This is a genomic window from uncultured Nisaea sp. (assembly GCF_963974195.1).
GTDB lineage: Bacteria > Pseudomonadota > Alphaproteobacteria > Thalassobaculales > Thalassobaculaceae > Nisaea.
The window spans coordinates 1-57671 of record NZ_CAXBDC010000006.1 but is presented as its reverse complement, the minus strand read 5'-3'; the positions used below and the strand labels follow the sequence as shown (position 1 = coordinate 57671).

General features: G+C 60.4%; 53 protein-coding genes (1 of these 53 running past the window's edge). 30 read left to right on the top strand and 23 right to left on the bottom strand.

Annotation, left to right across the window (positions count from 1 at the left end):
- Together AAC126_RS02705 and AAC126_RS02700 are read left to right on the top strand one after the other, a co-directional pair.
- Positions 1-804: the 3' portion of an aminotransferase class I/II-fold pyridoxal phosphate-dependent enzyme gene (locus AAC126_RS02705; protein ID WP_339849783.1), read on the top strand. 444 nt of this gene lie to the left of the window's left edge; the window shows 804 of its 1248 coding nt (coding positions 445-1248); its start codon lies beyond the left edge, outside the window; it ends in the stop codon at positions 802-804.
- A 461-nt stretch (positions 805-1265) separates the two neighbouring features.
- Positions 1266-2774, top strand: coding sequence for a PAS domain-containing methyl-accepting chemotaxis protein (locus AAC126_RS02700; RefSeq protein ID WP_339849781.1), 1509 nt, complete (start codon positions 1266-1268; stop codon positions 2772-2774).
- Between the two features lie 12 nt (positions 2775-2786).
- Here AAC126_RS02700 and AAC126_RS02695 read toward each other — a convergent pair whose 3' ends face one another.
- A complete protein-coding gene (locus AAC126_RS02695) occupies positions 2787-3773 on the bottom strand; it encodes an NAD(P)-dependent oxidoreductase (RefSeq protein WP_339849779.1) in 987 nt (328 codons plus the stop codon).
- Between the two features lie 139 nt (positions 3774-3912).
- On the opposite strand from AAC126_RS02695, the gene AAC126_RS02690 reads away from it, so the two are divergent.
- The gene (locus tag AAC126_RS02690; RefSeq protein ID WP_339849777.1) at positions 3913-4812 is read left to right on the top strand and encodes an allantoinase PuuE; all 900 of its coding nucleotides are present in this window, start codon (positions 3913-3915) and stop codon (positions 4810-4812) included.
- 88 nt (positions 4813-4900) lie between these two features.
- Here the strand turns inward: AAC126_RS02690 and AAC126_RS02685 are convergent, their stop codons facing one another.
- On the bottom strand, positions 4901-5107 hold the full coding sequence (locus tag AAC126_RS02685) for a hypothetical protein (protein ID WP_339849774.1): 207 nt from the start codon (positions 5105-5107) through the stop codon (positions 4901-4903).
- Positions 5108-5587: 480 nt separating this feature from the next.
- On the opposite strand from AAC126_RS02685, the gene AAC126_RS02680 reads away from it, so the two are divergent.
- Both AAC126_RS02680 and AAC126_RS02675 read left to right on the top strand, forming a co-directional pair.
- Positions 5588-6529 (top strand): division plane positioning ATPase MipZ, encoded by a 942-nt coding sequence (locus AAC126_RS02680; RefSeq protein ID WP_339849772.1) that lies wholly within the window; start codon positions 5588-5590, stop codon positions 6527-6529.
- 56 nt (positions 6530-6585) lie between these two features.
- Positions 6586-6990 (top strand): VOC family protein, encoded by a 405-nt coding sequence (locus AAC126_RS02675; RefSeq protein ID WP_339849770.1) that lies wholly within the window; start codon positions 6586-6588, stop codon positions 6988-6990.
- Between the two features lie 15 nt (positions 6991-7005).
- On the opposite strand, the gene AAC126_RS02670 is transcribed toward AAC126_RS02675, so the two are convergent.
- Positions 7006-7491, bottom strand: a complete 486-nt coding sequence (locus AAC126_RS02670; protein ID WP_339849768.1) for a GNAT family N-acetyltransferase — start codon at positions 7489-7491, stop codon at positions 7006-7008.
- 86 nt (positions 7492-7577) lie between these two features.
- Here AAC126_RS02670 and AAC126_RS02665 point away from each other — a divergent pair, with 86 nt between their 5' ends.
- From AAC126_RS02665 to AAC126_RS02635, 7 genes are all read left to right on the top strand, one after another.
- Complete coding sequence (locus AAC126_RS02665) at positions 7578-8312, top strand: VWA domain-containing protein (RefSeq protein WP_339849767.1); 735 nt, start codon at positions 7578-7580, stop codon at positions 8310-8312.
- 25 nt (positions 8313-8337) lie between these two features.
- A complete protein-coding gene (locus AAC126_RS02660) occupies positions 8338-9054 on the top strand; it encodes a hypothetical protein (RefSeq protein ID WP_339849765.1) in 717 nt (238 codons plus the stop codon).
- Between the two features lie 103 nt (positions 9055-9157).
- A complete protein-coding gene (gene galU, locus AAC126_RS02655) occupies positions 9158-10027 on the top strand; it encodes a UTP--glucose-1-phosphate uridylyltransferase GalU (RefSeq protein WP_339849763.1) in 870 nt (289 codons plus the stop codon).
- Positions 10028-10042: 15 nt separating this feature from the next.
- Positions 10043-11371, top strand: coding sequence for a UDP-glucose/GDP-mannose dehydrogenase family protein (locus tag AAC126_RS02650; RefSeq protein ID WP_339849761.1), 1329 nt, complete (start codon positions 10043-10045; stop codon positions 11369-11371).
- The gene (locus AAC126_RS02645; protein WP_339849759.1) at positions 11368-12750 is read left to right on the top strand and encodes a phosphomannomutase/phosphoglucomutase; all 1383 of its coding nucleotides are present in this window, start codon (positions 11368-11370) and stop codon (positions 12748-12750) included. The genes AAC126_RS02650 and AAC126_RS02645 overlap by 4 nt, the downstream gene beginning before the upstream one ends.
- 140 nt (positions 12751-12890) lie before the next feature.
- Entirely contained in the window at positions 12891-13370 is a 480-nt protein-coding gene (locus AAC126_RS02640) for a DUF2867 domain-containing protein (protein WP_339849757.1), read from the top strand.
- A gap of 374 nt (positions 13371-13744) precedes the next feature.
- The gene (locus AAC126_RS02635; protein WP_339849754.1) at positions 13745-14332 is read left to right on the top strand and encodes a hypothetical protein; all 588 of its coding nucleotides are present in this window, start codon (positions 13745-13747) and stop codon (positions 14330-14332) included.
- Positions 14333-14504: 172 nt separating this feature from the next.
- Here the strand turns inward: AAC126_RS02635 and AAC126_RS02630 are convergent, their stop codons facing one another.
- Complete coding sequence (locus tag AAC126_RS02630) at positions 14505-15782, bottom strand: D-alanyl-D-alanine carboxypeptidase (RefSeq protein ID WP_339849751.1); 1278 nt, start codon at positions 15780-15782, stop codon at positions 14505-14507.
- Between the two features lie 408 nt (positions 15783-16190).
- Between AAC126_RS02630 and AAC126_RS02625 the strand changes: the two genes are divergently transcribed.
- From AAC126_RS02625 to clpA, 3 genes are all read left to right on the top strand, one after another.
- Positions 16191-16721 carry a phasin family protein gene (locus AAC126_RS02625; RefSeq protein ID WP_339849748.1) on the top strand — a complete coding sequence of 177 codons (531 nt, stop codon included), beginning with the start codon at positions 16191-16193 and terminating at the stop codon, positions 16719-16721.
- A 340-nt stretch (positions 16722-17061) separates the two neighbouring features.
- Positions 17062-17388, top strand: a complete 327-nt coding sequence (gene clpS, locus AAC126_RS02620; protein WP_339849746.1) for an ATP-dependent Clp protease adapter ClpS — start codon at positions 17062-17064, stop codon at positions 17386-17388.
- A 6-nt stretch (positions 17389-17394) separates the two neighbouring features.
- Positions 17395-19713: an ATP-dependent Clp protease ATP-binding subunit ClpA gene (gene clpA / locus AAC126_RS02615; protein WP_339849744.1), complete on the top strand. Its 2319-nt coding sequence runs from the start codon at positions 17395-17397 to the stop codon at positions 19711-19713.
- A 116-nt stretch (positions 19714-19829) separates the two neighbouring features.
- Here the strand turns inward: clpA and AAC126_RS02610 are convergent, their stop codons facing one another.
- From AAC126_RS02610 to AAC126_RS02590, 5 genes are all read right to left on the bottom strand, one after another.
- The gene (locus AAC126_RS02610; protein ID WP_339849742.1) at positions 19830-20018 is read right to left on the bottom strand and encodes a hypothetical protein; all 189 of its coding nucleotides are present in this window, start codon (positions 20016-20018) and stop codon (positions 19830-19832) included.
- Between the two features lie 142 nt (positions 20019-20160).
- On the bottom strand, positions 20161-21348 hold the full coding sequence (locus AAC126_RS02605; protein WP_339849740.1) for a GNAT family N-acetyltransferase: 1188 nt from the start codon (positions 21346-21348) through the stop codon (positions 20161-20163).
- 74 nt (positions 21349-21422) lie between these two features.
- Positions 21423-21890, bottom strand: a complete 468-nt coding sequence (locus tag AAC126_RS02600; RefSeq protein ID WP_339849739.1) for a RidA family protein — start codon at positions 21888-21890, stop codon at positions 21423-21425.
- Positions 21891-22355: 465 nt separating this feature from the next.
- Positions 22356-23237, bottom strand: a complete 882-nt coding sequence (locus AAC126_RS02595) for a hypothetical protein (protein ID WP_339849737.1) — start codon at positions 23235-23237, stop codon at positions 22356-22358.
- A gap of 28 nt (positions 23238-23265) precedes the next feature.
- Entirely contained in the window at positions 23266-23928 is a 663-nt protein-coding gene (locus AAC126_RS02590) for a GntR family transcriptional regulator (RefSeq protein WP_339849735.1), read from the bottom strand.
- A 204-nt stretch (positions 23929-24132) separates the two neighbouring features.
- Between AAC126_RS02590 and AAC126_RS02585 the strand changes: the two genes are divergently transcribed.
- The 6 genes from AAC126_RS02585 to AAC126_RS02560 are packed head-to-tail and all read left to right on the top strand — an operon-like array spanning position 24133 to position 31285.
- The gene (locus AAC126_RS02585; RefSeq protein ID WP_339849733.1) at positions 24133-24999 is read left to right on the top strand and encodes an alpha/beta hydrolase; all 867 of its coding nucleotides are present in this window, start codon (positions 24133-24135) and stop codon (positions 24997-24999) included.
- Positions 24996-26111: a C45 family peptidase gene (locus AAC126_RS02580; protein ID WP_339849732.1), complete on the top strand. Its 1116-nt coding sequence runs from the start codon at positions 24996-24998 to the stop codon at positions 26109-26111. Before AAC126_RS02585 ends, AAC126_RS02580 begins: the two co-directional genes overlap by 4 nt.
- Before the next feature lie 56 nt (positions 26112-26167).
- On the top strand, positions 26168-27712 hold the full coding sequence (locus AAC126_RS02575; protein WP_339849729.1) for an ABC transporter substrate-binding protein: 1545 nt from the start codon (positions 26168-26170) through the stop codon (positions 27710-27712).
- A 38-nt stretch (positions 27713-27750) separates the two neighbouring features.
- Positions 27751-28695 (top strand): ABC transporter permease, encoded by a 945-nt coding sequence (locus tag AAC126_RS02570; protein ID WP_339849727.1) that lies wholly within the window; start codon positions 27751-27753, stop codon positions 28693-28695.
- The gene (locus AAC126_RS02565) at positions 28692-29537 is read left to right on the top strand and encodes an ABC transporter permease (protein WP_339849726.1); all 846 of its coding nucleotides are present in this window, start codon (positions 28692-28694) and stop codon (positions 29535-29537) included. The genes AAC126_RS02570 and AAC126_RS02565 overlap by 4 nt, the downstream gene beginning before the upstream one ends.
- Positions 29534-31285, top strand: coding sequence for an ABC transporter ATP-binding protein (locus AAC126_RS02560; RefSeq protein WP_339849725.1), 1752 nt, complete (start codon positions 29534-29536; stop codon positions 31283-31285). The genes AAC126_RS02565 and AAC126_RS02560 overlap by 4 nt, the downstream gene beginning before the upstream one ends.
- A 136-nt stretch (positions 31286-31421) precedes the next feature.
- On the opposite strand, the gene AAC126_RS02555 is transcribed toward AAC126_RS02560, so the two are convergent.
- On the bottom strand, positions 31422-35108 hold the full coding sequence (locus tag AAC126_RS02555) for a vitamin B12-dependent ribonucleotide reductase (RefSeq protein WP_339849723.1): 3687 nt from the start codon (positions 35106-35108) through the stop codon (positions 31422-31424).
- A gap of 567 nt (positions 35109-35675) precedes the next feature.
- On the opposite strand from AAC126_RS02555, the gene AAC126_RS02550 reads away from it, so the two are divergent.
- The 5 genes from AAC126_RS02550 (at position 35676) to AAC126_RS02530 (ending at position 38429) form a co-directional block, all read left to right on the top strand.
- Positions 35676-36302, top strand: coding sequence for a LysE family translocator (locus AAC126_RS02550; protein ID WP_339849721.1), 627 nt, complete (start codon positions 35676-35678; stop codon positions 36300-36302).
- Positions 36303-36341: 39 nt separating this feature from the next.
- Positions 36342-37007: an RraA family protein gene (locus AAC126_RS02545; RefSeq protein WP_339849719.1), complete on the top strand. Its 666-nt coding sequence runs from the start codon at positions 36342-36344 to the stop codon at positions 37005-37007.
- A gap of 85 nt (positions 37008-37092) precedes the next feature.
- The gene (locus AAC126_RS02540; protein ID WP_339849717.1) at positions 37093-37446 is read left to right on the top strand and encodes an NADH:ubiquinone oxidoreductase subunit NDUFA12; all 354 of its coding nucleotides are present in this window, start codon (positions 37093-37095) and stop codon (positions 37444-37446) included.
- A gap of 61 nt (positions 37447-37507) precedes the next feature.
- Positions 37508-37966: an outer membrane lipid asymmetry maintenance protein MlaD gene (mlaD, locus tag AAC126_RS02535; protein ID WP_339849714.1), complete on the top strand. Its 459-nt coding sequence runs from the start codon at positions 37508-37510 to the stop codon at positions 37964-37966.
- A gap of 28 nt (positions 37967-37994) precedes the next feature.
- Positions 37995-38429: a DUF2155 domain-containing protein gene (locus tag AAC126_RS02530; protein ID WP_339849711.1), complete on the top strand. Its 435-nt coding sequence runs from the start codon at positions 37995-37997 to the stop codon at positions 38427-38429.
- Here the strand turns inward: AAC126_RS02530 and aat are convergent.
- From aat to AAC126_RS02500, 6 genes are all read right to left on the bottom strand, one after another.
- Positions 38363-39016, bottom strand: a complete 654-nt coding sequence (aat, locus tag AAC126_RS02525; RefSeq protein WP_339849709.1) for a leucyl/phenylalanyl-tRNA--protein transferase — start codon at positions 39014-39016, stop codon at positions 38363-38365. The genes AAC126_RS02530 and aat overlap by 67 nt on opposite strands.
- A 47-nt stretch (positions 39017-39063) precedes the next feature.
- Entirely contained in the window at positions 39064-40410 is a 1347-nt protein-coding gene (gene accC, locus AAC126_RS02520; protein WP_339849707.1) for an acetyl-CoA carboxylase biotin carboxylase subunit, read from the bottom strand.
- Positions 40411-40425: 15 nt separating this feature from the next.
- Positions 40426-40860, bottom strand: a complete 435-nt coding sequence (gene accB / locus AAC126_RS02515) for an acetyl-CoA carboxylase biotin carboxyl carrier protein (protein ID WP_339849705.1) — start codon at positions 40858-40860, stop codon at positions 40426-40428.
- An 18-nt stretch (positions 40861-40878) separates the two neighbouring features.
- Complete coding sequence (gene aroQ, locus AAC126_RS02510; RefSeq protein ID WP_339849703.1) at positions 40879-41328, bottom strand: type II 3-dehydroquinate dehydratase; 450 nt, start codon at positions 41326-41328, stop codon at positions 40879-40881.
- A gap of 79 nt (positions 41329-41407) precedes the next feature.
- The gene (locus tag AAC126_RS02505) at positions 41408-41974 is read right to left on the bottom strand and encodes a PAS domain-containing protein (protein WP_339849700.1); all 567 of its coding nucleotides are present in this window, start codon (positions 41972-41974) and stop codon (positions 41408-41410) included.
- Positions 41975-42125: 151 nt separating this feature from the next.
- Positions 42126-42626, bottom strand: coding sequence for a MarR family winged helix-turn-helix transcriptional regulator (locus AAC126_RS02500; protein WP_339849697.1), 501 nt, complete (start codon positions 42624-42626; stop codon positions 42126-42128).
- A 116-nt stretch (positions 42627-42742) separates the two neighbouring features.
- Here AAC126_RS02500 and hppD point away from each other — a divergent pair, with 116 nt between their 5' ends.
- The gene (gene hppD / locus AAC126_RS02495; RefSeq protein WP_339849695.1) at positions 42743-43834 is read left to right on the top strand and encodes a 4-hydroxyphenylpyruvate dioxygenase; all 1092 of its coding nucleotides are present in this window, start codon (positions 42743-42745) and stop codon (positions 43832-43834) included.
- 157 nt (positions 43835-43991) lie between these two features.
- Complete coding sequence (locus AAC126_RS02490; protein ID WP_339849693.1) at positions 43992-45248, top strand: MFS transporter; 1257 nt, start codon at positions 43992-43994, stop codon at positions 45246-45248.
- 15 nt (positions 45249-45263) lie between these two features.
- On the opposite strand, the gene AAC126_RS02485 is transcribed toward AAC126_RS02490, so the two are convergent.
- Positions 45264-46061 (bottom strand): DsbA family protein, encoded by a 798-nt coding sequence (locus AAC126_RS02485; protein ID WP_339849689.1) that lies wholly within the window; start codon positions 46059-46061, stop codon positions 45264-45266.
- A 102-nt stretch (positions 46062-46163) separates the two neighbouring features.
- The gene (locus tag AAC126_RS02480) at positions 46164-47498 is read right to left on the bottom strand and encodes a M48 family metalloprotease (RefSeq protein ID WP_339849686.1); all 1335 of its coding nucleotides are present in this window, start codon (positions 47496-47498) and stop codon (positions 46164-46166) included.
- A 133-nt stretch (positions 47499-47631) separates the two neighbouring features.
- Between AAC126_RS02480 and AAC126_RS02475 the strand changes: the two genes are divergently transcribed.
- Together AAC126_RS02475 and AAC126_RS02470 are read left to right on the top strand one after the other, a co-directional pair.
- A complete protein-coding gene (locus tag AAC126_RS02475) occupies positions 47632-49194 on the top strand; it encodes a gamma-glutamyltransferase (RefSeq protein ID WP_339849684.1) in 1563 nt (520 codons plus the stop codon).
- A 19-nt stretch (positions 49195-49213) separates the two neighbouring features.
- Positions 49214-50365, top strand: coding sequence for an aminotransferase class I/II-fold pyridoxal phosphate-dependent enzyme (locus AAC126_RS02470; RefSeq protein ID WP_339849681.1), 1152 nt, complete (start codon positions 49214-49216; stop codon positions 50363-50365).
- Between the two features lie 23 nt (positions 50366-50388).
- Here the strand turns inward: AAC126_RS02470 and AAC126_RS02465 are convergent, their stop codons facing one another.
- From AAC126_RS02465 to AAC126_RS02445, 5 genes are all read right to left on the bottom strand, one after another.
- Complete coding sequence (locus tag AAC126_RS02465; protein ID WP_339849678.1) at positions 50389-53580, bottom strand: efflux RND transporter permease subunit; 3192 nt, start codon at positions 53578-53580, stop codon at positions 50389-50391.
- 10 nt (positions 53581-53590) lie between these two features.
- Positions 53591-54700 carry an efflux RND transporter periplasmic adaptor subunit gene (locus AAC126_RS02460; protein ID WP_339849675.1) on the bottom strand — a complete coding sequence of 370 codons (1110 nt, stop codon included), beginning with the start codon at positions 54698-54700 and terminating at the stop codon, positions 53591-53593.
- A 66-nt stretch (positions 54701-54766) separates the two neighbouring features.
- Positions 54767-55312 carry a PadR family transcriptional regulator gene (locus tag AAC126_RS02455; RefSeq protein ID WP_339849671.1) on the bottom strand — a complete coding sequence of 182 codons (546 nt, stop codon included), beginning with the start codon at positions 55310-55312 and terminating at the stop codon, positions 54767-54769.
- Between the two features lie 156 nt (positions 55313-55468).
- Positions 55469-56158 (bottom strand): SDR family NAD(P)-dependent oxidoreductase, encoded by a 690-nt coding sequence (locus AAC126_RS02450; RefSeq protein WP_339849669.1) that lies wholly within the window; start codon positions 56156-56158, stop codon positions 55469-55471.
- Between the two features lie 41 nt (positions 56159-56199).
- On the bottom strand, positions 56200-57671 hold a 1472-nt coding region (locus tag AAC126_RS02445; RefSeq protein WP_339849667.1), incomplete at its 5' end, for a thiamine pyrophosphate-dependent enzyme.

Genomic DNA, 57671 nt, shown 5'->3' with positions numbered 1-57671 from the left:
CCGGACATGGACGCAGTCGAGGCGCTGGTCGCCGAAGACGCCTCCATCAAGGGCATCTGGTGCGTGCCGAAATATTCCAACCCGACCGGTGCCGTTTATTCGGACCTGACGGTGGACCGGCTGGCGGCCATGAAATGCGCCGCGCCGGATTTCCGGATCATGTGGGACAATGCTTATGTGGTGCATCACCTGACCGGTGAGATTGCCTCGGTTAAAAATATCCAGAAGGCGGCTGACGCGGCGGGTAATGCGGACCGTATCCTGACTTTCGTCTCCACCTCCAAGATCAGCCTGGCCGGTGGCGGCGTGGCGGCAATGTCCGCCTCCAAAACCAACATCGACGATCAGCTGGAGCGGATGTTCTATTCCAGCATCGGCCCGGACAAGATCAATCAGCTCCGCCATGTCCGCTTCTTCAAGGACACGGCCGGCGTCGCCGCGCATATGGTCAAGCATGCCGCGATCATCGCGCCGAAATTCGCCGTTGTTGATAAAGCCCTGACCGCAGCGTTTGAGGGCACGGGGCTTGCCACCTGGACCAAGCCAGAGGGCGGTTATTTCGTCAGCGTGGATCTGTTGGACGGTTGCGCGGCCGAAACCGTGAAGCTCTGCGCCGAGGCAGGCGTGAAGCTCACGGCGTCCGGCGCCTGCTTCCCCTATGGCAAAGACCCGCGCGATCGGAATATCCGCCTTGCCCCGACCATGCCGACGGTGGACGAGCTGGAGCGGGCGATGGAGATTTTCTGCACGACGGCGAAGATGGTGTGCCTGAAAAAACAGGCTTCCGGACAAGCATCTGCTTAACAAACATCCTCTCATCAATGGAGTGCTTGCTCTTCCGCGCTCCATTGATGTTGACCTACGGGTTGATTGTTAATCATAGGTGTTTTTGTTTTTTCGAAAAAATGCGGCACCCGCAAGTTGTTGGCGCGGCAAGGAATTTTATTATCCTTGCTGGTGTTAACCGGATTTTTGGAATCCTTTCCGATTAAAATTAATATGCACACTCTTTTTGGTAAGGAGTTGTTTACGTTGTTACGACAATATCCAGGGACAACAGTTCGCTTGGTTCGCCAAATGCGATGTTGTGGGACCGATATAAATTTCAGCATCCGGGCCGGATAGCGTCACTGTTCGATTGGGGGGGCGTAAAGCTTCGAGCAGTAGGTGACTTGGCATGCACACTGCGTGTCCTGCGGTGTGTCTTGGTGTGTTGATTTGTGACGGTCTTTGGTTGGTGCGCATCCCTCTCTGGAAGGTTTCACATGTCTTTTTTTGGCCCCTCCTATAACAGCAGTAGCAATGGTCGTCTGGAGCTGGAGGCGATCAATCGGGCTCTCGACAAGTCTCTGGCGACGATCAAGTTCACGCCGGATGGCACGATCATTGGGGCTAATGAGAATTTTCTGGGCCTGATGGGCTATTCGCTCGATGAAGTCCGGGGGAAGCACCACAGCCTCTTTGTTGAGGCGGGTGAGCGTGAAAGCGAGGCCTACAAGACGTTCTGGCAGACGCTCGCTGAAGGTACTTTCATGCGCGCCGAGTACAAACGGGTCGGCAAGGGCGGCAAGGAAGTCTGGATTCAGGCCTCCTATAATCCGTTGCTGGACCGGCGCGGCAAGGTCTATCGGGTTATGAAGGTTGCCATTGATGTTACGGCCCGGAAGCTCGCTGATGCGGAAAAACGGGGGCAGATCGATGCAATCAGCCGATCCCAGGCCGTCATCGAGTTCGAGCTCGACGGTACAATCATCACTGCGAATGAGAACTTTCTGAATGCCGTGGGCTACAGCTTTGAGGAAGTGAAGGGGCAGCATCACCGCATTTTCGTCGATCCCAAGGAAGCGGAGAGCAAAGCCTACACGGACTTTTGGGCCCACCTGCAGGCCGGGGAATACAGTCAGGCGGAATACCGCCGGATTGGCAAGGACGGGAAGGAAATCTGGATTCAGGCTTCCTACAACCCGATCATGGATATGAACGGAAAGCCCTTCAAGGTCGTCAAATACGCGACCGATGTGACCGGGCAGGTGATGGCACGGATGCGCACCGAAAAGGTCGTGACCGTTGTGAATGACCGGATGGACACCATCGGCACCAAAGCTGAAACGGCCCGGATGAAAGTGAGAGCCGTTGCCGGAGCATCCGGTGAGGTGAGCGATGCCGTGAACGGTGTTGCTGCCGGCTCCGAGGAGCTTGACCAGTCCATTCAGGAGATCGCGAAAAACACCTCGATTTCGAACCAGCAGGTGGACCGTGCTCTTGACGAGATAAATTCCGCGGATACCTCCATTACGGAACTCAATACGGCGGCGGACGCGATGGGCGGGATCATCGGCCTGATCCAGGATATTGCATCGCAGATCAACCTGTTGGCCCTGAACGCGACGATTGAGTCCGCGCGGGCAGGAGAAGCCGGGAAAGGCTTTGCCGTGGTTGCCAACGAAGTGAAGGGACTGGCCAATCAGGTGGCCGAGGCGACCACGAAAATCTCCGACGAGATCGAGGGTATGCAGACCGTCTCACGGTCGGTTGTCGATGTTCTGGCGGTGATCAAAAACTCTATCAGTGAGGTGTCTCAAAGCGTTGCAGGTGTTGCCGGGGCCGTTGAAGAACAGGCCGCCGTCACCCGTGAGATTTCCCAGGGCATGCAGACCGTCGCCAGTTCCGTTCGGGAAATCGACAGCAGCATTGAAGAAATCCGTGAAGCGGTGAGGACAACCGATGTCGCGGCGAAGGAAGTCCGGGACGAGATGCAGAAACTGTCCGGGTAATCCGGATAGTTTCTATTTGAGCCAGTAATCTCCGTAGGTATCCGCCCATTTCTTGAAATCGGCAAAGCTGCGCTCCGGATTCAGGTCCGGAGACCAGCCGAGAGCCTCTTTCAACCGGGCGCTGACCAGGAGCTGACGGTCCGTGTCGCCATGCTGGTTCACCGTCGGCTCTTCTTCCGGTTTGGCGAGACGCCAGGAGAAATCCGGGTAGCCGCCGGCGAGAAGCGTGCACCAGTCCGCCGTGCTCCAGGCATCCGAGCAGCTGATATTGAAAACGTCGTAGGGGCGGCTTTCGCTGTTGATCAGGCGAACCAGGGCGTCGGCGATGTCGCGGCTGTAGGTCCAGTCCCGCATGTCCCGGTAACGCAGGGTGGCCTCGCCGCCCTTGAGTGCGATGAGGGAGGCCTGCATCTGCGGGCTCAGCGTGTCGCGCAACCCGCTATCCACTTCCCAGGGTCCAAAGACGCCGGAGAGGCGGACACTGAACATGTCCATGTCCCATAGTTCGGCCAGCCTGCGGATGATGCATTCCGACGCGAACTTCGTCGTTGAATACATATTGTGCGGCCAGGCCGGTAGGTCTTCCGAGAGCGGTTTGTCGCCGAAGGCCGTCGTGCCGTAAGCGGCGGTGGAGCCGACATTGATCACCCGCTTGAGGCCGGCGTCCCGCGCGGCTTCCAGCGCGGCGGTGAAGCCCATCAGGTTGACCTCCAGAATGGAGCGCGGTGCATTCGCGTCCCGTTCCGGTCCGGCGGTGATGGCGGCGGCACAGAACATGCGGTCCACCTTGTTTTCTGTCAGCGCGGAGAGAATGGCGCCGTCCTTGAGCGCGTCACCCACCACCTCGACGGCGGTGCCTGGATGCGTGGCGAAGGCCCGCTTCGCGGCGGCCGGGATCGGGCGGCGGTCGAACACCACGATGGTCTCACCCTTCGCCAGAAGAGCTTCCGCGATGTTGAGGCCGACAAAGCCCGCGCCACCCAAAATCAGGACCGCCATTTATCTTTCTCCGCTCACCTGTTGATCTACCCGGATGATCCTAATGCGGGCGGCGGGATTGCCAAGAACTTCCAAAGGCATCGCACCCTGCGCGGCGGCGCGTTAGTCTGACCTGTGAACATTCGGGGAGTGAGAAACCATGACGGCATATCCGCGCGATCTTGTGGGCTACGGAGCCAATCCGCCGGATCCGCGCTGGCCCGGCGGGGCACGGTTGGCGGTGAATTTCGTCGTGAATATCGAGGAAGGGTCGGAATATTCCATCCCGGACGGCGATGGTTTCTCCGAGGCCAGCCTGACGGAATCGCCGGACTCGCCAACGGGGCCGGGCAGCCGTGATCTTGCCGCGGAATCCATGTTCGAATATGGCAGCCGGGTCGGTTTCTGGCGCGTGTTGCGGCTGTTTCAGGAACGGCAGATGCCGGCGACCTTCTTCACCTGCGCGCTGGCGGTTGAACGTAATCCGGAACTTGCCGAGGCGATCCGGACGTCCGGATTCGATATCTGCTGCCACGGCTGGCGCTGGATCGAGCATTTCAAGCTGTCCCGCGAAGAAGAGCAGGACCATATCCGGCGGGCGATCGACTCCCTGAAGAGAACCGTCGGCGAGCGGCCGCTCGGCTGGTACTGCCGGCACGGTCCGGGCGAGGCGACGCGGGAGCTGCTGGTGGAAGAGGGCGGCTTTCTCTATGTCAGCGATGCTTATAATGACGAGCTGCCTTATTGGGTCGAGGTCGGCGGCAACCCGCATCTCGTCGTGCCGTATTCACTCACCCATAATGATTCGAAATTCTCCCGTGGCTGGCTCAATACCGGTCAGCAGTTCTTCGAGTTTATCCGGGACGGGTTCGACATGCTCTATGCGGAGGGGGCGACCCAGCCGAAAATGATGTCGATCGGTCTGCACACCCGGCTCATCGGCCATCCGGCGCGGGCGGCCGGGCTGGCGCGGCTGCTCGACTATATCAAGGGTTTCGATGATGTCTGGGTGACGGGGCGGCTGGATATTGCCCGGCACTGGCGGGAGCATCACTCGTGATGATTCCGCCAGCCTGACGCCATCCCGTTATTTCTGGGTTAGTTCATTGTGGTTCCGGCACGGGGCGCGGAACCGCTCCGCCCCGGGATCAATGAACCTCTTCTTCCCAGTCCCGCCTGCGTATCAAAACCGGCTCGCAGCTCGGCTCTTTTGGCAAGAAGACCCAAAGGCCAACCTCGGGCGAGTGGGGGTCGTCATACCCGTCGGCTTTGCTGATTGTACCGACGCGATCATAGAGCAGCTCATGAATATCGCCGGTATACCGAGCGGTCCGGTGTTCCATCGTCAGATTCATCCTAACCTCCCGTACCTAAAGGGCACATTCAGTTGACGAAAAAGCAGGCGGGAGGTGAAGTCTTCGTTGCCTTAAAAATATTCAAAAAAAAGAAAATTCAGCGCTGGACATGGCTGCAGGCTGCCGCGCGGCTCTATTTTCGTAAAAACGGGCAAAATAGCGCAATAAGCCATTATTTTTATGCAGAAATATGGTTTTAAGGCTCGATAAGTGTGTTCTGCATATTTTATGGAGACAAATTGTGCGGGCCTCATTTTAGAGGGGCTGCTCACGGGGATTCTCGCCGGGACGAATGCGTGCCGTGTCTGTTTGCTCCCTGCTGCCGAATATGCGGGCTATAATGTGAGCAAAATGTGGCTAATAAGGTACTTCTGAAATATTGAGCCATGGATATCGATGTATTCGCCTGTGCCGCTTCGCTCTTTACGCCGCCAGGGACCGGATATAAGAACCGAAGGCATTTGTTCGCGAGGTACTGACGTGACCGACCCATCTCCGGATACCGGCGCCAAGGCGCGCGCGCCCCTCGGCGCCGACGATCCGGCAACGGTTATTGTTTTCGGCAATGAAAAGGGTGGCTCCGGTAAATCGACCGGCTCCATGCATGTGACCGTGGCCTTGCTCCGGCTCGGCTTCAAGGTCGGCTCCATTGATCTCGACATGCGGCAATGGACATTGACCCGCTATCTTTCGAACCGCGCGGGGACGATGAAGAATGATGGCATTTCGATGCCGATGCCCGTGCATGTGTTTCTTTCCCGCAGCGACAAGCCGAACCGCAAGGAAGCAGAGGCGGAGGACCGGCAACGGTTCGAGGCTGTTCTGAAGAAGCTGCGCGCCGAGTCAGATTTCGTGGTGATCGATTGCCCTGGCACGGACACCTATGTTGGCCGGCTCGCGACAGGGTATGCGGACAAGCTGGTCACGCCGCTGAATGACAGCTTCGTCGATCTCGACATGCTGGCTAACGTCGACGGCAAGACCGGTGAGATCATCAAGCCGAGCGTCTATTCCGAGATGGTCTGGGAAGCCCGCAAGCAGAAAGCGGCCCGTGACGGCGGCACGCTCGACTGGATTGTGATGCGTAACCGTCTTTCCAGCCTCGCGGCCCGTAACAAGCAGGAAATGGAGCGCGTGGTCGGTCTGCTGGCAAAGCGGATCGGCTTCCGGGTGGCGCCCGGCTTCAGTGAGCGGGTGATCTTCCGTGAATTGTTTCTGCGCGGCCTGACCATGCTGGATGTTTTCGAGATCGGGGACAGCGGCAAACCGCAGCTTTCCCATGTTGCTGCCCGCCAGGAAGTGCGCGGCCTGCTGAATTCCCTGCAACTGCCGAACCGGGTTCCGACACCACATTCCAGTGAGCCGAATGACGAGGCCGTCGAGACGCCGCCGGTTATGGGCGACAAGGGTCACGAAGAGTAGGGGGGCGCTTCCCCGGATTTCATGTTCGGCATTTGCCGCAAGAATGGAGCGCTTTCGTGAGTGTGACCACCGGACTGAATCACCTGGGCCTGTCCGTCCGTGATCTGGACGAGACCACCCGGTTCTTTGTCGATGTGCTCGGCTGGGAAGAGGTGGCGCGTGACGAAAGCTATCCGCGTAATGCCGTGACGGACGGAACCTTGCGCCTGACGCTTTGGCAGGTCGATCACACGCTGGACGTGGCCGGTTTCGACCGGCGGGCGAATATCGGTCTGCACCACCTTGCCATCGAGGTGCCGGACGAAGATGTCTTGCATGCCACCGCCGCGCGGGTACGGGACTGGCCGGGAGTGGAAGTCGAGTTCATGCCGGAATTTATGGGTAAGGGGCCGAGGAAGCACATGATGTTTCGCGAGCCGGGCGGTATTCGCCTGGAGCTGGTCTGGCCGGGCGCCGTGTAGGCGGTCAATACCGGCTCAGCGCCAGCGCGACTCGGCCGCCATCTCGTTCAGTGTCAATCCGCTAAGCTCGAAATCCGCAGCCTGATACTGCCGGCTACCAATATGGTTATAGAATTCGATGGCAACCGAATTGGTCGGCAGGGATTGCCAGACCACCCAGGATCCGCCGCGTGCAATGGTTTCCGCTGCGACGGCGCCGATCAGCGCGCGTCCGGCACCGATGCCGCGGGCCCGGTCGTCGACATAGAGGTCGAGCATGTGAATGCCCGGTGTGCCGAGGCCGATATTAAAGCTGTTGATGAAGATGGTGTAGCCGATCAGATCGGCATCCCTCTCCGCGACGATACCGTCGAACCGCTTGTGTTCGCCGAAGCCGTACCGGATCACATCCGACGCATCGAAGGGCGGCGGCGGCATGCCTTCATGGGCTGACAGGGCGGCAGCCATCTCCGCCACGCGCTCTGCATCCTTTTCCTGAAGTGCCCTGACCTGGAACTCCATTATGATCTCCCTCATGATGCGGGTTGGAAACCTCGGGCTGTGATGCAACATAATGCTAAAGCCTTGAGGAAAGTGAAGTAGCGAAGATGACCACGCGAAAAAAGAGTGGTGGGATTGTCAACAAACCGGCAGCGGGACCGGTTTCGTCCCAATCCGATATCGATGCTTTTGTGCGCCGGGTCCGTACGGCCCCCGCCGCCGTTACGGCGGGTCGTCCGGGACGGCTTCTGTTCGCGATGGACGCGACGGCCAGCCGGGAGCCTTCCTGGGACAGGGCCTGCCAGCTACAGGGCGAGATGTTTTCGGAAACGGATGCCCTTGGGGGGCTTGCCGTACAGCTCGCCTATTATCGCGGCTTTGGTGAATTCAAGGCCAGCGCCTGGCTGACGGATACCAAAAAGCTGCTGCGCGAGATGACCGGCGTCTTTTGCCTTGGTGGTCAGACCCAGATCGACCGTTTGCTTGGTCACGCCATCGCGGAGACCGGCAAGGAAAGAGTGCAGGCGCTGGTGTTCGTGGGCGATGCCTTTGAAGAGGATATCGACGTTGTCTGTCATCGTGCCGGTGAACTTGGTGTCCTCGGGGTTCCGGTCTTTATCTTTCATGAAGGCGGCGATCCGGTCGCGCGGCGCGCTTTCGAGCAGATTGCCCGGCTGACCAAGGGGGCGTGCTGCCCGTTCGATGGCAACAGCGCCCAGCAGCTCCGTGACTTGCTGGGGGCTGTCGCGGTTTATGCTGCTGGAGGCCGCAAGGCCCTGCAGGATTTCTCGTCGCGGCGTGGTGGGGCAGCGCTGCAGCTGACCCATCGTTTCGGTAAATGACAGCGCCCGGCGGGAGGAGAGCCACGTGCAGTTTCTGATACTGGGCGGCAGCCTGTTGGTCGGGCTCGGTCTGATTGGCTACTGGTTCGTCAATGCGGATCCGGCCAAGATCCGGGCGTCGGCGAAATGGGTCGGCCTCGGTCTGCTTGGCCTTCTGGTCGTCGCGCTGATTTTTTTCCGGCGTTTCGACTGGTTGATGTATGCGGGCTTGATTGGACTTCCCATGCTCATGCGGGCCGGCGCCCTTTTCCGCCGTTTCCGGAACGCGGTGAAGATGGCGCGCGGCCCATCCTCCGGGCAGAGCAGCTCCGTGCGTACCGAGACACTGGACGTCACCCTCGATCATGACAGCGGCGCTGTGGAGGGCGAGGTGCTGCGCGGCCGGTTCCGGGGCGCCAGGCTTTCCGATCTGACATTGGAGGACCTGCTCGAGCTGCTGCGGGATTGCGAGCGGAACGATCCGCAATCCCTCGCGGTGCTGGAAAGCTATCTCGATTCCCTGCACGGAAACGAGTGGCGGGACAGGGCCGGAGAGGGGGGAGGGCATGCGGAAGCCGCCTCCGATGGAACCATGACGCGTGCGCGCGCGTTAGAGATTTTGGGACTGGAAGACAACCCGGAACCGGCCGCGATTCGGGAAGCTCATCGCCGATTGATGATGGTCAATCACCCCGACCGGGGCGGATCCGATTACCTTGCAGCCCAGATCAACGAGGCGAAAGACGTTCTGCTCGGCTCTTGAGCCAAGCGATCCTTGCGGTTTTCGCCGGTTATGTGCCAATAACGGAGCCCCTTGCCGGTCATCATGGCGGGTGGCGACCCAAGCAACGAATCGAGGTTCAGATATGCCAGTACCAGTTCGGAAGGCGATCTTTCCGGTTGGGGGGCTTGGTACGCGTTTCCTGCCTGCAACCAAGTCGATGCCGAAGGAAATGCTCCCGGTTGTCGATAAACCGCTTATCCAGTACGCCGTCGAGGAAGCCCGTGCCGCCGGAATCGAGGAGTTCATCTTCGTCACCGGCCGGGGAAAGTCCGCGATAGAGGATCATTTCGATCATGCGTTCGAGCTGCAATCCATGCTCGGAGACCGCGGTAAGAAAGAGGCGCTGAAGGTTGTCGAGGCGACGATTCCGCAGCCCGGCCAGTTTTCCTATACGCGCCAGCAGGAACCGCTGGGGCTTGGTCATGCCGTCTGGTGCGCCCGGAACTTCGTCGGCATGGAGCCTGTTGCCGTTCTGCTCGCGGACGACCTTATCCTGAATGGCAAGGGGTGCCTGAAGCAGATGGTCGACGCCTATAACAAGGTCGGCGGAAACATGGTCGCGGCCATGGAAGTCTCGCGCGAGGAAACCCAGTCCTACGGCGTCATTACGCCTGGCGAGGTCAACGACCGCCTGATCGAGGTGCGCGGCCTTGTGGAAAAGCCGAAGCCGGAAGAAGCGCCGTCCAATTATGCGATTATCGGCCGCTACATTCTGCAGCCGAAGGTGTTCGAGGATCTGGCGCGTTTCGAGAAGGGCGCCGGGGGAGAAATCCAGCTGACGGACGCAATGGCGCGGCAGCTCGGCTTGCAGCCTTTCAATGGTTTCCTGTTTGAAGGCCATCGCTTTGACTGCGGCAACAAGGCCGGGTTCCTTGAAGCGAATATCGCCTATGCTCTCGACCGTCCGGACATGGCCGATGCCGTCCGGAGCTTTTTGAAGAATTACGCCTGATAACGGAGCGAATTCATGCGTATTGCCATGATCGGTACGGGCTATGTTGGCCTGGTATCCGGAGCCTGCTTTTCGGAATTCGGTAACGACGTCGTCTGCGTCGACAAGGACGAGGTGAAAATCTCCCGTCTCGACCGCGGAGAAATTCCGATCTTCGAGCCGGGCCTGGATGATCTTGTCGCCAATAATGTGCGGGCCGGACGCCTGACCTTCACCACGGACCTGACCTCGGCGGTCAGGGACGCGGATGCGGTGTTCATCGCCGTCGGCACGCCGACACGGCGCGGCGACGGGCATGCGGATCTTTCCTATGTCTATGGCGCGGCGAAAGAGATCGCCGAGGCGATGGACGGCTATACTGTTGTTGTCACGAAATCGACGGTTCCTGTCGGCACCGGCCGTGAGGTCGAGCGGATCATTCGGGAGGCCCGGCCGGACGTTGAATTCGACGTTTGCTCGAACCCGGAATTCCTGCGCGAAGGGGCTGCGATCACCGACTTCATGCGGCCTGACCGGGTGGTGATCGGCACGGAGAGCGAGCGCGCTCAGGAAGCGATGCGGGAAATCTACCGGCCGCTCTATCTGATCGAGACGCCGATCGTCTTCACCTCGTTGCAGACCAGCGAGCTGATCAAATACGCGGCGAACACCTTCCTCGCCACCAAGATCACCTTCATCAATGAAATCGCGGATCTATGCGAGCAGGTCGGCGCAGATGTGCATGACGTGTCGCGCGGTATCGGTCTCGATGGCCGGATCGGCCGCAAGTTCCTGCACCCTGGTCCCGGCTACGGCGGCTCCTGCTTTCCGAAAGACACGCTGGCGCTGGTCAAGACCGCGCAGGATTACAAGGCGCCGTTGCGGATCGTCGAGACGGTTGTCGACATCAACGACAAGCGCAAGAAACAGATGGCGGACAAGGTTATTCAGGCCTGTGGCGGTTCCGTTTCGGGCAAGACCGTTGCTGTCCTTGGTCTGACCTTCAAGCCGAACACGGACGATATGCGGGACAGCCCGAGCCTCGACATCATCCCGGCCCTGCAGGCCGCCGGTGCCACGGTGAAGGCTTACGATCCCGAAGGCATGAAGGAAGCACGTCAGATGCTTCCCGATGTCGAGATGTGTGACAATGCCTATGCGCCGATCGATGGAGCCGATGTCGTTGTGCTCATTACCGAGTGGAACGAGTTCCGTGCTCTTGATCTGAAGCGCGTGAAGGGATTGCTCAAGGAGCCGCTGATGGTCGATCTGCGCAACGTCTATAATCCGGAAGATATGGCCGAGGCCGGCTTCACATATGTCTGCGTTGGACGCAGCACGGTCGATGCGAAGGTGTCGGCATGAGTGCGCATCGGTTCCTGCCGACGATCCTCCGGGAGTATGACGTTCGCGGTGTTGTCGGCGAGACGCTGAGCACCGACGATGCGAGGGCTCTTGGCCAGGCCTTTGGCACCCGGGTCATCCGCAATGGCGGTACCAAGGTGTCCGTCGGCCGTGACGGACGGCTGAGCTCGCCGGAGATGGAAGCGGCCGTGGTCGAGGGACTGATGGCGGCGGGGATCTCCGTCACCCGGCTCGGCGGCGTTGCCACACCGATGCTCTATTATTCGGTCCATGCCCTCGAGACCGATGGCGGGATCATGATCACCGGCTCGCATAACCCGCCAAGCCACAACGGCTTCAAGATGATGATGGGCAAGGGGCCGTTCTTCGGTGCCGACATCCAGGATCTCGGCCGGATCGCGGCTGAAGACGATTTTGAAAGCGGAGAGGGATCGGTCGAGGATGTCGAAATCCTTGACGATTATGTCAACCGCCTGCTGCGGGACGTGAACCTTGGCCGTCAGTTGAAGATTGTCTGGGATTGCGGAAATGGCGCGGCCGGCCCGTCGGTCAACGAAGTCTGCATGCGGCTGCCTTCGAACCACAAGGTGCTGTTCCCCGAAGTCGACGGAACCTTCCCGAACCATCATCCGGACCCGACCGTACCCGAGAATCTTGAGGATCTCGTGGCCATGGTGCTGGAGCGCGGTGCAGATCTCGGGATTGCCTTCGATGGCGACGGTGACCGCATCGGCGTCATCGACGACAAGGGCCGGGTACTCTGGGGCGATCAGCTTCTGACGGTGCTTGCGGAAGACGTGCTGAAGGAAAATCCGGGCGCAACCATCATTGCCGACGTGAAGGCAAGTCAGGTGCTGTTCGACAAGATCGCGGAATTCGGTGGCCAGCCGCTGATGTGGAGGACCGGCCATTCCCTGATCAAGACCAAGATGGCGGAGACGGGCGCACCGCTGGCCGGTGAGATGAGCGGCCATATCTTCTTCAAGGATCGCTATTACGGCTTCGACGACGCGCTCTACGCGGCTGTCCGGCTGATAGAGGGGTTGAGCCACCGGGACGAGCCGCTGTCGGCCATCCGGGATGCTCTGCCGCAGGTCATGAACACGCCGGAAATGCGCTTCCAGTGCGACGACACTCGCAAGTTCGACGTGGTGGTTGAGGTCAAGGACTGGCTCTCCGGCCAGACCGGCATCGAGGTGTCCGACGCGGACGGGGTCCGGGTCAACACGCCGGACGGCTGGTGGCTGCTGCGCGCCTCGAACACGCAGGACGTGCTGGTGGCCCGTTGCGAGTCCCAGACCGAGGTCGGGCTGGAACGGTTGAAAGGCCAGCTCAGGGATGCGCTGACGGCTGTTGGTGAGACTCCGCCGGACATCTGAGCGGGGCAACCGAAGTCACGGCCAGAGAAGCCCGTAACTCAATAGAAGCCCGCAATTCAATTGCTGGATCGGGAAATGGTCTCAAAGGTAGGTGGCATGGCAGTGAATGCGGTCTCGACCGCGTGCGGGTCCTTCAGGCGATGAGATCGCTTACGAGGGTCATCGCTTCTCCATTGCCGGCCGGAAGCCGTCTTCACGAGCGTATCGCGCCATCCGATTTTCTGGATTGTTTCTCGGTCGCTTCGAAGATGCCGCCAAGACGGGCGGCTGAGATCATTGTCGATTTTCCCGGATGGGCGCGGGCCTTGCTGCGTTTGCGAAAGATCCTGACCAGCCCGTTCGGTTTGTCGGCCGATGGCCCGGACGCTTCCGACAAGATGGGGATGTTCCCCGTGGAAGTGGAAACCAGTGCGGAGCTGATCGCCGGTTTTAACGACCGCCATCTTGATTTTCGTATTTCGGTCTTCAGTGCAGAAGACAGGGTGTCATTAGCCACCTGGGTGCATCCGCACAATGTTGGAGGCCGCCTTTATTTAGCGGCCATCATGCCGTTTCACGTCCTTGTTGCGCGGAACGCCCTGGCTCGGGTTGCCGGAATAACCGATCCCGCCATTCGATAAGGAATTTGGCGCCGGGCCGGTTTGCTGAAGGCGGCTTCAGGATACCCGCGATTCAGCCCGCGATCATAACGCATAGCCATCCGGCATCTAGTATCCGGCATGTGACGCGGATCGCCTTCCGAAAATATCTCACCCCGTGACTCTCAAGAGGGCACAGGGTTTTTCAGGATTTACCTCCTCCCTGCCGGCACACCCCTGGAACCTTCTGATCATTCCAAGCGTTTCTTCTGTATCGCGCAAACAGCGGACCAAACTGGAGAATAAAAATGCATGGGATCATTTATCTTGTCGGTCTTGTCGTCATCGTCATGGCGATCCTGTCCTTTCTGGGTCTCGGATAAGACCTCTGTAACAATTGTCGGAAGGATAGAGAAATGACAGAACGGACTGAAACACTCACTCAGGCATCAGCTCCTGCTTTTGCTCATGAGGGACATTATGTCGACTGGTCGTCGATCCTTGCCGGCGCAGTTGTTGCCTCGGGGATCGCGTTTGTGTTCACGACATTCGGTGGGGCCGTCGGCCTCACACTGTCGTCACCCTATGACGGCGACGGGTCCGCGGTCGCGGCCTTCGTCGCGGTCGGACTGTGGATGTTGTGGACCACCATCTCAAGCTTCATGGCCGGTGGCTATATCGCGGGCCGTATGCGGCGGCGCATCGATAAGGCGAGTGCCGATGAGGTCAGTGTTCGTGACGGTATCCACGGCCTGGCAGTGTGGGGTGCGGCCATTTTGCTCGGCGTTTTCCTTCTGGACCCGGCTGTTCAGGCCAGTGCCTCCGCCGCAAGCGTGGCTGGAGATGTGACGGGCGAAGCCGCGCGGAAATACTCGATTATCTCCGCTTTCGTGCTGGCGGCATCGCTGATGATCGCCGGGGCTGCAGCCTATTGGGCCGCTGGTGTTGGCGGACAACACCGGGACGAAGGGCGCGCTTTTGTCCATTTCGGTCGCTGGACCTAGGAGGGCAAGGACATGAGAGCAATACTTCTGTGGCTGATTGGCGTTCCGATATGGGTCATCATATTGCTGGCGCTGCTGACCTAAAAACCTGAACAACACAAAGGCACCGCTCCTGAAAAGGGCGGTGCCTCTGCGTGTGGCGTATTGAAGAGTTGTTCGGGTAGCGGCCCGGTTAGTCGCCGGCCGGGATGGTGGCGACTTCGAGGCCTTCGCTGCCCGGGACAGGGACACAGGGCACGTGCTTGCGGGCCAGAAGGGCGCAGGCATTGCGGGCGCCGGCCTCGCTCAGGCCTGTGATGCGGGAGCGGTAGACGGTGCCGTGGTCACGGGTCACGCGCTCGACGGAATCAATCGACCCCTTCAGTGCTGCCTTCAGATAGGTGCGGGCTGTGCCGATCATCGCTTCGGCGGGACCCTTGCTTGAATAAGCGCCGACCTGGATACCCCAGTCGCGGTCCGAGCTGCTGGGCGTGGGCTGCAGGGACGCTTCGGTTTGCAGGGTGTCCGTGCCTGCCTGCAGGGCGGCGGTGTCGCTTATGACTGTCTGTGCCGCGGCAAGCTGGATCGTGCCTTTATCGTCAAAGGCAGGACGGGCGACCGGGATCGGTGCGGGCGACCGGTTGCGGGCAATCAACTCCGCCTTTTTGAAGCCACGATTGAGGAGTGAGATCATGTGCCGGTCACGGGATTTGGCAGTTCGGCCGCCAAACACCACGGCGATCAGATGCCTGCCATTCTGGTGAACGGAGGAGACGAGATTGAAGCCGGAGGCACGGGTATAGCCCGTCTTGATACCGTCGGTTCCCGTGTAACGGCCAAGCAGGTTGTTGTGGTTACCGTAGGTGCGGCCGTTATAGGTGAATTTTTTGGTCTGGAAGAAGTGGTAGTATTGCGGAAAGTCACGCTGGATGCGGAGACCGAGCTTGGCCATGTCGCGGGCGGTGCTTTTCTGCCGGCGGTTGGGCAGGCCGGAGGCATTCCGGAAACTGGTCTTGGTCATACCGAGTTCACGTGCCCGCTTGGTCATCGCCACGGCGAAATTGACCTCGCTCTTCTCCAGATGCTCGCCGATAACGGTGGCAACGTCGTTCGCGGAGCGGGTGACCAGCGCCAGGATGGCGTCCTTGACGGAGATACGGTCGCCATACCGCAGGCCGATATTGGTTTGCGGCTGACCGGCGGCACGTTTGGAAACCTTCATTTTGGTTTCCAGCGTGACCTTGCCGTGCTCCATGGCGTCGAAAAGCATGTAAAGGGTCATGATTTTCGTCAGCGATGCGGGATAGTTCCTGGTGTCGGCGTTCTTGGCGTAAAGAACGTCCAGACTGTCCGCGTCCATGACGAAAGAGGCATAGCGCGCCTCGGCGCTGCCAGCCGAAAGCCAGACCATCAGGCCGACGGTAAGGGCGCAGAAAACCTTGAAGGCTCGCCGTGTCGCGCAGTCCGCCATTTGCTCCCCCAATCTACCGCATTGCCAAACCGCAATACGGTTAAGCCCTATCGAAAACCGCTGAAATCTTATGTAAGAGCTTAGCTGTTGTCCATAACTGATTGAAACAAAATTAAAGATAGAGATCAACCATAGGGGAAAATTACCTGCTCTGGCAGTGGTCCTGAAGTCCGTATGGGCCGAGTCGACCTCTTGTACGGGGTGAAAATGAAAAAATGGTGCAGTGCACAAAAAATACACTTGACCTTTTCTCTGTAATTCCTATTTTACCGTGTATGTTGCAATGCAGCATGAGCCCAGACATATCCTGTTGAGTATGCGTGTCCAAGGGACATGCCTGCGGCCCGCCGGGGGAACTCCCGAGTTTTATCCCCCGAATTATGTCAACGATGCGCAAGGAGAGTGAAGATGGTTGCGAAGAAAACCACCGCTACCGCTGCTGCCGGCCAGGTTGAAGACGCGGTTGCAGCCGGCACGGAAACTGTCGAGGCGGCTGTGAAAGCGTCTCAGGACGTTGCCCAGAAAGGCTATGACCAGGCGGTTGAGCTTATGAAGGAACATGCCGAGAAGGCCCAGAAGGCCCTCTATGGCGGCTATGATGAATATGCGTCGCTCGGCAAAGCCAATTACGATGCCTACATCACGGCGATGAACACCTGGTCCAAGGGCTTTGAGGCCATCGGCAAAGAGCTCTATGCCTTCGGTCAGGAAAGCGTTGAGGTCTCCGTCGAAACCGGCAAGACCGTGATGACCTGCAAGACCGTCAACGATCTGATGGAACTGCAGAACGACGTGACCAAGAAAAGCTATGACAAGGCCGTCGGGGAAATCACCAAGATTTCCGAGATGTCCGTCAAGACAGCCAACGAAGCGATCAAGCCGATTCAGGCGAGCCTGACCGGCACCTTCGAAAAACTGTCGAAGCCGATTGCCGCCTAACAGGCTGCTTTCCATAGAACGAGCGGAAGCCCGGCTGTTTCAGCCGGGCTTTTTGCTTTCTGCCGACCCGATCCCGCCCGGTGAGCAAGAGGGCATGGCGGGAAGGGCTGGTGGAGAGGGTGACGGGGTGTTTTGGCGATCCGTTATCAGTAACGGTTTATCCGATTTAACCTTGCAACGGCTTGTGCTCGACACGAAATATCTGTCACCCTGTCCGCATTGGGCACAGTGCCTGGCTGAATTTTCGCCGGGGCTTTCTTCTGGTCCACGGCGGTTTAATTTAGCTTGTGCAGCATGTGAGACCGGCCCGGTGCGGTACGGGAGAGTTACGGTTCTGAAAATGAGTAAAGACGACGACAAGGTCGGTGACGGCACCAACACGGGCGTGGTTGTCAAGGCGCGCCCCAAAACCAAAAAACCGGCGATGTATAAAGTCATCATGCTGAATGATGATTATACGCCCATGGAGTTTGTCGTTCACGTTCTGGAAAGATTTTTCTCCAAGAATAGGGACGAGGCGACGACCATAATGATGCATGTCCACCAGCGCGGTGTCGGTATCTGTGGCGTTTATACCTACGAAGTCGCTGAAACGAAGGTGACCCAGGTGATGGATTTTGCCCGTCAGCACCAGCACCCGTTGCAATGCACTCTGGAAAAGGCTTGAGCAAAAATGTTGTCTAAAAATCTAGAGGAAAGCCTGCATAGAGCACTCGATCTCGCGAATGAGCGGAGCCACGAATATGCCACGCTCGAGCATTTGCTCTACGCATTGACGACCGATCAGGACGCCATTGCGGTGATGCGCGCCTGCGACGTTGATGTTGAGCGATTGCGCGGCGATCTTGCTGGCTATATCGACAATGACCTGATGAATCTGATCGGTGGTCAGGAAGAGGAAGCCAAGCCGACTGCCGGCTTCCAGCGGGTTGTCCAGCGGGCCGTGATCCATGTGCAGTCCTCCGGCCGGGCCGAGGTCACGGGCGCGAACGTTCTGGTTGCCCTGTTCTCCGAGCGGGAAAGCCATGCCGTCTATTTCCTGCAGGAGCAGGAGATGTCCCGTTTCGATGCGGTGAATTACATCTCTCACGGTATCGCCAAGGTACATGGCCAGACGGAGGCCCCCCGGGTCGACGGCGCCGAAGAGGATGCCAAGCAGGACACCGTGAACAAGAGTGGCAACGAGGCGCTGGACGCCTATTGCGTGGATCTGAACAAGAAGGCGATGGCGGGCAAGATCGATCCGTTGATTGGCCGGGAGTTCGAGGTCGAGCGTACCATCCAGATTCTCTGCCGCCGGACAAAGAACAACCCGCTTTATGTCGGTGATCCGGGTGTTGGCAAAACCGCGATCGCGGAAGGTCTCGCCCGCCGTATCGTCGACGGGCAAGTACCTGAAGTCCTGCAGAATGCGCAGATTTTCTCGCTCGATATGGGCTCGCTGCTGGCCGGAACCCGGTATCGCGGCGATTTCGAGGAGCGGCTGAAGGCCGTCGTTTCCGAGCTTGAGCGCAATCCGGATGCCGTGCTGTTCATCGATGAAATTCATACCGTGATCGGTGCCGGCGCCACTTCCGGCGGCGCCATGGATGCGTCGAACCTGCTGAAGCCCGCGCTTCAGTCTGGCGCCCTGCGCTGCATCGGCTCGACCACCTACAAGGAATTCCGGACCCATTTCGAGAAGGACCGCGCGCTGGTCCGCCGGTTCCAGAAGATCGATGTGAAAGAGCCGTCCATCGAGGACAGCATCAAGATCCTGAAGGGCCTGAAGCCGTATTATGAAGAGCATCACAAGGTGCGCTTCACGGCTGAGGCGCTGAAGACGGCCGTTGAACTCTCCGCGAAATATATCGGCGACCGCAAATTGCCGGACAAGGCGATCGACGTGATCGACGAAGTCGGTGCGGCGCAGATGCTGGTTGCCCCGTCCAAGCGGCGCAAGACCATCGGCGTGAAGGAAGTCGAGGAGATCGTTGCCAAGATCGCCCGCATCCCACCGAAGAGCGTGTCGACAGACGACAGGACCGTGCTGAAGAATCTGGAGCGGGATCTGAAGACCGTGGTCTTCGGGCAGGACGATGCGATTACGTCCCTGTCGACCGCGATCAAGCTCTCACGGGCAGGTCTGCGGGAGCCGGAAAAGCCGATCGGCAACTATCTTTTCTCCGGCCCGACCGGTGTCGGCAAGACCGAGGTGGCCCGCCAGCTGGCGAACGCGCTCGGCATCGAGCTCACCCGCTTCGACATGTCGGAATATATGGAGCGCCACAGCATCTCCCGTCTGATCGGTGCGCCTCCGGGTTATGTCGGGTTCGACCAGGGCGGTCTGCTGACCGATGCCGTCGACCAGAATCCGCATTGCGTGCTGCTGCTGGACGAGATCGAGAAAGCCCATCCGGATCTCTTCAACGTGCTGCTGCAGGTCATGGATCATGGCAAGCTGACGGACCATAACGGCAAGAATGTCGATTTCCGGAATGTCATCCTGATCATGACGACCAATGCAGGTGCCTCCGATCTGGCGAAGGAAGCCGTCGGCTTCATGCGCACGGAGCGTGAAGGTGACGATTCCGAAGCGATCAACCGGATGTTCACGCCGGAATTCCGGAACCGTCTGGATGCGATCATTCCGTTCCGCAACCTGACGCCGGAAACCATCTCCCGCGTGGTGGAGAAATTCATCATGCAGCTCGAAGTGCAGCTCTCCGACCGGGGCGTTACCATCGAGCTCAGCGATGCGGCCCGGAACTGGCTCGGCGAGAAGGGCTATGACCGTCTCTACGGAGCCCGCCCGCTGGCCCGGATCATTCAGGAGCACGTCAAGAAGCCTCTGGCCGAGGAACTGCTCTTCGGCAAGCTGGTGAAGGGCGGCCTGGTTCAGGTCGACCTGAAAGACGATAGCCTGACCTTCTCCTACCCGGATGAAGGCGGGGACAGCTCCGGTGGTGGCTCAAGCAAGGGCACGAAGAAAAAGCCCGAACTGGTCAGCTGATACATGACAGTGCCGGGGCCGGATATGGCCCCGGCACCCGATGGCGACAGAACATAAAAAAGGCCCGCGCAATCAATGCGCGGGCCTTTTTTATGTCGGTCCGTGGCCGGTGAGGCTCAGGCGGCCTTCAGGTAGCTGGCGGAGCCGTCGACAACAGCCTTCAGGGCGTCCGGGTCGATCCGGTAAGAGCCATTGGCGTTGGCGGCGATTTCGGCATGCCGGTCAACGAGGATGTGCATTTCGGCAGCGGTGAAGCCGTTCATTTCGGCAGCTTCGAGAAGCGTGAGGCAAAAGCGATCGCCCATGAATAAATCTCCCTGGATCTTGATTTGAAGGATGCGGACGGCGCCGGTTCGGCTGGCCAGTCAGCAAAGTACATGTTCAATATATTGCCCCATTCGTTAATTTTGCGTTGCACAAATTGCGAAGGTCAGCCATGCGCACGGATCAACCCTCGGAGCGGAACGGGGACTGATTTTCGAGGGCTTCTTTTTCATATGCCATCTGTTCCGTCTCCCGCCGGAGGAAGTCCCCGACCGCGTCACTGAAGGAGCGCGAAGGGATCAGGTGGCAGCTTCGGGTGTAGCGGGGCAGGTAGCCGCGCTGGATCTTGTGCTGTCCCTGCGCACCAGCCTCGACCCATTCAAGGCCGCGCTCGATGGCAAAATCGATGGCCTGGTAATAGCAAAGTTCGAAATGCAGGAACTTGAAGTCGGCGATGCAGCCCCAGTTCCGGCCATAGAGCGTATCGTCGCCGATCAGGTTGAGGGCGCCGGCGACGGGCGTGCCGTCCATTTCCGCGATCACCAGCAATACCCGGTCCGCCATGCGCGCGCCGAGCAGATCGAAGAAGGAGCGTGTCAGGTAGGCCGATCCCCACTTCCGGTCGCTGGTGTCCGTATAGAATTGGTAGAAGGCATCCCAGTGCCGGGGCTCGATGGCGGAGCCGGTGAGTTTGCGGATGGTGAGACCGGATTCCGCGGAGGCCTTGCGTTCCTTGCGGATCGCCTTGCGCTTGCGGGAGGACAGCGCATCGAGGAAATCACCGAAATGCTGGTAGCCGTCATTATGCCAGTGAAACTGCAGGCCGATCCGCTTCAGAAATCCGGCCTCTCCGAGGGCGTTCCACTGCGCTTCGGGCAGGAAGTTCACGTGCAGGGAAGAAACCTCGAACCGCCGCGTGATCTCGATCAGGCCGCCGATCAGGATGCTGTTGACCGCTTCCCGGTCCGCTTCCGGATGGCAGAGCAGGCGCGGCCCGGTCACGGGTGTAAAAGGAACTGCGGAAAGCAGCTTCGGGTAATAGTCGCCGCCGGCCCGCTCATAGGCATCGGCCCAGCCCCAGTCGAACACATACTCGCCCTGAGAGTGCCCCTTCAGATAGAGCGGGACGATCCCGGCGATACGGTCCTCGTCATCCGCATAGACCAGATGTTGTGGCAGCCAGCCCGTCTCGGCCTTGACCGAGCCGCTGTCTTCCAGCGCGGACAGGAAGGCATGGCTGAGGAACGGATTGGCCGCACCGGCGCAGGCGTCCCAATCGGCGGGGGCGATCTCATGGATGGAGCGGACGACCGATATGGCCGCCCGCGTTTCCGTACTGTTCTCACCGACAACATTCTCACCGTCTGGCACCGGTCCTCACCTTCCGTTGGTGTTGCTCTTGGAAGATTGTGCGCCGCAACGGTCAGTCAACCGTAATCGGCCGATCAGGCAAGCTCGATGACTGCCTCGACTTCGACGGCAACGCCGAGGGGCAGGGAGCCCGCACCGACAGCAAAGCGGGCGTGTTTGCCCTTGTCGCCGAAGACTTCGACCATCAGGTCGGACGCGCCGTTGACCACCATCGGGTGCTGCGTGAAGTCGTCCGTCGCATTGACGAAACCGCCGACTTTCACCACCCGCGCAACCTTGTCGAGATCACCGCCGCATGCCGCGCGTGCCTGGGCAATGATGTTAAGGGCACAGATCCGGGCGATTTTCTGCGCGTCCTCGGCCGTCATGTCCTTGCCGACCTTGCCGACGCCTTTCAGCTCACCGTTCCAGAACGGGACCTGACCGGAAATATAGAGTGTTTTCCCGGAAATCACGTATGGCACATAGTTGGCCGCAGGCGCGGCGGCGTTGGGAAGTTCGATTCCGAGTTCGGAAAGACGTGCGTCGATTACGCCGGCCATGGCTGACTCCTCTGGATTCTGGAATGATCTTGCGAATTGTCCTGACGGACGGCGCGAAGCATAGACAGTCACACCGGAGGCCGCTACTTTTTCCAAAAAGAGGGGTGCGCCAGAAAATGACGCACCCAGTAATCGGACGATAGAGGCTTCGTCCTTAGGAGCTTCACAGGGTAATCGGGGAGCGGGGATGGGAGAGTACCGCTCCCCGGTTTTCCATCGTTTGGCTGACGATGGAACTCTGGACCTTGAGGACTGAAGCTATGCCCTCACGGGTCCGCTACCAGGGGGGAGCTGCTCTAATATCAGCTCCGAAACTCAATATATAGTAGTTTAGGGTGTGCCGAACCGCAATAAGTATTTTTGCGGGCAATTTCGTGAAATATTTAAAACGATCTCTAATTAATGGTCGGTTACTGAAGTAACCTTCCCCTTATTAAGGATATATCGGCTGAGTCTTTGACTATATTAAATGTTGTTTTCTGATCGTGGGGCGGCCTTGATTTCGGAGAGGCTGGCGAACTCTCTGTAGGCGGAAACGCAGGACGCGTAATAGGTGTCGCTTTCGTAAGCTGCGCTGGATATCGCCCGCTCTACTTCCGCGATCGCATCACCGTCACTTTTCAGAAATTGCTCCGTGCAGACTTTTTGCCGTTTCGCCAGCTCATGCAGGACCGGTTGCGGCGGGGATGGGGCGGCTTTCAGAAAATCCAGGGCTGGCTGAAAGTTCCGGGACCGGGTGAGGGCGATCATCTGGTCCGATCCGGGAGCGAGGGATATCCCGCCGCCGGTACGATTGACGCAGATGATGGGGAAGAATGCGGCCACTCCCGGAAACGCGGTATTCGCGTAGCTGTCGCACTTCCAATAGGATTCCGCGATCCGGGCGAAATGAAAGAAATCGGACACCGAAACCATGCCGGACCTGGTGAGTGGCAGGATCTCGATCGACGGTTTCGCCGGATTGACGGTGTCGTTGGCGACATCGACATAGAATGTGCCGAACTGCATCGCATTCTGGAAATAGCTTTCCCGCAGAACACCCCAGATCTTGCGGCCGATGCCGCCGCCGCGAATGAAGCTGAGCAGGGCCAGGGATGTGGCGCACCGTGGCTGATGAATGTCGGCGACCAGCCGGTCATAGACCGCGTCACGAATTTCCCGGCACCGGCCGAGCGGGTAGGGTTTGCCGCTGAAGTCAGGGAATTGCGGCGCAAGCATGGCGTCGACTTCCCGGCGCAACCGCCCGAGATAGTCCATGAAAGCCGGAACGTCGATGTGGGTCTTGCTCAGGGAGCGTTGCCTGGCGTCAGGGGCCATCGGTTGCTGGGGAAGCAGTTCTGCCGCCATGGGAGTGATCCGTGGGTTTCGGGCGGATTTATTCCGCGCCTGCTTCCAGTCCGGTCTGCAGGGGGCCGGACTCGTTGATATGGCCGGAGATCACCGCTTTCAGGCGGGGCGCGTCACGGTCGGCAAGGGCCTCGACGATCATGAAATGGTCCTTGTTGACCTTTTCAAGCTGGGCAACCGTTCTCCAGCGCGTCACGGGGGCCGCCGGACCGCGTGCCCGCATTTCCATGATCAACTCGACCATGCTCGTATTATCGCACAGCTTGAGCAGCCGCTGATGGAAAGCGAGGTTGGCATCGTTGAGGGAAAGAACGGTGCCGTCGTAGCTTGCCTGCTGAAACACTTCTGCCAGGGCATACAGTTCGGTTACGTCCGCGTCGGTTGCATTCCCGATGATTTCGTCGACGGCGGCGGTTTCCAGCAGGGTGCGGATGGCGCGCAATTCCCGCCGTCTGGTCGCGTCGAGGGCGTAAACCCGGTAACCGCGGTTGGGAATGTGCTCCACCAGACGTTTCGCGACCAATTCGTCGAGAGCCTTTCGGACAGCAATCCTCTTGGCGCCATAGCGCTCTTCCAGATCGATCTGTTTCAGCCATGTCCCGGGGCCGTACGTTCCGATCCTGATATCGGTAAATATCTGTTCGGAAAGGCTTTGAGGGGTCTGCGAGGCGGTCTTGGTGTTTTTTACCATTGATTGCGCAGCGTATCGCTTTTGCTGTTGTTTCGAACAGGGTGGATACCTATTTCCGGCGCCTTCTGCAAGCTATGCCGGTGGTGTTACCAATTTGTGAATAAAATATGGCGTTTAAATTGGCGCCAATATTGACGACTTATTTTTGCGCCCTTATGGTTTTCGGAGATTAGCGCCTCAATGGTGCTCCTACCGGAGATTTCAATGTCCACAGCGTCTTCCGAAAACGCCGCCGAACGCAGGCGGGCTCTCTATGATCGTGGCTTCACGATTTCTTTTGCCTGCCGGGCAGACCCGCGTTTCTCTTATTGCCTGTTCGTTCCCGAGGATCTCGGGGAGGCCGGGGAACCTGACCTGCTGGTCGCGGTTCACGGCACGGGACGGGCGCAGGAGGAATATCGCAACACCTTCGGCGAATTCGGGCGCTACAACAACTGCGTCATTCTTGCCCCGCTGTTCCCGGCGGGTGTGCGCGGCGACGATGAGCGCGACGGTTATAAATACATCCTCGAAGGCGATATTCGCTATGACGAGATCGTCCTCTCGATGGTGAAAGAGGTCGAGGAACGCCTCGCTGTCAGCTTCCCGAAATTCATGATGTTCGGTTTCTCGGGCGGCGGGCATTTCACGCACCGTTTCCTGTACCTGCACCCGGAGCGCCTGAAGGCGGTCTCGATCGGGTCGCCGGGCTCGATCACGCTGCTGGATGACAGCCGCGACTGGTGGGTCGGCATTCGCAACATGAAGGAAATGTTCGGCAAGTCGGTCGATTTCGACGCGCTGCGCAAGGTCGCGGTCCATCTGATCGTCGGCGGTGCCGATACCGAAGGCTGGGAAATCACCCACAAGCCGGGCGGGGCACGCTGGATGGAAGGCTGCAACGATGCGGGCAAGACCCGGATCGAACGCAACACGACGCTGAAGAAATCCCTGGAATCCCATGGCGTGACGGTCAAGCAGGAGATCGTGCCGAATGTCGCGCATTCGATGCGTGGCGTGGCGCTGCATGTGAAGACCTTCTTTCTCGGTGTCCTCAAGGGCAAGCAGGACAAGACGGGGAAAGCGGCATGACCGAGAGTATTGCGCCTCCCTTCATCGAAGTTGAGGGTCCTATCGCCGAGCGTGGCGCCCAGTATGGCCGTGCGGCCGATGCGCGGGTTAAGCGGGGGGCTGAACTCTATAAGGGGTTCCTCGATGCGCGCGGCGTGTCCTGGGGGCAGGTTGTCGACGCGACACGGCTGCTGTCCGAGCGCCTGAAGGATCTCTATCCGGAACAGCATGACGAGCTGGAGGCCATCGCCAAGGGGGCCGGTGTCGATCTTGCCGAGGTCATGCTGATCAACGGCCGCAGCGAGGTGCTGAATGCCGCCGCTGTCGCGCTGAAGGAAGAAGAGAAAAACGAGATCGACGATGGCTGCACGGCCGCCGTCGCCTTGCCGGAGAAAACGGCCGAGGGGCGGTTGATCCACGGGCAGAACTGGGACTGGCGCCCGGAATGCGAGGAGACGGCTGTGATCGTGGCCGTTCGCCGCGAGAACGGGCCGGACCTGCTGACCTATGTCGAGGCGGGCGGTCTTGCCCGTGCCGGCTTCAACGAGATCGGCGTTGCCGTCACCGGGAACAACCTGACCATCGAGGGTGAGGACTGGAGCCGCCCGGGCGTGCCGTTGTCGGTGATCCGGCGGTTGATCCTGGAAGCCCCGACCTACCCCGAGGCGATGAACGCGATTGCCCGGGCGCCGCGTACGGTTTCCAACAACATGATTGTCAGCTGCGCCCAGGATACCGGCGATGCGATCGATCTGGAGACCACGCCGGACGAGATTTTCTGGGTGGCGCCGGAAGACGGTCTGCTAACCCATTCCAACCATTTCGTCAGCCAGGCGGCGCGGGCCAAGGTGGTTGATCGCGGCGTTCTGAGCGGCATGGATTCACTGTACCGGGACCGCCGGGTCCGCGCGCATCTCGCGCGTTGCGGCTCGAAGGTCACGATCGATGATTTCAAGTCCGCCTTCTCGGACAGGTTCGGTCATCCGCGCGCGGTTCTGCGCACGCCGGACCCGACCAGCTCGAACCAGATCTCGGCCACCGTGGCGACCATCATCATGGATGCCGCCGACCGGGTGATGTGGGTCCGGCAGTCGCCGTACCGCAGCGAGGAATACGTGAAATATCACCTTTAAGTCCGTCCAGACCCTCGGACGGATCATAACCGAGCACATAACAGGGAGATGGGTCAGTGAAGTTGCATAAACATCTGATTACCAGTGCCGCTGCCTTGGCACTGGTCGTCGCCGCGGCCGGACAGGCCAAGGCGGAGAAGGTCCTCGACGTGGCCTTCACTCAGGACATCCGGGGTACCAACCCGGGCGTCGACCGTGACGGCAACACCGACACGGTTCACATGCATATTGTCGAGGGACTGGTTGCCTATGCCGCCGATTTCTCGATCAAGCCGATGCTGGCGGACAGCTGGACGGTCAGCGATGACGGTCTGACATATACCTTCAAGCTGCGTCAGGGCGTGAAGTTCCACAACGGTGCGGACATGACTTCCGCTGAAGTGAAATGGTCCTGGGACCGCTTCATGGACAAGGCAACCAAATGGCGTTGCCGCAGCTACTTCATGAACGGCGATGCGCCTGCGGTGACCATGGCGACGCCGGACGCTTCCACGGTCGTCTACACGCTGGATAGCCCGAACGCGACGTTCCTCGGCAATCTGGCCCGCTTTGACTGCGGTAACACTGCCGTGCTGCATCCGGATTCGGTCGATGCCGACGGCAAATGGAAAGCCCCGATCGGTACCGGTCCGTTCAAGTTCGGCGCCATCGAGCCCGGCCGTTATATCGACCTGGTCAAATTCGACGGCTATAGCCCGCGCACCGATGCGCAGGACGGCTATGCCGGCCGCAAGGACGTTCTGGTCGACCGGGTGCGTCTGCATGTTCTGCCGGAAGCCTCCGTCATCAAAACCGCCTACCAGGCCGGTGATCTTGACCTGATCTCCATCGAGGCCGCTGCCATTCCCGAGCTTGAGGCCGTACCGCACACCACGGTCATCAAGGCCGAAACGGCGGTCTGGGATACGCTGCTGATCAATTCCCGCGATCCGCTGCTGAAAGACGTACGCATCCGTCAGGCCATGGCGCATGCCATCGACCGTGATCAGATCATCGCGGTTATCAGCGAAGGCCAGGGCCGGGCGAACCCGTCTCCGGTGCCGCCGGTTTCTTCCTACTTCAGCGATGAGCTGTGGAAGAAGCTGCCCTACGATCTTGACAAGGCGAAAGCCCTGCTTGAAGAGGCCGGGTATAAGGGCGAGCCGATCAGTATCGTCGCCAACAAGCGTGCCGGTGCCTATTACGAGCGTGCCCTGATCGCCCAGAGCATGCTGCGCAAGGCTGGCATCAATACCGAGCTGAAGGTCCTGGAATGGGGCACCCAGCTCGACATGTACAAGACCGGCAAATACCAGATGCAGTCGTTCTCGTACTCGCCGCGCCTTGATCCGGCATTGAGCTTCGAGATGATTTCCGGCACCAAAGCCCGCAAGGTCTGGCAGGATCCGGAAGCCATCGCCCTGGTGAAGAAGGCCATGGTCACTTCCGTTCCCGCGGAACGCCAGAAAATGGTCAATCAGCTGCATGCCATGTTCATCGAGCAGGTCCCGGCCATCGGCCTCGGCCATCGCATGGAATTCTATGCGGTTCGCGACAAGGTGACGGGCTTCAAGGGCTGGGGTGCCGGCAAGATGATCTTCTGGGGCGTGGACGTTAAATAGGTCCTGAAGATCCAACAATGAACGGGTGTGGGTAGCACATGTGGTCTTTTGTCTTAAAACGCAGCCTGATGGCGCTGCCCACGCTGTTCCTTGTCTCGGTGATCGTCTTCACCTTGATCCGGTTGATCCCGGGCGACCCGGCGGAGCTGATGCTCTCCGACCTGGACGACCCGGTGATCGTCGCGCAGATGCGGGCGGATCTGGGGCTCGACAAGCCGATCCCGGTACAGTTCGGAATTTGGCTCAAGAATCTCGCGACAGGAGATTTCGGGGTATCGATCCGCACGCACGAGCCGGTGCTTGATGCATTGCTTGATCGTCTCTCGGTGACGGCCACGGTGGTTTCCATCGCGGTGGTCTTCGCCACCCTGATTGCGATCCCTGCCGGACTGATCGCTGCCAGATTCCAGAATACCGGCATCGATTTCGCCATCGTTCTGGCGGCCATCGTGAAACTTTCCATGCCGAGCTTCTGGGTCGGGTTGATGTTGCTGCTGTTGTTTGGTGTCTATCTGAAATGGCTGCCAACAATCGGCTTCGTCACACTGAGCGAGGATTTCGGCCTTGGCATGATCTATCTGATCCTGCCGGTCAGCTCGCTCGCCCTGACCGAAGTTGCCGTGCTGACCCGGATGATGCGTTCCAGCACGCTGGAAGTGCTGCGTCAGGAATATGTCACCCACGCCCGGGCCAAGGGCCTGTCCGAAGGCGCCGTGATGCTGCGGCACGTCCTGAAGAACGCCGCTGGCCCGACACTCACCATGCTTGGCCTGATTCTGGCCTCGCTGTTGGGCGGCGCGGCGGTGACCGAAACCGTTTTCAGCCTGCCCGGTATCGGCAAGCTGGTGGTCGACAGCATTTACGCCCGCGACTATCCGACATTGCAGGGCGCCCTGCTGCTGATCGCCGGTATCTACGTCGTGGTCAACCTCATCATTGATCTTCTTTACGCCGCGCTTGACCCCAAGGTTCGCTTGCAATGAGACGACTGAAATCGCTGCTTTCGCGCCCCAATGGCCTGATTGGCGGCACGATGATCGGCCTTGTGCTTCTGGCCGCGCTGACCGGTGTGATCTACACACCCTACGATCCGGAGGGCACGGACTTCATGCTGCGCTTCGCGCCGGCATCGGCGGAGCACCTTTTTGGCACCGATATGTTTGGCCGGGACCAGCTTTCCCGCATCCTGGCGGGGGCCAGCGTATCGGTCACCATCAGTGTGCTGACGGTATTGCTGGCCGCATCGGGCGGTGTGGTGATCGGCGCGCTCTGTGGCTTCATTCAGGGGACGTTCGACCGCCTGGTGATGATGGTCATCGAAGCGCTGATGGCCTTTCCCGGTATCCTGCTTGCCCTGTCGCTGATGGTGGTGATCGGCCCGAACAAATATGGCGTGGTGCTGGCCCTGTCGCTGGCCTATCTGCCGTCCGTCACCCGGCTGATCCGAGGCGCCGTGCTTTCGGTGCGGGAAAAGGAATATGTCGAGGCCTCGATCGCGCTTGGCAATGGACCGGTCTACACCCTTGCTCGCCATATCCTGCCGAATTGTATAGCGCCGCTGATCGTGCTGTGCACGACGATGTTCGGCTGGGTACTGCTGGCGGAAAGCGCGCTCAGTTTCCTTGGCCTCGGGGTTCCGCCGCCGGCGCCGACCTGGGGCAACATGCTGGCCGAGGCCCGCGCCCATCTGATGCGTGACCCCTGGCTCGGCATCCTGCCGGGGCTGTGTGTCTCCGTTGCCCTTGTCGGGGTCAATCTGTTCGGGGACGCGCTGCGCGATGAACTCGACCCGCGTGATACCTTCGTGAAACGGGAGCCGAAATGACCGCCGAGACCAATCTGCTCGAGGTCCGCGGACTCGAGGTGACCTTCCCAATCCCCGGCCGTGAGGTGCGGGCCTGCCAGAATGTCGATCTGGCGATCGCACCGGGGCAAATCCATGCCGTGGTTGGCGAGTCGGGCAGTGGCAAGACCATGCTCGCGCGCTCCACCCTGCGGCTGTTGCCGCCGCCGGCGCTGATCACCGCCGGCTCGATCCACTTCGAGGGCCGCGATCTTGTCGAGGCGTCGGAACTGGAGATGCGGAAGGTGCGCGGTGCGCGTATCGGCATGATTTTCCAGGAGCCGCTGGTTTCTCTCAATCCGGCATTGCGGATCGGCCGGCAGATGGCCGAGGCCATGCGCCTGCATACGGACCTTCCGATGGAAGAGATCCGGGCAAAGGCTGTCGAGATGCTGCGGGCCGTGCGCATGCCGGATCCGGAAGGCTGCCTCTCGCGGTACCCGCATGAATTCTCCGGCGGGATGCGTCAGCGCATCATGATCGCATCGGTCATGATGATGCGTCCGGCCCTGTTGCTGGCGGACGAGCCGACCACCGCGCTCGATGCCGTCGTGCAGCGCGAGGTGCTCGACATCATGGCGGATATCGTCAAGGAATTTGGCACCTCCATCATGCTGGTGAGCCATGACCTTGGTGTGGTCGCCCGCTATGCCGACGAGGCGACGGTGATGGAAAAGGGTGTGGTCGTCGAGCAGGGCGCCTCGGGCAAACTGCTCGCGCAGCCATCGCATCCTTACACCCAGAAGCTGTTGAGCTCTCTGCCGAAGCCGCCGACAAGCTCCCGCGCGAGCACGGAGGTACGCCAGCCCCTGCTCAGTGCCCGTGATATCGAAGTGCATTACGAGACGCCCTCCCGCTGGCCTTTCGGTAAACCGCGCCTGCATCGCGCCGTTGCCGGTATGTCCCTCGACATTCATGCGGATGAAATGGTCGGGCTGGTTGGCGAGTCCGGTAGCGGCAAGAGCACGCTTGGCCGTGCCCTGATCCGGCTGAAGGATCCCAGCGCGGGATCGGTCACACTCGACGGACAGGATATTCTGTCGCTTTCGGGCACCGCACTCCGGGATGTCCGCCGCCAGCTTCAGATCATCTTCCAGGACCCGTATTCCTCGCTTAACCCGAGGATGCGTATTGGTGCATTGGTCGGCGAAGGATTGCGCCATATCGACGATATCAGCCCGACCAAGGCGCGTGAGCGGGTGCTCGACATGCTGGATGCGGTCGGTCTCGGACGCGGCTATGCGGACCGGTTTCCGCACGAGATGTCCGGTGGACAGCGTCAGCGCGTCGCCATTGCCCGTGCTCTGGTATCCCGGCCGCGCCTGGTGGTGGCGGACGAGCCGGTCTCCGCGCTCGATATCACCATTCAGGCTCAGATCCTCGACCTGCTGCGCGATCTGAAAAACCGGTTCGACTTCGCCTGCCTCTTCATCAGCCATGATCTCGGCGTGGTCGAGAGCATCTGTGACCGGGTGCTGGTGATGTACAAGGGACGGGTGATGGAGGAGGCGGGGGCCGCAGCTCTCTTCGCACGGCCGAGCCACCCCTATACCTGCCGCTTGATGAATGCGGCGCCGATGCTGGAAGCGGGGCAGGACGGCTACGGCCTGAAGGACATAGAGCGTCTGCCCCCGGCCGATCTCGGAGCATTCTTCGACGCTGATATCCATGCGGATGCCTATCAGCTTCGCGCTGTCGGCCCGGGGCACAAGGTCGCTTTCCAAGGCTGATCCTTTATAGCCCGAGGGGGCTGGCTGACGTCAGGCACTCAAATGGCCGCCACGGTTTCCGTGGCGGCCATTTTTATTGAGCACTTTGATATCCCTCCATCCCCCGGTCGTGCCGGAGAATGGAGGGGGTTAGCCTTTAGCTGCAGCCGGACGTCCCGCCGCAGGTGTCGCATTTCAGGCAGGTGCCGTTGCGGACCAGGGTGAAGTTGCCGCATTCGCCGCAGCTTTCGCCCTCATAGCCCTTGATGCGGGCCTCACGGATCCGGTTCAGCTTGGCGTCGGTCGCGTCCATCACGCTTTCGGAGACGGTGACCGATGCGCTCTTCTGCACCGTTGTCGTCACGGTCGCCGCATGCGCGGCCGTCGTTGCCATGACCGGCTGGGCATTGTCCGTTCCGGTGGCCTTCATCTGGTTCGATTGACCACCCTGCAACACCACCAGATTCTTGCGGACATAACCGCGGCTGGTGATGGTGCCGACCTGCTCCATGAGCTGGGCCTTGGCTTTGTCGACGGCGTTCTCGTCGTCGCCGCCACCCATCGCATCCGGCATCAGGTCGCTGGTGTCGACATGGCTGAGATCGTGGCGGTCGAGATAGGAGATCGCCAGCTCCCGGAAGATGTAGTCGAGGATCGATGTCGCCATCTTGATGGCGTCGTTGCCGGTCACCATGCCCTGCGGCTCGAACCGCGTGAAGGTGAAGGCGTCGACATATTCCTCAAGCGGCACGCCATATTGCAGGCCGATGGAAACAGCGATGGCGAAGTTGTTCATCAGCGAGCGGAAGGCGGCGCCTTCCTTGTGCATGTCGATGAAGATCTCGCCCAGCTTGCCTTCCTCGTACTCGCCGGTCCGGAGATACACCTTGTGGCCGCCGACATTGGCTTTCTGGGTGTAGCCCTTGCGGCGATGCGGCAGACGCTGGCGTTCCGCTGCCCGCTCGATGATGCGCTCGACGATCCGCTCGGCGACAACCGGCGCCTTGGCGGCGATCGGTGCTTCCAGCAGATCTTCCATTTCGTCCTCGTCCTCATCGTCAACGAGGGAGGAGGAGAGCGGCTGGCTCAGTTTGGAGCCGTCGCGATAGAGCGCGTTGGCCTTGATGCCGAGCTTCCAGGAGAGGATGTAGGCGTCGGAGCAATCCTGGATCGTCGCCGCGTTCGGCATGTTGATGGTCTTGGAGATCGCACCGGTGATGAACGGCTGGGAGGCCGCCATCATGCGGATATGGCTTTCGGTGGAAAGGAACCGCTTGCCGGTCCGGCCGCACGGATTGGCGCAATCGAACACCGGCAGATGCTCGTCCTTCAGATACGGTGCGCCTTCCAGCGTCATCGCACCGCAGACATAGGTGTTGGCTTCCTCAACCTGCTTCTTGCTGAAGCCGAGGGAGAGCAGCATGTCGAAGGAGAGGTCGTTCAGCTGCGCATCGGTGAAGCCGAGCGTGTCGCGGCAGAAACCCTCGCCGAGGGTCCACTTGTTGAAAGCGAACTTGATGTCGAAGGCGCTGGCCACCGCATCCTGGATCACCTTCACCTGGGCATCGCCGAAGCCTTTTGCCTTCAGGCTTTCCGGATTGATACCCGTTGCGCCTTCGAGCGTGCCGTGGCCGACGGCATAGCGGATGATCTCTTCGATCTGCGCTTCCGAGTAACCAAGGTTGCTCAGGGCTTCCGGAACGATCCGGTTGATGATCTTGAAATACCCGCCGCCGGCCAGCTTCTTGAACTTCACCAGGGCGAAGTCAGGCTCGATGCCGGTAGTGTCGCAATCCATGACCAGACCGATGGTGCCGGTCGGTGCGATCACCGTGGTCTGGGCATTGCGGTAGCCGTGCTGCTGGCCGAGTTCCAGAGCCGCGTCCCAGGCCGCGATGGCCGCCGCGTTCAGCTCACGGTTCGGGCTGTTCAGGGCGTTCAGCGGTACGGGCGGGATCGACAGATCCTCATAACCCTCGTCCTCGCCATAGGCGGCGCGGCGATGGTTGCGGATAACCCGCAGCATGTGTTCGGCGTTCGGCTTGTATTCCGGGAACGTGCCCAGCTCGCCCGCCATTTCGGCGGAGGTCTTGTAGGCAATGCCGGTCATCAGAGCACTGATGCCACCGCACAGCTCACGGCCTTCGTCGCTGTCATAGGAAAAGCCGCTGGCCATCAGCAGGCCGCCGATATTGGCGAAGCCGAGGCCGAGGGTACGGAAGTCGTAAGACAGTTTGGCGATTTCCTTGGACGGGAACTGCGCCATCAGCACGGAGATTTCCAGCGTGATGGTCCAGATCCGGGTGGCGTGCTCGAACGCGTCGATGTCGAAGCTGCCATCCTCATGCCGGAACTGCATCAGGTTCATCGATGCGAGGTTACAGGCCGTATCGTCGAGGAACATGTACTCGGAGCACGGGTTGGATGCATTGATCCGTCCCGAAGCCGGGCAGGTGTGCCATTCGTTGATCGTGGTGTCGTACTGGATGCCCGGATCGGCGCAGGCCCAGGCCGCGTTGGAGACCTTGTCCCACAGTTCGGCGGCATTGACGGATTCGGCGACCTTGCCGTCGGTACGGCGGATCAGGTCCCAGTTCTTGCCCTCGGCAACCGCTTCCAGGAAGTCATTGCTGACCCGGATGGAGTTGTTCGAGTTCTGCCCGGAGACGGTGAGGTAGGCTTCGCTGTCCCAGTCGGTGTCGTAGGTCGGGAAGTCGATTTCGGTGAAGCCCTGCTCGGCGAACTGGATGACCCGCTGGATGTAGTTTTCCGGGATCATCGCCTTGCGGCCGCCAATGATGGCTTTCTTCAGGGCACGGTTCTGCTTCGGGTCGAAGCGGGCGGAACCCTCGACGCCGTCGGCCTCGCGGCAGGCGGCCATGACTTCTTTCAGATGCTTCTGGGCCAGCTTGGAGCCGGAGACCAGGGCCGCGACCTTCTGCTCTTCCCGAACCTTCCAGTCGATATATTTCTCGATGTCCGGATGGTCGATGTCGACGGTGACCATCTTCGCCGCACGGCGGGTGGTGCCGCCGGACTTGATCGCGCCGGCAGCCCGGTCGCCGATCTTCAGAAAGCTCATCAGGCCGGAGGACTTGCCGCCACCGGACAGGGACTCGCCCTCGCCGCGCAGGCGGGAGAAGTTGGAGCCGGTGCCGGAGCCATATTTGAAGAGCCGCGCTTCACGGACCCAGAGGTCCATGATGCCGCCGTCATTCACCAGATCGTCGCTGACGCCCTGGATGAAGCAGGCATGGGGCTGGGGATGCTCGTATGCCGACTTGGAGCGGGTCAGTTTGCCGGTCTTGTAGTCGACATAATGGTGGCCCTGTGCGGGACCGTCGACGCCATAAGCCCAGTGCAGGCCGGTGTTGAACCATTGGGGGGAGTTCGGGGCAGCCATCTGCCGGCAAAGCATATGGCACATTTCTTCGTAATAGGTCTTGGCATCGGCTTCGGTGTCGAAGTAGCCGCCTTTCCAGCCCCAGTATGTCCAGGTGCCGGCCAGCCGGTTGAAAACCTGCTTGGCGCTGCTTTCGCCGACCGTGCGCTCATCTTCCGGAAGGGCCGCGATGGCGTCCTTGTCCGGGGTCATGCGCCACAGCCATGAAGGAACGTCGTTCTCTTCGAACGGCTTCAGGCGTGCCGGGATGCCCGCCTTGCGGAAATATTTCTGTGCGAGGATGTCGCAAGCCACCTGCGACCAATCGGCCGGGACTTCAATATCTGCATTCTGGAAGACCACAGACCCATCCGGGTTGCGGATTTCGCTGCTGGTTTTCCGAAATTCAATACCTGCGTAGGGACCCGTCTTGGAATCCGTAAACCGGCGCTCGATTCTCATACCTGGAACCCCCCGTTCCGTTCAGTCAATGGCTTTAACGCGGAGGCCACAAGATCTTGTGGCCGAAGGTTGAGACGATACTGGATTTGGCGCCCTGGAAGCAATGATTAATGAACCGAAAGGGCAGAAAAAATGAATGCAGGATCGTTACGCGCAGAATTCCGGGAAATTTGACTGATGGCGCGCACGGATCAAATAAAAAGGAAGTAAAATAGAAATAAATTCACCAATTCATTTAGGAGAATTAAGGGTGAGGGAACAGTTGCGGAGTGCGTATCACAAACCGGCGAGCTGAAGTCTTGATCGTATGACCAAGATTCAAATTTCTATTAGAGGGCCCGTGCCAAGCCGTCGACGCAAATAATGCCGTTTTCGGTTTTCCGAAGCAACATATTTTGTGCGCGGAAGTGTCATTAAATCTACATCTGGTGTTTTTTGGCGCTCCGGCACGGTGAGAGCCTTGTTCGGCTATATGCTGCGGGAAGCAGCTCTTGCCCGGCGGTCCGGATCTGTGGCTCACTCACGGGCTGGCGGTTCCGCCAGATCAATAAACCTAGGGGGATTGCGATGGACCTGACGCTCTGGCTTGCATTCACGGCGGCTTCGTCCGTCATGCTCGCGATCCCCGGCCCGACGGTCATGCTGGTCGCGAGCTATGCGATGACGCGTGGGCGGGATACCGGCTGGGCGACTGTTCCGGGAGTGGCGCTCGGCGATCTGTTGGCAATGACGGTTTCCCTGCTTGGCGCCGGTGCGGTTCTGGCGGCGTCCGCGGAGCTCTTTACACTGCTGAAACTGGCCGGGGCAGGGTATCTCGTCTGGCTTGGCATCCAGCTTTGGCGAAGCAAGCCCGAACTGGCGGCCCTGCCTGGCGGCGATCAGCGCCGGGACAAGGTCCGGATGTTCAGCAACGCCTTTGTGGTGACGGCGCTCAATCCCAAGGGAATCGTTTTCTTCGTGGCCTTCGTGCCGCAATTCATCGATCCGGCACGTCCTGTCGTTGCGCAATGCGCGGTGCTGATTGCGACCTTCGTGATCCTGGGCGCACTTAACGCGGCATTCTGGGCTGTGACGGCGGGGACCATGCGGCACCGGTTTTCCAGTCCGCGAGCACTTCGTCTCGTCAACCGCCTTGGCGGAAGCGCCATGATCGGCGCGGGGCTTCTGACGGCTCTGGCGCGCCGCGCCGGCTGAGACTAAATAATAAACGCATAAGAATCAGGGAGTGGACGAATGGCGATCATCAGACACAAGGGCGAGTATGTGGCGCTCGACGCGGCGGCACTCGAACGCTGGAAAGGTGTCCCTCCAGCGGTTGCCGGGGATTGTCTGAACCGGACGGCAAGCATGGCGGGCCGGGTCTCTCCCCTACATCCGGATATGCGCATTATCGGGCATGCCCGCACCATTCGGGTTATGGCCGGCGACAATGCCTGCGTTCATGCGGCGATCCCGCTGATGCGGCCGGGGGAGATCATCGTGATCGATGCCGGGGGCAATCCGGATGTGGCAATCATCGGGGAAATTCTGGTGACGGCGGCAAAGCACAAGGGCGTGGCCGGGTTTGTCATTGACGGTGCCGCGCGGGATGTGGCCGAGCTCCGGTCGGGCGATGTGCCGGTTTTTGCCTCTGCCTCGGTTCCGGCCGGCCCGCACAAAGGCTTCGGCGGCTCGATCGACGGCCCGATCTCCTGCGGCGGTGTCCCGGTTCATACCGGTGATCTTATCCTCGGCGACGCGGACGGGGTCACCGTCGTGCCGCTTGCGCAGGCGGCCGCGATTCTGGAGGCCGGAGAGGCGCATGTCCGCAAGGAGACTGACATGCTGGCACAACTCGCGGCGGGCAAGACCACGGCGGAGATGCTCGGGATCGAAATCCCGGAGGTCAACGCGGAATAAGGTTTTGCGCGTCCGACTGGACGGCGCGGCGCGGGAATGACATATTCCGCCAACGTCTTGATGCAGGTGACAGGGTGGTTCGTCGATGAACATCGGCACGTCAATTTATACATGGCTCAACGGCCGCGAGATCGGTCAGGACCAGTTCGGTAATCGCTATTACGAGCACAAGTCCGCACCGGCCGCTGGCTACAAGCGGAAACGCTGGGTGATTTATAACGGTATCGTCGAAGCCTCGAAGGTGCCGGCGGAATGGCATGCCTGGTTGCATTACACGGCCGAGGCGCCGCTGCCGGCCGATAACGATTTCGAGTGGCAGAAAGAGCATCTGCCGAACCTGACGGGCACCCGCTACGCCTATCGTCCGCCGGGGCATGTTCTCGAAGGCGGCAAGCGTGATGCTGCTACCGGGGACTATGAAGCCTGGACTCCGAACTGACGGTTTCCGGCCGTGAGAAGGGAGTGCTTTGGCGCTGTCTGATTCAACCTGTTGAGGTCTCATGAAGCGGAATACGATCGAAACGGTTATCGGCGCCGTAGTGCTGGTTGTTGCCGGCATATTCATGGCATTCGCCTATGTCTCTGCCGACCTTAATACGCGCGGCGGCTATACCGTGACGGCGAACTTCAACAAGGTCGCCGGGCTTGCCGTTGGCGGTGACGTCCGGATGAGCGGGATCAAGATTGGCTCCATCGTCAGCCAGGAGCTTGACCCGAAATCCTTCCTGGCGAAGGTGACGATGAATATCCGCGACGATATCGAACTGCCGGCCGATAGCGCGGCGGCGATCTCGAATGAAAGCCTGCTCGGCGGGAGTTTCCTTGAGATCATTCCGGGGGGCGATCCGGATATCATCAAGAATGGCGGGGCAATCGAATATACGCAGGACCCCGTGGATATCGTTCAGCTTCTCGGCAAGTTCATATTTTCGGCCAGTTCTTCCGCCAAGAAAGAATAGTCAGGCGAAACAGGTCGGGATCCATCCCATGAAACTGTCTAAGAGTGTGTCCATCTGGGCGGCGGGTTTACTCCTGATCGCCCAGTCTGGCGGTGCCGGTGCTCAGACCGCGGCGCCAGATCCGGGCTGGATCGAGCTTCCCGTGGCCGTCATGCAGGGGCTGGACAAGATCACGGCGCGGATCTCCACCTTCGAGGCGCAGGTGGGGGAGACGGCCAGCTTCGGGACGTTTTCCATTACGCCGCGTGCGTGCCGCAAGCGTCCGCCGACCGAAACACCGGAAAACGCCGCCTTTCTCGAAATCGACGAGCAAAAGCCCGACGAAGAGCAGATCCGCCTGTTCACGGGCTGGATGTTCTCTTCAAGCCCGGCGCTGAACGCGGTGGAACATCCGGTCTATGATGTCTGGCTTCTCGATTGCAAAAGCTCTTCAACGAATGGCCAGTCATCCGGCGCCGAATAGAATTCGGCCGGGAGCTTGAGTGCCTCCGCGAGCTGGTCGCGATAGCTCTGACGCGGAATTTCGATCGCTCCGAACTGCGCCAGATGCTCGGTGATGAATTGGCTGTCCAGCAGCATGAAGCCGGACGCCTTGAGCCGGGCCACCAGATGGACAAGCGCCACTTTGCTTGCGTTCGGCTCCCGGCTGAACATGCTCTCGCCAAAGAACGCGGCTCCCAGGGAAACTCCATATAGCCCGCCGACGAGCTTTCCGTCGCGCCAGCATTCAACGCTGTGCCCGTAGCCCATCTCGTATAACGACATGTAGAGCCCGAAGATCTCTTCGTTGATCCAGGTATCGGGACGCTCGTCCCGGGTTTCCGCGCATCCTTCCAGGACGCCACGGAAATCCGTATCGCAGCGGACATCGAAACGCCGCCGCTTTACCTCCTTGCGGAGGCTGCGCGATATATGAAAATCGGCAAGGGGCAGGACGCCCCGTTTTTCCGGATCAACAAAGAAGGTGCGGGCATCGTCGTGTCTTTCCGCCATCGGAAAGACACCGATGGCATAGGCCTGCAGCAACAGTTCGGGCCGCAATTGCGACATCGTGCCGGCGCCTCCTCTACGCTCTGACGAGCGAGGGGCCGAACCGGTCAGACCGGTTCAGCGAGGAAAGTTTTCTCAAGCCAGTGTATGTCGTATTCGCCGTTGATGAAATCAGGTGCCTGGGAAAGATCCTGATGCAGAGGCACGGTGGTCTCGACATTGCTGATGACGATCTCGTCCAAAGCCCGGCGTAGCCGCAACAAACACTCGTTCCGGTTCGCACCGTGAACGATCAGCTTGGCGACCAGGCTGTCATAGTAAGGCGGTATCTGATAGCCGGCATAGAGCGCCGAATCGACCCTGACCCCGAGGCCTCCCGGTGCGTGATAGTCGGTCACGCGGCCGGGTGACGGCATAAAGGTGCGAGGGTTTTCCGCATTGATCCGGCACTCGATCGAATGGCCGTTCAGCACGACATCGTCCTGGGTGAAGGACAGGGGCGCGCCGGATGCGATCTGGATCTGCTCGCGCACAAGATCGATACCGGTGATCATTTCGGTGATCGGATGTTCGACCTGCAGACGGGTATTCATCTCGATGAAGAAGAACTCGCCATCCTCGTACAGGAATTCCAGCGTACCGAGGCTGCGGTAATTCATCTTCGCGGTGGCGCTGGCGGCAATGGCGCCGATCTTCGCGCGTGCTTCCGCATTCAGGGCAGGCGAGGGGGCTTCTTCCAGGACCTTCTGGTGGCGCCGTTGCAGGGAGCAGTCGCGCTCGCCCAGATGCACCACGTGGCCATGGCCGTCACCGACGATCTGAACCTCGATATGGCGCGGTTTGGAGAGATAGCGCTCCATATAGACTTCGTCATTGCCGAACGCCGCCGCCGCTTCCCGGCGGGCCATGTTGTAGGCGTCGCTGACCTCGTCCCTGTTCTGGGCGATCTTCATACCGCGCCCGCCACCGCCGGCGGTGGCCTTGATCAGGACCGGAAAGCCGATCTCTTCGGCTGCCGCTATGGCGCCCTCGACCGAGGTGACCGGTCCGTCAGAGCCGGGCACGCAAGGAATGCCCAGCGCCTTCACCGTCCGCTTGGCGATGATCTTGTCGCCCATGTCACGGATATGCTGCGGCGAGGGGCCGATGAAGACGAAGCCGTGCGCTTCGACGATTTCGGCGAAATCCGCGTTTTCGGACAGAAAACCGACACCGGGATGGATGGCGTCGGCGCCGGTCACGGTCGCGGCGGTAAGGATGGCCGGGATGTTGAGATAGCTGTCCTTCGCGGCAGGCGGGCCGATACAGACACTCTCATCGGCCAGGCGCACATGCATCGCGTCCGCGTCGGCGGTCGAATGCACGGCAACGGTCCGTATGCCCATTTCCCGGCAGGCCCGGTGAATGCGCAGGGCCACGTCGCCGCGATTGGCGATTAGGACTTTCTCGAACATTTCGGCTCCAGCCCGCTACTCGATAACGATCAGCGGCTGGCCGAACTCGATCGGCTGCCCGTTCTGAACCAGTATGTCCTTCACCGTTCCGGCGCGGGGCGCGGGAATCGGGTTCATGACCTTCATGGCTTCGATAATCATCAGGGTCTGGCCTTCGGTGACCCTGGTGCCGACCGAAACGAACGGGGCCGAGTCGGGATCGGGGCCGAGATAGGCAGTGCCGACCATCGGGGAATTCACGGCGCCTGCAATATCAGCCGGCGCTGCGTCCGCAGAGGGCGCGATCGGTGCCGAAACCGGTGCCGCCGCTACACTGGCAACCTGTTGCACTGCGGGGCGGGCCACGCGGATCCGCCAATCGTCCGTCGCGTATTCGAGTTCGCCGAGGCCGGTCTCTTCCAGGAGGGCGGCGAGCTTTCTTACGAGTTTGCTGTCAATGTCGTGCGACAAAGGGGTCTCCGGGTTCGTTCAGGTGCGATCGAGTATCCGCGCCATACCATCAAGGGCCAGGACATAGCCCTGGGTTCCAAGGCCGACGATGATTCCTTCGGCAACGGATGAAATATAAGAGGTGTGGCGGAAGGCTTCGCGCCGGTGAATGTTCGAAATATGCACTTCGATCACCGGCAGGTCGGCCACGCGTAAAGCGTCGTGAATGGCGACGGAGGTGTGCGTATAAGCACCGGCATTGATGATAATCCCCGACGCGCTGCCGCGCGCCTGCTGGATGATCGTTACCATTTCGCCTTCGAAGTTCGATTGCCGGAAATCGGTCGCCAGCCCGAGTGTCGCCGCATGGTCGGCACACATGGCATCGACATCATCCAATGTCTCGGCCCCATAGAGCTCAGGCTCCCGGGTTCCAAGCATGTTCAGATTTGGACCGTTCAGGATAAGAATTTCCGGGCGTTCAGACACTATGCTCGCCTGCATCTCAGTTTCGAGGGTTATATCACGCGGTCCGGGTGACGCAATCGGAACCGGCCCCGCGAATCATCTAATATAACTGATCCGAGGAGTACATGGTGAGAATGGAGCTGCCTTTTTTCAGGCAGGTGCCGTCACTCGCATACGTGCCTTCATGGGATTGCGTGTTCTGGCGGGCATTGTCCGGGATGGTGTCGGTGACTTTTGTGCAGCCGAGAATGGTATCCAGATCGCCGGAAGGACCAGTCATAGGAAGAAACAGCCGCTGGACAATGACATGGCGTTTGTCGTGCAAGGTCTGTGGCGCCACGGTATGGACAAGAAATCCGGATTCCAGGCACTGGTTGAGACGCTCTTTCAAGAGAGCGGCGGTTCTGGCGGACAGGAAATCCTTCAGGGAACGGCCTCTGAGGCCCTGGCCGTAAAGTGTGTTCACCGCTTCACCGACGAGGTGATAGCGATAACAGTCGTGATCCGGCTCCCGCTGGCAAATCCAGACAAATGGAAGTGCCGGTCCAAGCTCAAGCGGTTCAATCGACTTGCGCGCCGGATAGGCATCGCCGGTGCGCCACGCGAACCATCGTTCCACCAATTTCCCTAATGTCGGGTCTTCGATGTTTTCGATTATCTGGCTCATTGCCTGAACTCTTTCCAAGAGCTTGGACGCGGTCCAAAGCGCGAATGCGCGAACCTCGATGGGAATCCGGATATCATGCCGCAATGGTTGAGGCAATAAACTGCGTGTGGAAGAGAGTTATTCTGAAACCTGGACGTCCTGACAACCACCTTTACGGAGTGGTTGTCATATTTTGAGCCATTTTTGTCAATTTTTCCAATAATTGAATTAACGTGTCTTTCTCTTCCGGGGTGAGGATTGAGGCAAGATGCTCTTCCCTTTCGAGTGCGATCGGCACGATTTGGTTGTAAATTGTCTGGCCGCTTTCGGAGAGAGATAATATTGCCCGGCGCCGATCATCAGGGTGAACCTGTTTCCGGATATGCCCCCCTTCCAGCAATTTTGCCGCGGCGCGGCTGACCTGAACCTTATCCATCGCGGCTCGCTGCCGGATATCGTTCGACGTCATGGGGCCATCACTGCCGAGAATGGCCACGAGCCGCCATTCGGGGATGCTGATATCGAATTCCGATGCATACAGCTTCTGGATGCTGCGCGAGACCAGTGATGAAAGCAGCGCCAGCCGATAGGGCAGAAAATTATCGAGAGCAAAGCCCTGTTTGGCTGGCATCGCATTGCCGGAGGTATCGACGTCGGTGTCTTGACTCTGCACGCGCAATCCTTAATTAGTTTCATATGTAACTAAATGTGATCTGCCCTGACGTTCCGTTCTCGCCGCTGCACTGTCAAGCGGGAGCGGAAGCCGGAGGCAGACCGGAGGAGACGTTCATGGCATCGGAAACACTTCCCCCAATTCCAGGCGGCACCATCGACAATCCGATGGCGACCGATGGTTTCGAGTTTGTTGAATATACAGCGCCGGACCCGGAAAACCTGAAGACGCTGTTCCGGACTCTCGGCTTTACAGCTGTTGCCAGGCACCGGTCCAAGGACGTGACGCTTTTCCGGCAGGGCGGCGTGAACTTCATCGTCAACGGGGAGCCGGACAGTTTCGCCCAGTCTTTCGCCCGGGTGCATGGCCCGTCCTGTTGCGCCATTGCGTTCCGCGTTAAGAATGCGGCGGCGGCGTATGACCGTGCCCTGAAACTCGGCGCCCGGCCGTTCGAAGGCAAGGTCGGGCCGATGGAACTCAATATTCCGGCGATCCACGGTATCGGCGACAGCCTGATCTATCTGGTTGACCGGTATGGCGGGCCGACCATCTATGACGTGGATTTCGTGCCACTGGATGGTGTGGAGCAGGTGCCTGCCGGAGCCGGTTTTACGATGGTCGATCACCTGACCCACAACGTGCATCGCGGGCGGATGGATGTATGGGCCAACTTTTACGAGAAGCTCTTCAATTTTCGCGAGATCCGGTATTTCGATATTGAGGGCAAGTTGACCGGCCTCAGGTCCAAGGCGATGACCAGCCCGTGCGGCAAGATCCGGATCCCGATCAACGAATCCGCCGACGACAAATCGCAGATCGAGGAATATCTCAACGCCTATAAGGGCGAGGGCATCCAGCATATCGCGATGGCAACCGACGATATTTTCGCCAGTGTCGAAGCGCTCAAGGCGGCAGGCTCCAGGTTCATGGCTCCTCCGCCCGACACATATTATGAAATGCTGGACGAAAGGCTGCCCGGGCATGGCGAGAATGTCGCGGACCTGAAGCAGCACGGTATTCTTATCGATGGTGCGCCAACCGAGGATGGCGGCCTGCTGCTGCAGATCTTCACCGAGACGGTGATCGGACCGATTTTCTTCGAGCTGATCCAGCGCAAGGGAGATGAAGGTTTCGGCGAGGGCAATTTCAAGGCGCTTTTCGAATCCATTGAACAGGACCAGGTCAAGCGCGGGGTTCTCGACGCCTGACAGAAGGCGCTTGACCGGACGGTGAATTCGCTCTTCGCTTCTATATGCAGCCCGCCGGCCGATGCTGGCGGGCTGTCGCATATTTGAACGGAGTATTCATGGTTCCGCTGTTGCAGTTCCGGGCACTCCGCGGTGCCGGCAGGTCCGGGGGCGTTTTATGACAGGCGCTACCGGACATGCCGTGCGCAGCGGTGCCGCGCGGGTTTTCTTTATTCTGTGCGCGTTTCTGACACTGGTGCAGATCAACCGCCTTGGTGGCGGTGTGATCGCCAATGCTCTGATTGAGCAGCGCGGCATTTCCCCGGCAGAGATCGGTGTGGTCATCGGCATCATGTCGCTTGCGGCGGCTTTCGTGCAGATCCCGATGGGGGTGCTGTTCGATCGCTATGGTGCGCGCCTCACCACGTCGGCACTGAGCCTGATCGCCGTGTGCGGTATGGTGCTCTTCGCGGTCTCTGATAACGCGGCGGGATTGGTTGGAGGGCGGGTGCTTCTCGGCTTCGGTCATGCAGGTGCCGTGACAACCGTTTATCTGATCGTGCTTGGCTGGGTCACCCCGGACCGTGTGGCCACGGTTTCAGCGCGGCTTATCGCTCTTTCCGGGGCGACAAGCGGCCTGCTCGCAACGGCCCCGCTCGCCATCATGCTGCAGCAAGCCGGGTTCACGGTGACGTTCCTGCTTCTCGCCTCGGCGATCCTCCTGGTGACGATCCTGATCTTTCTCTGGGGCCAGGATCACCCGCCCGGTGTCGCCCGCCCGGAACGGCCGCCGGAAAGTCTCGGCCAGGCTTTTTCGGCAATCCTGACAATGCTGCGTGATCGCGATCTTCGCGGGACCCTGATCATGGCAAGCTGTTTTGCCGCGCCCTTTGCCACCGTTGGCGGCCTCTGGGCCGGACCATACCTCAAGGAGGTTCACGGCCTTGGGCAAACCGAGGCCGGCTATGCGCTGCTCGCCATGGTTCTGGCGCAGAATGCCGGGACCCTGGGCTTCGGTCCGCTGGACCGGATTCTGAACTCCCGCAAGCGTGTGGTGCTGGGCAGTTGTGTGCTCATGGTGCTTTTGCTCGGCGTCATGACGGTGATCCCGCAGCCGCCGCTCTGGGGCGCCATGTTGCTGCTGATTGCCTTCGGCTTTGTCTCACCGTTCTTCGTTGTTCTGGCCGCGCATTGCCGGGGGTTCGTGCCAAATCATCTGGCGGGCCGGGCGATTACCGCCATGAGCCTTGTCGGCGTCGGCACGATCTTCTTCGCGCAATGGATCACAGGGCTGGTCGTGGATATTGCCGGTGGCGGCTCCGACCTGGCGTACAGGCTGGTCTTTGCCTGTGTCGCCGGGTTGATCGTGGTTGCAGCTGCATTCTACAGCCGGGTCCGGGATATTCCGCCGTCCGATCCTGCAAGCGGTCCTTAACCCGGCTCCTCCAGCCTAGCTTTTACGGGCGGCTTCGATCTGCTCGACCAGTGTGTCGAGGCTGACGGCGCCGGGCAGCAGCTCCTCGCCGACGATAAAGGCCGGTGTTCCATTCACGCCGAGAGACCGGGCAAGTACAACGGCTTCCTGGATGGTGCTCTGCGTCTCGGCGGACGCCATATCGGCCTTCAGTTTATCCAGGTCGAGGCCGACTTCACGTGCTGTCTGAAGCACAACGGCATCGCTGAGCCGTCCGCGATAGGCCATGAGCGCGATGTGAAATTCCTGGTAGGCGCCCTGATTCCGGGCCGCGATGGAGGCCTGTGCCGCGGTAACCGATGCCGGGCCGAGGATCGGGAACTCCTTCATGACCCAGCGGACATTCGGATCCTGTTTCAGCAGTTGCATCACCGGGTCGACCATGCGTTTGCAGTAACCGCACTGGTAGTCGAAAAACTCGACGACTGTGACATCGCCATCCGGATTTCCGATCACCGGGTCTTTCGGGTTACCCACGATCTGGTCCTGAAGCTTTGTGAGCGCGTCGCGCTGGCTTTCCTTCTGTGCCAGTTCCTGGCGCGCTTGCATGGCGTTCAGGGATTCAACGATCACTTCCGGATGCGCCATGATGTAATCGCGGATGGCGCTGTCGAGCGCCGACTTCTGGTCCGCTGAAAAGGGCTCCGCGGCAACAGCCGGCTGGCTGGCCGGGAAAACCGTCAGGCTGGCGGCAAGGGCCAGCGCCGGTATCAACGCTCTGCGGAATGTCGTGAGGGTCGTCCTGGCGGTCATCGTGCGTACCTTTCCGGTCATGCTTTCTTCATTGACGCATGTGAGTGCGCAAATGTGATGCGGCCCGCCAGCGCTGACAAGCCACGTTATCGTTATTGCGTATTGAGCATGGGAAGGTTGGAGCTAGTTTTTCTTCTTCCGCTCCCGGTCGCGCGGAGTCGAAAGTTCCTCGATGTCGGAGGCCCGCAGCCAGGCTTCCGTATGCGGCTTGAGCTTCTGCTTTGCCCGGTTTGCCTGCAGCGCCGCGTCATGTTCCTGGCCAGCGCGGAAGGCTTCTTCGGCAAGGGCAAGGGCGGACATGCCATGTTCTCCGTTTCGTCCATAGGCAATGGCAAGCTGCCGCCATGCAAAGGTCGAATTCGGAATGAGTTGCACGACATGCTCGAGATGCGTCTGTGCCTCCTGATCCTTTTCCGGCGTATCGAGGGCGAGCAGGACCCGTGACAGCTCCAGCTCGATCCTGGGAGCGTCGGGCAATGCCTCATGCGCCTTTCGATAGGCGACTTCCGCCTCGGCCGGTTTGGCGTCTTCGAACTGGATCTGGCCCTTCAGCTCGTAGAAATACGGATCGTCCGGATAGTCCGCCAGCAAATCGTCGACCAGGCTGACGGCTTTCTCGGCATCCGGCAGCCGGTAGGTGGCCACGGCGCGGGCATAGCGGGCTTCCACCGATGTGTCCGTGTCGGGATAGGCCTTGAATGTGCGGGCCGGGGAGCGGATGAAACCATGCAGCTTGGCGACCATGCGGCGATGCTTTTGCTGCAGGTCCTCCGGCAGTTTTTCGTCGCTGTAGCGGGAGTTTTTAACCTGCTCCTCGACAAAGGCAATCCGGTCCCGGGTCAGCGGGTGGGTGCTGGCATAGGGCGAACGGCTGCGGCCGCTCAGCAATTCCTGACCGCTCAGAGTCGAGAGGAATTCCAGCATGCCCCTGGAGGATTCGCGATTGCTTTCGAGGAACCGGATACCGGCCTGGTCGGCGGAGGATTCCTGTGCCCGGCTATATTGCAGCAACGAGCCTTGAACAGCAGCCTGGCTGCCCTGGATAATTGCAGTCGCGGCATCGCCGCGGCCGGTTGCCAGGGCGGCGCCGGCTCCAAGGATAATACCGAGCAGGGCGTTCTGGCTGGCATTGCGGAGGATCTCTCCGCTCCGCGCCAGATGACCGCCGGCAATATGGCCGGTTTCGTGCGCGATCACGCCGAGCAGCTGTTCCGGTGTCTCCGTCGCCATCAGCAGGCCGGTATGGAAGAAGATGTTCTGACCGCCGGCGACGAAGGCATTCAGCGTATCGTCATTGATGAAATAGAGATCGATGGCCGAAGGTGACAGGCCTGCGCTCTGGAAGACCGGGGTTGCAAGTTCGCGGATATAAAGTTCGATCTCCGTATCGGTAATATAGGATCGCGCATCCGCGGGCCGGGACCATCCGGCAAGAATGGTCAGCGCAAAAACGAACATAATTAGATGCTTGCCAACTAGGGCTTTGCACTTCATGGATTTGGGTCCGAGCCTATTGGTACCGTGCATGGTCTTGTAATGTGCGCGAGTCCGGGGCTGCATTCAATAGCCAGCGGCGATTTGAGAGGACGTTATGTTTAAGAGGACCGTGCCCGTGGCATTGGCGCTTTGCGCCGGATTGCTTGCGGGCTGTGCGAGCGACGAGGCCATCGAGGTTACTGAAGGTTTCTTCGGATCCGTCGCCGTGGATGAGCCGCGGGCAGCCGTTATCGCCCAGGATGTACTGGTCCAGGGCGGCACTGCCGCCGACGCCGCCGTCTCCGCCTATTTCACCCTGGCCGTGACATTGCCGTCTTCCGCCGGACTTGGGGCGGGTGGTTCCTGTATTGCTTTCGATCCGGAGAGCAAGCGTTTCGAACGCCTCTCATTCCTGCCTCAGGCCGTGTCGGATGAGCAGAATGCAATTGCCGCCCCGCTTGGCCCGCGCGCGATATTCGCCCTGCATGCCCGTTATGGCCGCCTGCCGATCACACAGCTGATCGGCGTGTCGGAGCAGCTTGCCCGGTTTGGCGAGCCCGTCTCCCGCCGCCTCGCGGAGGATCTGGTGCGTGACGGATCCGTATTACGGCCGTCGGGGCCGGGACGTCCGAATGTCCTCGCGCCGAATGGCGCGGTATTGCAGGCGGGAAGCTCCCTGGTACAGCTGGATCTCGCCTCCACTTTTGGCCGGTTGCGGGTTGCCGGGATCGGTGATCTCTATTCAGGTCAACTCTCCCGCCGCTTCATTGCCGGCGCCGAAGCCGCAGGCTACAGGGTCGATCAGGCCCGCCTGCGCAGTACCGTTCCAGTCTGGACCGATGCCGAAGGTGTCGGTTTCGACAATCATGTCTGGGCTGTCGCAGCCAGCCGCGTCGCCGATAGCGCCTTGATCGAAAAGACGCTTTCTCTTGCTCTTCATGAAGCCGACTGGTCGTCCGCGCCGCAGGACATGGACCCGTTGATGCTGGCTGAGATGGAAGTCCGCTCCGCCAACGCAGTGGCGAACGGTGATGTCGATTCGAGCGCCGACGCGGCCGCTCGATTGTTTGACAATTTCCATCCCGGAGCCGCCCGCACCACGCCAACTCCCGGCGCGGTCTCTTTGTTCGGCGGGGATTCGCGGTCCGGGGCGACGAGCTTTGCCATTACCGACCGCACCGGTATGTCGGTTGGCTGCGCGTTGACCATGAACACCCCCTTCGGTACGGGGCAGGCGCTTCCGGATCTCGGGTTTATTCCGGCACCGGCGCTGCCCGCTCCTAATCCTCCGCTGGCCGCTGCGGTGATCGCAGGCAACACCAATGCCTGGCAGGTCCATATGACCGCGATGGCGACCGGTGGCAGGCAAGCGATTTCCGCCCTGATCCCGTCGATTGCCCGGCACTATCTCGGCAAACAGGATATGGCCGCCGCCGTGGCTGCGCCGCGCTCCCATTTCGATCCGGCGGCGGGCGTGATTGCAGTCGAGTCCGGTATCACACCGGCAGCCGGAGCACTCGCCGCCAGTGCGGGCTATCCGGTGCAGCCAGCCTCCCAGCCGATAGGTGCCGTGCGTCTGTTCCGTTGCAAGGAGGGAATCCCGCGCAGCGACAAGGATTGCGGCATTGCCGACGATCCGCGTGGACGCGGCATGATCCTCTTCGAAGGCGCCAAATAACAAGCTGAAAGGCAAGCCCGTGACCCTGAAAATATCCCGGCGGGGAGATGTCCCCGCCTTCATCGTCATGGATGTGATGGAAGAAGCCGGACGTCTGGAGAATGCCGGTAAGGATGTGCTGCATCTTGAAGTCGGCCAACCATCCACGCCGGCCCCGAAGGGCGTTCTGGAAGCGGCGCGAAAAGCGCTGGATGACGACCGGATCGGCTACACGCTCGCGGCGGGCCTGCCCCCGCTGCGGGAGCGGATCGCACAGCACTATAAAAGCTGGTACGGCGTTTCGCTGGACCCGTCACGGATCATGGTGACGACCGGTTCTTCCGGTGCTTTCCAGATCGCCTTTCTCGCGGCTTTCGATGTTGGCGATCGGGTCGCCATGGCGTCGCCGGGATATCCGGCCTATCGCAATATCCTGTCCGCCCTTGGTGTCGAGCCCGTGCTGCTGGAGACGGAGCGCGAGCATCGTTACCAGCCGACACCGGCATTGCTGGATGCGGTCGAGGGAGAGCTGGACGGCCTGATCATTGCCAGCCCCTCCAACCCGACCGGCACGATGCTGGGGGAAGAGGAAATGGCGGCGCTGACCCGCTATTGCCGGGAAAAGGGCATCCGGCTGGTCTCGGACGAAATCTATAACGGGATCGATTTCGGTATCCGTTCCGTGTCGGCGCTCGAAAGCGACGATCAGGCAATCGTCATCAACAGTTTCTCGAAATATTTCTGCATGACCGGCTGGCGGCTCGGCTGGATGGTTGTGCCGGATGATCTGGCGCTCTCCATGGAGCGGCTGGCCCAGAACCTGTTCATCTCGCCGCCGACGCTCTCCCAGTTCGCGGGGATGGCGGCTTTCGACTGCGAGGAAGAACTACGGGCCAACGTGGCACGCTATGCCCGGAACCGCGAGGTTTTGCTGAACGAGCTACCGGCGGCCGGTCTGGATGAACTCGCCCCGGCGGATGGCTCGTTCTACATCTACGCGGATGTCAGCCGCTTCACCAATGACAGCGTCGATTTCTGCAAGCACATGCTGAACGAGATCGGCGTCGCGGCCACGCCGGGCATGGATTTCGACCCTGCACGTGGCCACCGCTCGTTACGGTTTTCCTTTGCCGGAAGCACGGCGGACATGGTCGAGGCAAGCAGCCGGCTCAAGAGCTGGCTGAAGCGCTGACCTTTCTCTCGTCCGCCGTATCTTTATTCCGCGGCATTGGGAGCACTGCCGCCCCCAACCGGAAAGCCGCTATCCTGATCGCGTCCGGCCTTGCGGGCCCGCCGGGCGGCGCGCCAGTCCTGATAATTGCCCCGGAGCTGAAGCGCTGACGGGGTGACGATCAGGGTCAGGATCGTGGCGAATCCCATGCCGAAGACGATGGCGGAGGCAAGCGCGACCCACCACTGGGTCGATGGCGCTCCGACCGAGACTTCCCGCGTGAACAGATCGATATTGAGCTGGAAGACCATCGGCAGCAGGCCGAGCATGGTCGTGATCGTGGTCAGCATCACCGGACGAAGCCGCTGGGCGCCGGTTCGCAGGATCGCCTCCATGGTGCTGCCCGTGGTCGTCTTCAGCGCATCGAACGTGTCGATCAGCACGATATTGTTGTTCACCACGATACCGGCCAGCGCGATCACGCCGATGCCGCTCATCACGATGCCGAAGGGCTGACCCGTGATCATCAGGCCGATCATCACGCCGATGGTGGACATGATCACGGCGCTCAGGATCAGGAAGGCGCTGTAGAAGCTGTTGAACTGGGTGACCAGGATGATGGCCATGATGAACAGCGCAACGCCGAAAGCCTTGCCGAGGAAGTCCTGGGCGGCCTTCTGCTCCTCGTCCTCCCCCTTGAACTTGTAGCTCACGCCGTCCGGCAGTTTGGTCTTCCCAAGCCAGGCGGTCAGCTCCTGGACCTTTTCGTCGGCCAGCACACCGGGGAGCACGTCCGCCTTCACCGCCATGACCTGACGGGCGTCTGACCGCTTGATGGTTCCGACTTTGGCTTGTGGCGACCAGGAGACGAAGTTGCGCAAGGGCACCAGCCCCTTGTCCGTCATCATCCGGATCGCGAGGAACTGGTCGAGACGGCGGGACGGACGGGGATAGCGGACGACAATGTCGATTTCCTCGTCGCTGTCGTTCGGCCGGAAGTCACTGATCTTGAGGCCGCGGGTGACGAGCTGCACGTAGCTGCCGATCAGGGCGATGTCGGCTCCGAATTTTGCCGCCTGCGCCCGGTCGACGGCGATCTGCCACTCGATGCCGGGAATGTGCCGGTCATCCTCGATATTCTGCAATCCAGTCATCTTGTCGAATTGTGCGCGCACCATTGCTGTTGCTTCGATCAGACGATCCGGATAGTTGGAGCGGAGCTGAACCTGCACGGCCTTGCCGGTGGGCGGGCCGCCTTCTTCCTTGGCCGTTTCGACGAAAATACCGGGATAGGCTTTTCCGCGTTCGGAGATCTCGGCCAGGATTTCATCCGCGGGCGCACGGTTCTGCCAGTCATCGAACTCTACCTGAATGGTGCCGATGACGTCCTCGGCCAGATCCTGTCCGCCGCCTTCCTTTTCGCCAACGAAGGTGTAGACGGACTTGAAACCGCCGATATCGAGAACTTCCTTCTCTATCTGGAAGACCAGCCGCGCCTTTTCCGCCGTCGACATGTTGCCACGGGCATGCACATGGACCATCGCGTTGTCGGGTTCGACCTCGGGGAAGAACTCCACGCCGTTGCCGTGATTGGCGTAATAATACTGCACACCGACCAGCAGTGCGGCCGCGGCCAGTATCACCTTGCCGGGATTGGTCAGCGCGAGTTTCAGAACCTTCAGATAGCCGCCGGTAAAGCCCCTGACCTTGTTCAGGTCGCCATTTTCCATGGCCGCGAGAGACTCCCGGCTTTCCTCGCTCTGGGCGCCGGACTTGCCGAAGATAGAACCGAGAGCCGGGACGAACAGCAAAGCCATGAAAAGAGAGGCGGTGAGGGTCGCGATCAGCGTGATCGGCAGGAACTTCATGAACTCGCCAACCACACCGGGCCAGAACAGCAGCGGCAGGAAGGCGGCAAGGGTCGTCGCCGTCGAGGCGATGATCGGCCAGGCCATGCGCTTGGCGGCTTCCGCATAAGCGGTGCGGCGGTCGAGCCCTTCCGACAATTTCCGGTCCGCATATTCCGTCACCACGATGGCGCCGTCGACCAGCATGCCGACCGCGAGGATCAGGCTGAACAGCACGACGATATTCACCGTCAGTCCGAGTGAGGACAGGGTCAGGATGCCGAGCAGGAAGGAGCCGGGGATGGCGATACCGACCAGTCCGGCGGAGCGGTAACCGAGGGCACCGACAATCACGATCATGACCAGCAGGACCGCACTCAGAACGTTGTTCCTGAGGTCGGTCAGCATGGTCCGGATCTGGCCGGACTTGTCCTGGCTGAAGGTCGCGGTCACGCCGGCGGGCCAGGCTTTCTGGGTCTCGGCGACGATGGCGCGGACATTCTCGACCGTCTCGATGACGTTTGTGCCGATCCGCTTGGTGATTTCGATGCCAATCGCAGGCCTGCCATCAAGCCGGGCATGGGTGTCCCGGTCCTTAAAGCCACGCTCGACATAGGCGATGTCGCGCACCCGGACCACGGCATCGCCGTTCGTCTTGATTGGCTGGTCGAGGATGTCCTGCAGGTTTTCGTAAAGGCCGGGCACCTTGATCGGAAACCGGCCGTTGCCGGTGTCGAGTGTACCGGCGGCAACCAGCTGGTTCGAGCGGGCGACGGTGTTGAGGACCGCCGTCGCGTCGATGTTGTAGCTGTCGAGGCGCAGCGGATCGATGACGATCTCGACCAGCTCCTCGCGTTCGCCCGTGAGTTTCGCCTCGAGCACGGAGGTGATGCCCTCGATCTCGTCGCGGAGATTGCGGGCGAGGTGCAGCATGGTGCGTTCGGGCAGCTCGCCGGAAAGGGTCACGACCAGGATGGGGAACAGGCTCACATTGACTTCGTGAACCGTCGGCTCATCCGTTTCCTCGGGCAGCTCCGGCTTGGCGAGATCGACTTTCTCACGGACATCCAGCATTGCCTGATCGGCATCGAAACCGGCGGTGAATTCCAGGGTGACGTTCGCGCCGCCTTCGTAGGCGGTGGCGCGCATTTCCTTCACGCCCTCGATACCGCGCAGCTCGGACTCCATCGGCTTCAGCAGAAGCCGTTCGGCATCCTCCGGCGAGATGCCGTCATGCTTCATCGAGACGTAGATGATCGGGATATTGACGTCCGGATCCGCCTCTTTCGGGATCGTCACATAGGCGACCGCTCCGGAAATCAGGATCAGGGCCAGCACCATCAGGGTGGTGCGGCTGCGGTGCAGGGCGGCGTCGATCAGCGCATGCATCGGGCGATCCTCAGCTTGCTTTGGCGGCGTCGGTGCCGACGGCGGATTCAGGAACGGCCCGTACGGTCTCGCCGTCGGAGACGAATTCCTGGCCGACCGTGATCAATTGTGCACGCTCCGGCAGGCCGGTGACGTAGGCCCAGTCCGCATCGCTGTCGAGCACGTCCACCTTGTTGAAGCGGACGGTGCTGGAAGCATCGACGGTCATCACCCCGAGCTGGCCATCGTCGTTCAGTGTGAAGACACCGGCCGTGAGCTTGTGGGCAGTGACCTCCGGAAGCGGCAGGATGACGCCGGCAGTAATGCCAAGCTCCAGATTCATGTCCGGATTGGGCACTTCGAGTTCGACCCGGAATGTCCTTGTTTCGGAATCGGCGGCAGCGGAGATGTAGCGGATGGTTCCCGTCAGATCGGTGCCATCGAGCAATTTGGCTTTACCCGGCTGCCCGACGCCGAGTTTGATGCGCTCCTGCTCGGAGACCTGGGCGACGACGAGAATCGGGTCGAGATCGTAAAGAGTCGCTACAGGATCGCCGCTCTGCAAGACGTCGCCAATTTCCACATGCACATCGTCGAGCACGGCATCGAACGGCACTGAAATGGTGAGGCGCCGGATTTCTTCTTCGATGATGGCGAGCTCGGCCTTGGCTTCCTGAAGATTGGCAAAGGATTCCGCGCGGGTGGTCTGTGCCTGAAAGCCTTTGTCGGCAAGCTTGTCGGCGGCGTTGAACTGCGTTTCGCGCTGCGCGATCCGGGCTTTCGCCATCTGCCGTCTGGCTTCCCTGTCTTCCGGATCAAAGCGGATGATGGGCGCGCCTTTCTTCACCAGATCGCCGTCTTTTGCCTCGAGCGCTACGACCTTGCCGAGGATCTGTGCTTTCAGCTCGATCTGCCGGGAAGGGGCTGTCCGGCCGGTGATGATCACGGCCGAGCGGTACGGCTCCGCGACACTTTCGCGGATACGCACGGCAGACATTGCCTGAGCGGGAGCCGCGGCTTTTGCATCCGCGGCGTCTTCGCCTTCCGTGTGGCTCCCGTTCGCGAACTGGCCAGACAGAATCCATGCAGCAGTCCCGACGGCAATGACGGTGGCCAGCAGGATGGAATAGTTGATTCTCATAGGACCTCGGCAGGGCTGTATGGTTTTGGAGCGCAGGCGCGCGTCCCGAATGTTTCGTGCGGCACTTTATTCAGCGGCATGGCGTGCCTCGTCATTCAGTTCCGCCAGGAAGGCGTCACGGTTGGCCCGCATATAATCGGCGGCCGCGCGGTAGATGGTGCCGCCAAGGCCACGGACGAAATTCATGCCGGGCTCGCCGGCACAGTTCGGACCGAATTCGTCCAGCTCGCATTGCTGGGAATCGTAGAACGCAATCCGCTCATCGATCAGACGCGCGATTTTTTCGGGCGTCTGATAACGGGCAAAGAAAAGCAGGAAGAACAAGTCGGACCGAACCTGATCCGGTTCCGGTTCGGTATCGCAGGCGCGGCGCAGGGCGGCTTTACCCGCCTCTGTCAGGGAATAGACCTTCTTGTCCGGGCGGCCGTCCTGGGCTTCTTCGGTGACTGTTACCAGCCCGTCCTCGGCAGCGCGTGTCAGGGCGGGATAGATGGCGCCGAGCGACGCCTTCTGGAAATGCGCAAATGGTCCTTCCGCGAATTGCTTGCGGATTTCGTAGCCTGTCGCATCCCGGCGGCTGAGCACTGCGAGGCAGAGTGTTTTTACATCCATGAACGAGCCTGCTTATATCGGTCCGATATATAACGGGCCGATATATGGGGCATGCATCCAGAAATGGAAGAGAAAAAAATCAGTGACGCTTTATGGTGTGCGATTGCCCGCATTTTGTGACTATCGGGCAACAGGTCCGAGCAACAAATTCCGGCGTCAGAATGTCTCTTTCCAGGGCCGGAGTTCGATCTCCCAGGCCCAGCTTGAGCGCGGTTGCCGGTGAAAATGCAGATAGCTCTCGGCGATCGCATCCGGATCGAGCAGCTTGTCCTCGCCCGGGGCTTCCCGCTGATCGTCCGCCGTCCGGATGCCGCCATCGATCACGAAATGACCGATATGGATATTTTGCGGGTGCAGCTCGCGGGCCATGGATTGCGCAAGGCCGCGCAGTCCGAACTTGCCCATCGCGAAAGGTGCCGACTGAGGATAGCCCTTTACCCCGGCCGACGCGCCGGTCAGCAGGATGCTGCCATGACCGGTCTTCAGCATGCGTTTTGCCGCCTGTTGCGCCACCAGAAAAGCCCCGTGGCAGGTAACGGTCGTGGCGGCCAGGACTTCATCGGGGTCAAGCTCGGCAATCGGACCGCGTGCCCGTTTCGAGGCATTGAAGACGACAATGTCCGGGCTGCCGAGCGCGTCATCCAGCCAGGTGAACAGGCTGGCGACACTGGTCTTGTCGGCAACATCGCAAGCCTGCGTCAGGGCACCGGTCTCCGTGGCCAGGTCTGCCAGCTTCTCCGTGTCACGGGCCGCCAGCGCGACCTTCATGCCGTTTGCCGAAAAAAGACGGGAGAGGGAGGCGCTGAGACCGGCGCCGGCTCCCACGATCAGGGCTGTTTCGCTCATAGCTCATCCAAAGGTTCGGACAGTGCCGGGCCGGAACGCCGTTACCGCTTCGGTCGCGACGGTCCGGGCCTGATCACCGGCCAGGGTTCCGGGAATTCACCGACCGGAACCTCGATCAGGGTCGGCCGCCCGGCGGCGAAACCTTCCTCGATCTTTTTCCGAAGCTCGGTGGGTGTGGTTGCGCGCAAACCTAGCGCACCACAGCTCTCGGCCAGCTTCACGAAATCGGGATTGGTGAATTCGCTGCCGATCACCCGGTTGTCATAAAGCTCTTTCTGCATCCGCATCACATTGCCGTAGGCACCGTCCGCGAAGACCACGGCGACAACATTGATGCCGTGATGCACGGCGGTCGCGAGCTCCGGCATGGTGTACATGAAGCCGCCATCGCCATTGATCGACAGCACCTGCTTGTCCGGATGCGCAACCTGCACGCCGAGCGCGGTGGCATAGCCGTAGCCGAGGGTGCCCTGATAACCGGGCGAGATCAGCGTGCGCGGGGCGTAGGTCGGAAAACCGATGCGGCAGGCATAGGCGACCTGGGTGAATTCATCGACCAGGAAGCCATCTTCGGGCAGCGCGTCGCGCAGGGTGGCCGCCCATTCCATCTGCGGGCCGATCTTGGCCTCGAACTGTGCCTGAAACTCCGCCTTGAGAGCTTCCATCTCGTCGGTACGAGAGGGCCGCGCGCGATTATGGGCGGGGATCTTGTCGAGCAATGCCCGGGTGCCGCCTGCCGCGTCGGCGACAATGCCGACATCCGGCTTCGCGACCCGCGCCAGCTCGGTGGGATCGATATCGAGATGGATAATGCCGAGACGGTCATCCGTGCCCCATGTCATCCGCTCATGCTGCAGGCGGCAGCCGATGGAAATCACCACGTCGGCATCGCCCCAGAGCCGGTTACCCGCCGGATGGTGCAGGGAAAGCGGGTGCCGGTCATCCAGCACACCCTTGCCATTCATGTAGGACACGACAGGCGCCTGCAGCATTTCCGCCAGCGCGCGGATTTCCTCCGCCGCTTCATAGGCACCGCCGCCGACGAAAATCATCGGGTTGCTGGCCTCGCCGAGCATCCGGGCGGCCTTTGCGATCAGGTCCGGATCGGGCTCCGGCGGTTCCGGTGCCGTGGTCGGCGTGATCGGGCCGACCGGGCTTTTCAGATGCAATTGATCGAGCGGCATTTCGATGCCGACCGGGCGCGGGCGTCCGCTCCAGAGTTCCCGGAAGGCCTGATCCATGACGGCGGGGACTTCGGAGGGGTGATTGATCCTGTGGGACCATTTCGTCAGCCGCTCCATCTGGCCGAGCTGATCGGGGATCTCGTGCAACATGCCGAGGCCGCGACCGATGGTGTTGCTCGGGATCTGCCCGGTCAGGGCAAGGACGCGGGCGTTGCATCCGTAGGCGGTGGAGAGCGCGGCGAAGGTGTTCAGCAAGCCGGGACCGGGAACCACGGCATAGGCGCCGACCTTGCCGGTCGACTGGGCATAGCCGAAGGCCATGTAGGCGG

Excerpts from the sequence above, each read along its gene's own strand:
- AAC126_RS02635 (WP_339849754.1), top strand. The coding sequence starts at position 13,745 with ATGACAGAACGGACTGAAACACTCACTCAGGCATCAGCTCCTGCTTTT.
- AAC126_RS02465 (WP_339849678.1), bottom strand. The coding sequence starts at position 53,580 with ATGCATGCGCTGATCGACGCCGCCCTGCACCGCAGCCGCACCACCCTG.
- mlaD (WP_339849714.1), top strand. The coding sequence starts at position 37,508 with ATGAAGCGGAATACGATCGAAACGGTTATCGGCGCCGTAGTGCTGGTT.
- AAC126_RS02690 (WP_339849777.1), top strand. The coding sequence starts at position 3,913 with ATGACGGCATATCCGCGCGATCTTGTGGGCTACGGAGCCAATCCGCCG.
- AAC126_RS02530 (WP_339849711.1), top strand. The coding sequence starts at position 37,995 with ATGAAACTGTCTAAGAGTGTGTCCATCTGGGCGGCGGGTTTACTCCTG.
- AAC126_RS02545 (WP_339849719.1), top strand. The coding sequence starts at position 36,342 with ATGGCGATCATCAGACACAAGGGCGAGTATGTGGCGCTCGACGCGGCG.
- AAC126_RS02565 (WP_339849726.1), top strand. The coding sequence starts at position 28,692 with ATGAGACGACTGAAATCGCTGCTTTCGCGCCCCAATGGCCTGATTGGC.
- AAC126_RS02550 (WP_339849721.1), top strand. The coding sequence starts at position 35,676 with ATGGACCTGACGCTCTGGCTTGCATTCACGGCGGCTTCGTCCGTCATG.
- AAC126_RS02570 (WP_339849727.1), top strand. The coding sequence starts at position 27,751 with ATGTGGTCTTTTGTCTTAAAACGCAGCCTGATGGCGCTGCCCACGCTG.
- AAC126_RS02540 (WP_339849717.1), top strand. The coding sequence starts at position 37,093 with ATGAACATCGGCACGTCAATTTATACATGGCTCAACGGCCGCGAGATC.
- AAC126_RS02630 (WP_339849751.1), bottom strand. The coding sequence starts at position 15,782 with ATGGCGGACTGCGCGACACGGCGAGCCTTCAAGGTTTTCTGCGCCCTT.
- AAC126_RS02645 (WP_339849759.1), top strand. The coding sequence starts at position 11,368 with ATGAGTGCGCATCGGTTCCTGCCGACGATCCTCCGGGAGTATGACGTT.
- AAC126_RS02610 (WP_339849742.1), bottom strand. The coding sequence starts at position 20,018 with ATGGGCGATCGCTTTTGCCTCACGCTTCTCGAAGCTGCCGAAATGAAC.
- AAC126_RS02555 (WP_339849723.1), bottom strand. The coding sequence starts at position 35,108 with ATGAGAATCGAGCGCCGGTTTACGGATTCCAAGACGGGTCCCTACGCA.
- clpS (WP_339849746.1), top strand. The coding sequence starts at position 17,062 with ATGAGTAAAGACGACGACAAGGTCGGTGACGGCACCAACACGGGCGTG.
- hppD (WP_339849695.1), top strand. The coding sequence starts at position 42,743 with ATGGCATCGGAAACACTTCCCCCAATTCCAGGCGGCACCATCGACAAT.
- clpA (WP_339849744.1), top strand. The coding sequence starts at position 17,395 with ATGTTGTCTAAAAATCTAGAGGAAAGCCTGCATAGAGCACTCGATCTC.
- AAC126_RS02450 (WP_339849669.1), bottom strand. The coding sequence starts at position 56,158 with ATGAGCGAAACAGCCCTGATCGTGGGAGCCGGCGCCGGTCTCAGCGCC.
- AAC126_RS02640 (WP_339849757.1), top strand. The coding sequence starts at position 12,891 with ATGAGATCGCTTACGAGGGTCATCGCTTCTCCATTGCCGGCCGGAAGC.
- AAC126_RS02455 (WP_339849671.1), bottom strand. The coding sequence starts at position 55,312 with ATGGATGTAAAAACACTCTGCCTCGCAGTGCTCAGCCGCCGGGATGCG.
- AAC126_RS02505 (WP_339849700.1), bottom strand. The coding sequence starts at position 41,974 with ATGAGCCAGATAATCGAAAACATCGAAGACCCGACATTAGGGAAATTG.
- AAC126_RS02700 (WP_339849781.1), top strand. The coding sequence starts at position 1,266 with ATGTCTTTTTTTGGCCCCTCCTATAACAGCAGTAGCAATGGTCGTCTG.
- AAC126_RS02595 (WP_339849737.1), bottom strand. The coding sequence starts at position 23,237 with ATGGCGGCAGAACTGCTTCCCCAGCAACCGATGGCCCCTGACGCCAGG.
- galU (WP_339849763.1), top strand. The coding sequence starts at position 9,158 with ATGCCAGTACCAGTTCGGAAGGCGATCTTTCCGGTTGGGGGGCTTGGT.
- AAC126_RS02625 (WP_339849748.1), top strand. The coding sequence starts at position 16,191 with ATGGTTGCGAAGAAAACCACCGCTACCGCTGCTGCCGGCCAGGTTGAA.
- AAC126_RS02695 (WP_339849779.1), bottom strand. The coding sequence starts at position 3,773 with ATGGCGGTCCTGATTTTGGGTGGCGCGGGCTTTGTCGGCCTCAACATC.
- AAC126_RS02490 (WP_339849693.1), top strand. The coding sequence starts at position 43,992 with ATGACAGGCGCTACCGGACATGCCGTGCGCAGCGGTGCCGCGCGGGTT.
- AAC126_RS02580 (WP_339849732.1), top strand. The coding sequence starts at position 24,996 with ATGACCGAGAGTATTGCGCCTCCCTTCATCGAAGTTGAGGGTCCTATC.
- AAC126_RS02560 (WP_339849725.1), top strand. The coding sequence starts at position 29,534 with ATGACCGCCGAGACCAATCTGCTCGAGGTCCGCGGACTCGAGGTGACC.
- AAC126_RS02485 (WP_339849689.1), bottom strand. The coding sequence starts at position 46,061 with ATGACCGGAAAGGTACGCACGATGACCGCCAGGACGACCCTCACGACA.
- AAC126_RS02480 (WP_339849686.1), bottom strand. The coding sequence starts at position 47,498 with ATGTTCGTTTTTGCGCTGACCATTCTTGCCGGATGGTCCCGGCCCGCG.
- AAC126_RS02665 (WP_339849767.1), top strand. The coding sequence starts at position 7,578 with ATGACCACGCGAAAAAAGAGTGGTGGGATTGTCAACAAACCGGCAGCG.
- accC (WP_339849707.1), bottom strand. The coding sequence starts at position 40,410 with ATGTTCGAGAAAGTCCTAATCGCCAATCGCGGCGACGTGGCCCTGCGC.
- AAC126_RS02590 (WP_339849735.1), bottom strand. The coding sequence starts at position 23,928 with ATGGTAAAAAACACCAAGACCGCCTCGCAGACCCCTCAAAGCCTTTCC.
- aat (WP_339849709.1), bottom strand. The coding sequence starts at position 39,016 with ATGTCGCAATTGCGGCCCGAACTGTTGCTGCAGGCCTATGCCATCGGT.
- AAC126_RS02585 (WP_339849733.1), top strand. The coding sequence starts at position 24,133 with ATGTCCACAGCGTCTTCCGAAAACGCCGCCGAACGCAGGCGGGCTCTC.
- AAC126_RS02685 (WP_339849774.1), bottom strand. The coding sequence starts at position 5,107 with ATGAATCTGACGATGGAACACCGGACCGCTCGGTATACCGGCGATATT.
- AAC126_RS02600 (WP_339849739.1), bottom strand. The coding sequence starts at position 21,890 with ATGGCCGGCGTAATCGACGCACGTCTTTCCGAACTCGGAATCGAACTT.
- AAC126_RS02460 (WP_339849675.1), bottom strand. The coding sequence starts at position 54,700 with ATGAGAATCAACTATTCCATCCTGCTGGCCACCGTCATTGCCGTCGGG.
- AAC126_RS02650 (WP_339849761.1), top strand. The coding sequence starts at position 10,043 with ATGCGTATTGCCATGATCGGTACGGGCTATGTTGGCCTGGTATCCGGA.
- AAC126_RS02670 (WP_339849768.1), bottom strand. The coding sequence starts at position 7,491 with ATGGAGTTCCAGGTCAGGGCACTTCAGGAAAAGGATGCAGAGCGCGTG.
- AAC126_RS02475 (WP_339849684.1), top strand. The coding sequence starts at position 47,632 with ATGTTTAAGAGGACCGTGCCCGTGGCATTGGCGCTTTGCGCCGGATTG.